This is a genomic window from Paenibacillus sp. RC334 (genome assembly GCF_030034735.1).
GTDB classification, from domain to species: domain Bacteria; phylum Bacillota; class Bacilli; order Paenibacillales; family Paenibacillaceae; genus Paenibacillus; species Paenibacillus terrae_A.
Map to the genome: position 1 here is coordinate 1,439,595 of NZ_CP125370.1, position 57,671 is coordinate 1,497,265.

The window sequence follows — 57,671 nt, forward strand, 5'->3', positions numbered from 1 at the left end:
ACACAAGCACACATTAAGCACCTTATTAGATTGTAGGACAAGGTCCGAAGTAAACCAGCAAAAACCAGATCAGCTACCCGCAGATGAGAGTCAAAGTCTGCAACATGATATGAATGGTAAAACGAAGCCGCTGACCTTCCCCATGAATGAATACGTGGGCAAGGTGCAGAGGGATCCAAGCAGGAAGACGCTAAACGCTGAAATAGCAGATATACGAACAGGCTCTATGGAGTATATCTGTATGCGCAAGCACCAAACTCAGGACTTGCAAAGTGTACTCCGTCATCAGCGTGCATTTCATATGAAGTCGGAAGCTTCATGGGAATTCCGAGAGCAGCACAGCGAATGGAGAGGGCAGTCCCTGCAAGCCCAATTGGGGATTTGGAGTGGGGTGGAGCCATTAGCTGGAACGTTTCATATGCCAGGGGGCGTCACAGAGCTGACCAGCAAAGAATATCTGACACGTGCAAACATGCACCCATCGTACACGATCAACTCCGGTGACGTCATCGTCCATATGACATTGCCTAATGTCACGAATGACGTAAGTCCGACCCAACTGGAAGCGATCGGTAACGGACTGGGAAGAGGTCTTAAAAACGGTAGAGCCGGAAGCTTACGGGATCAGCTTCTTATGAATCCGACCACTGCTTATCGTAGCAGTACGTCATATTAATCCATACTCTGTCGAACCGGAGTAAACATCATTTTTAATGACAGGAGGTATACATTTGACTCAGCAAAGCCCCAATAAATCAGAAGATGTGATCTACAAAAAGCGATTATTTTATGATAACGGAATTCGCTTTGTCGAGGTTAAGGCCAAGTTTATCAGCGAATATAAGCCACCGGCTCCGACTCTGAAATCCCATGTTAATGAAACGTTTTCCTACTCAGTAGGCTTGGTCAATCGTGGAACTTCACATTATACAGCTGCCCTAACACTTTTATTTTACAGTAAAAAGGAATACGCAGACTGGCTATCTTTTATAGGCTCAGAACACAAATATTATGATGAAAAAGGCACGATCTATCTGGGGGTTGTGACAGGTAAACCAGATATTCAAACGGCGGAGATGGAGACTAAATATATCATCCAAGTCCAAATGTCACTTATTCGCAAGCAAGGTGATGAATACCGCTGCAAAAGCCAATTCATGGACCTCAATGGCCATTGGGCATCCAGCTATATCGAGGAAATGGAGCAGCGTGGTATGGTTACCATCCCTGCGGATGAAGGCGAAGTCAGCCCTTATTTCAGACCGGACGAGGGCTGTACCCGGGCAGAGGGAATCACCTTTTTGATGAGGTCCTATAGGTATGTGGACCGGATTCTAAGGGGGTATTGAGATGAAACGTTGGATTGATGTAGATCCACTGGATTGGTTTTATAGAGATATGTTAGATATGGCACGTTTAGGTCTGGATGCCCGCAACGAGCACAGCTTTATCGAGGGGATGCCCTACGACACTTTTGACCAAGAACATGAACGCATTGTCAAGCGCTTTGTAACGTTCGATGGTCAGCAGGAATTTGCCATTCCCGGCTATCAGATGCATATTGAAAATCCAGTTTTTGTTTTCGTCGCTGGAGTTCAGGTACAGCCTGAAAGAGTGGAAAACGAAAAAATAACGATGCCCCATCCTTTATCCGGCGGACTTGAGGTGGTATGTATCGCTTATGGCAGACCCGCTTATCAGGGGGATGGCTGTGTTCAAAAACCTTATATGGATACGGACGAAAGTCTGATTATCCTGCCTTCTGCGATCTTGTCCATGGCGGCTGATTATCAGAGCCAAACGAAATATCAGCCGGAGACGGTCACGGTTCTGGGAACCAAGCTCAAGCGGTTACCTGTGAAAATCCAATCGGAAGAAGATCCAAAGGAAGTGATTAAGAAAGCATTCGGCTTCAGGCAGGATGCATTTGTGATTCATCAAGGAATTGTGTATCTCCCCTTCAACTATAACGGATTTCCCGCGACTGTCGGATATAACTATCGTGAAGCCGGGAGTGTGCAATTTAAACAGGAGACGGTCGTTGTCAGCACTGTACATGCTCGTTATCATGACCGTTTCTTTCCGAATGTTCGTATGAAAAGAGCACAGTTTCTTGTTCTTCTTCAACAGATGCGGGTGGATATCTATAACAGATATACCGACCGTGGATTGGAGAGCAATACGTATCCGCCGAGAACCTTGCAGGACCGAAGCTCTTTCTCAGGCCAATGGTATGAGCAGGATGTTATGGACTTGATAAGTGAGCAGTTTCTAGACGGAAGCTATGTATTTCCACTCTATGAAAACAATATGCTGGAGCCAGAAAAATGTATTACACGTGCGGAAGCTGTCGTATTTTTAAACCGATTCATAGAATGGGCCCTAGAAAAATTCAGATAGGTGATGAAAAATGACTTTTGAATCCATGAATAAGCACGGACAGGCTCGGGGTCATCAGCCACGCGTAATTGTAGAGCTGGACAAAATGTCCTATGTCCGCAGCTTGCGGCCAAACCAAGACGTTGTTCAATATGTAAAAGATACGGTCGTTAAAGACTTTTTGTCCATTGATGGTGTGACCCAGCTATCAAGTGAAAAGGAAGCCACAAAGGTTAGCGAAATAGCCCGTCTCGCCAATTTGCCTATGTCCATGCCTATACTTTCTAGTTCGAAAATGCGTGGGCATGTTACCGATTCGAATCATATACAGGGCATGCTGGTTACCAGCCGTCACCGTTCAGTGAATTCCAAGCGCCCTCTTCACAAGGGAGTGGACCTGGATTGTGACAAGGAGGATACCATTCATGCCGTATGGGATGGAAGAATTACTGCGGCTGGTGCTGTAAAGGGCTACGGTCACGCTGTATATATTCATCACGGCAACGGCTGGACGACCCGGTATGCTCATTTGAAACCCAATGCGATGATGGTCAAGGTTGGAGATCATGTGAAGGCTGGAGATCCGATTGCTATAGGATGGAACTCGGGTCACAAGAGTAGTAGTGGAGGTGGGGATGGAGCACATCTTCATTTTGAGGTTCGCAAGGATGGCGAGGATTTGAACCCCGAAGCTTTCCTGCGCGGGGAAAAATCCATACAATTGCCCATTCGATTGCTGGATGCGGCTGTTCAGAATAAAAGCACAGTCACTCCATCGTTGGCAGCTAGCACTGTCGAATCCTACACGGAATATAGTATGGAAGCGTGGGCTTATTATGTAAATGCTGCAAACTCTGAAGGCATTACAAGAGGAGGAACAGATGTACGGCAGTGGAAGGATTACAAAATTATTGCTGTCGATCCCTCTGTCATTCCGTTGGGAAGTAAGGTTGAGCTGTTGGTAGACGGGAAAAATTGGGGCGAATATGTGGCTGATGATACGGCTGGCTCCACGAAGGGCAAACGTATTGAAATTTTAATGGAAAATGCGGAGCAATGCCTCCAGTTTGGGCGAAAACCTGTCATTGTGAAAATCAAGCAATGGGGGGACGGAAGAACTCGCAGCGCAAACTCAGAAGTCGATCAATCCATTGTATCCTACCAGATCAACCGTACCACGGAGAAGGTGTCGTACAACAAGGATTTTACGGCTCAAAAAACGAGTCTGGACCCTTTGAAATTTGTGGATATCGTGGGTGCCACACAATTTTTCACCAATGAAACGCCTAATCAGGTTCGTAATGTTTTAGGTTTTCAACGAACAGACGGGGCGGGTCAGGTGAAGAAATTCACGTTTGTGCATGACTGGTTCAAGGCCGGTTGTTTAAGCTGGGCCTATGTGTCGGATATGGATATCCAGGACAGAGTAGAGGTGAAGGTGGACGACCATGTAGTTGCGACCATTGAAGGGGTAAATGCCAAAAACGGACTGGCTTATCCTCCCTCTATTCCGGTGCCTGGTGGACACCACAAGATCGAATTTTCAATGTCGAATCCTTCCAAGGCGTCAAGAGGTAATTTCGGGATCACTTTCCTGAAAGCCAGAGAATTTGATGTGGAATCCGTCTCAGCCAAAACAGTCTGGACGTTCGAAGACCCGATGAGCACAATAAATGATTGGACTCCCGATCAGCAGGTAGTGGTGACGGATCTGGGGGATCAGCAGAAGATATCCACAGCACGGGAAGAGGCTGGTATTGAACGGACAGGGAAGATAAACAAATTTCCATTTACGATGCAGTTCCGAATTAAGGCCGATCAGGGAACACAAGGGAAAATAATAATGTCCAATGGCTCCAAAGCATTTGTGGTCAAGGTTACAGATCAGGGGATTTCTACGAATGTCAGCTCCTATAGCCATAACCATATGAGCGAGTACACCGATTATGTAGTAACCTGCCATAACGAAACAGATATGGATGTATATATTAAAAGCATACTTCCGGGTGGTGTCGAACAATGGGAAAATACCCGGGTACGCGGCGTATCCGAGGAAGATACGGCGAACAGACTGCGGTTTTCCGTATCCAGCGGTGGTCTGTATATTGCAGAGGTAAAATATTCCTTTCATGATTACTCTATTGAGCAGTTTGCCACCCATATCGCAGATACGTATAAGGAGAAATGGTATGACGTCGGCGGGTTTCAGTATGAGGATACCGCTTCACTGGAACGGGATGTGATGAACTGGGAGGTTCATTCTCACATGGATATGTCCTCGACGTCAGCCACCGTAACTTTAAATAATGCCAAAGGGATCTACTCCCTATCCCTGGAACGTTACGCTGCATTTCCTGATGGGAGGAAGCAGCCACCTAACGAATTTACCTATTGGGAGGAGGGTGAGCGAAGACATCTGATTAGTGAAGGGACTCCCATCCGTATTTATGCAGGCTACGGTGATGAGCTGGTACGTGTATTTACAGGCATGATCAAGGGTGAAATTGAGGAGGATGCCGAGAGAAGAACGCTTACGTTCCACTGTGTAGACCGTTATGACATGCTGGAGGAATTTATATTTTATAAGGATATGATCTACCCTCCAGAGGAAGCGTATGCTGGGGACGGCGGCGCCTTTGCCTGGATGAAATCCAGTATTGTAAAGGATATTGTGGTCGCAGCCGGGCTTAATTCATGGCGTGTGCACGGGGAAGAATGCCAATATCCCGATTTGGATATAGACGAAACGGTATATGTTGATGTGAAGAAGGGCAAGCACTCCTACATGAGATTTGATTCCAAGTCAGGAGAGCTTCAGACGATTCCCCAAGATCAAGAATGTGTGAAAACAGCCGAAGGCTGGGAAAATCCTTTCGTAGCAACGGTATCCTTCAAGACGGGAACAAGGGCATCAGATGCTATACAATCGCTCATACAGGATTTGCCCTATGATGTCAGATGTGATCGTTACGGAACGTTTACACTGAAACGAATGAATTTTCTGGATACTCCGGATTGGGATCAGATAGCACGTTCCAAGTGGGAATTTACAGATGATCATTTGCTTGAAATGACGTCTTCTACCGACTACTCGCGTGTTCGCAACCATCTGATGATTTCTGGTTCTGAGGGGTTAACGGAGCATTTTCTGGATAAAAGCCTGATTGTCGCCACCAAAGGGAATATGAGAACTACCGGATTACAGCTACCATGGATTGAAGAGCAGGATGGGGCATCCATGCGTGATCTCAAGCAGCAGATAGCGAATAAAGTATTTTTTGATATGAAAAGACAAGCCCGTACCAAAAACATTGTTATTCGCGGTAACCCCCTCATAGAGCTTTTGGATGGGTGTTATGTGTATGACAACCATACCTGTAATGCAGGATATTATCTGATTAAGGGCAACAGGCTGGTCGGTAATGAATGCGGCATGATTAACTATCTGGAGCTAACCTGGTCCGCTCTTCCTGCAACATCCTGATTTTGACGGTATGATCCATAACATAATAAAAGGAAATGGCATTACGCAACCTGCGTTAATTGTCATTTCCTTTTTCTTATATTGAAGGAGAAGGTGAGGTGTGAACTTTGGAGAACCAGAATTTTACGAACTCCAACGAGGTATTCCCGATTATTGATCTGATTCGACGTGAAGTTCGTAAGGAAAGAGTACATGCGGGTCAGACGGACGACTTGTTGGAAAAAAAGGCTCCGGAGGAGCCCAATGTCATGACCATTGACGTGGCCCGTGAAATGCTTCAATATCCTGCATTGGTAACGTCAGTGCTATACACCTATGATAACGGCTTGCTGGAACGGCTAACGCTGTATCGGGACGATCTGTTGCAGGTGACCGGATTTTTCATTGAATTTGAAGCCTCCACAACCCTGAATGCAGAAATGGAAGAAGAGGCTGATATTCCATCGTTAAACGCTATACGTGGAAGCATTATTCGTGAAAATGGTTTGTTCAAAAATCTGACTCTTGATTATGTAAGGGCGGTGTAGTCTTTGTCCAGTGGTGCTAATTTTGCAAGCTATATGGTAGGAGGACGTTTGGACCCGCCTTTTATGCCAACGAAGACCCAACCGTACATTGTGGGCAATCGGATTGAATCCCGAGGAATTGGCAAGGTAGAAAGCACAATGCAAGTCAGCCATGATTGCGAGCTGCTTGCGGTAGCTGTGGGAGCATCCTTTTATGAGTCCAGCGATTATTGGAATCTGTATGTGGGGGATAAGTTGGTATGCCAACGTATTTTCACGAAGGATCTACCTGAAGGGATGTATTTTACAGCCGTTATTCCTTGTCCGACAGGGACTGAATTTCGTTTTGAGTTTTTTAATGAAGGCGGCAGGAACAAGGATATATGGGTGAATTATCAAATGCTCCAATAGAAAGGAGGTGAAACATAATGCCAGAGGATAGTCCTTGGCTGGAAATGCTCGTTAACGAAGATCAGTTGTTGAGTCAAATCGTTACCCTTTGCTCTCAAAACGGATGGGATATTGTGGATGAATTTCATAAGGTCGTGTATTCGAGCCGACTGGGCCAAACCCACGATTCAGCGCTTCTCTCTTCCACTCGTCAACTCCTATGTAGATATTCCCAAGCTTGCGCATAAGGGTGACTACTTTGTGTATTTGGATGGCGAGCTTATGCCTTCTTCCTATTATTCAGCAGAAGAGAAGAAGGATGGCGGACAACGTATTAGCTTCGCGTCAGGGGTTTCAGGAGAGGCGGCTGTTTATTACAGTGATCTGAACGGCTCGGAGGAATTTGAATTTGTCGTAGCCAAGCACTACATTTTGCGAAATGTATCAGGGCATCTTTTTGGCATGGCTATGCTGGGCAGTGTGAAGGAAAAGCTGCACAATACAGGCTCAAAAATCCCGTTTGCTGTTCACAGAAACCATGCCGGTTGGGGAACGCAGCTGGAGCCACAATCTGATGGGATATTCTCTTGGGCTGTTCAGAAGGTCGAACAGGACAATCTGTTTGAGCGTCATACGATGTATTTTTATCAATTGGAAAAGTTCGTGAATACGAGCAGAATGATTGTAGGCTGGGATAAATCCGCTGATTTTAAAAGGCTCGCTTTGGATGTAGAGATTCAATCCTCTATGTGGGGGCTGCACGATGAGACCCAAGCGCTTCAGTTGATGATTACGCATCAATTCCCTCAATTTTACCAATCTCCTTACGTTGCTTCGCGGACGCGGATTCCGCAATTGGATCGCTATGAACAGGTAGCCACCATGAATGTGAAATTCACGAACTGGTGGCAGGACAGCAAGGTCCAGCTTAGAGGCTACGTGGATGCAAAGACTGTCATGCTGGTTTTGCTGGCAGATACAGCACCTGCCTGGGAGCGTAATGCAGTACCTTCGATCCCGATCTATATGGGCGATTTTGATGTCAAGGGCAATACCCATTCGATAATGAACGAGAGTTGCGTTTTTGAACTGAATGGCGGTGAGGAATCTCGCAAAGCAACCTTTTTCTCGGATAGTCCTATGGTTAATACCGGATCGACGATGAAAGTGTGGTTATCGGGAGATGTGGCTGCGGAATCAAACTATATTTCTCTACGTGTTGCAGGTCAGGAGCTTGTAAAGCTACGAACCACGGAAGCCCACACCCCCGCCCATTCCAGAGATCAGGCAGAGTACCTTGGAGAGTTCTCTGTTTACGGGGTTGATGGTAAAAATTCATTTAACTTGGAAGTGTTCTCTTCTTCTGGAGTTGATGGCTTTAGTCCTGTTTCCGCAAGAGTCTGGGTGGAGCTTCAAATCTATACAGAAAACGCGGGTGCTACAGCTGCTCTATTCGCAGGGACTGCATTTGCAAAAGACGGCTTAAGTTTAGAGAGTGCGCTCAGCCAATCGGCCCGGTTTGACTATGATGATGCAGATCCAAAACGTCATCAGGATACGCTTATGCCGATGCTAAAAGGATATCCTGTTCACCCGAGTAACGGTATTGATTCTGTCATGGTCAAGAGAACAAAGTATGGTGCACGTTATCAATCGTACTATTTTGCCTGGACTGTTCCGTCGAACAGGATGCCTCCCTTGCGGGAGGACACGACTGGAGCCAAGCACGTTCGAGCCTGGAACAACAGCGATATGAGCAGTGCCTATCAGTATCAGTTTAATCCATCCCGCTACACGGAGCAGGTACATTCTTCGAGAGCTATATTAATACATCCGGAAGATGGTACGCACGGAACACTACGAAATGTTATTTTACTGTCGCCCCTAACTATAATGAATGGGGATGAGCTGGAGGCTGTTGATGAACACTGCACCGATGGAGAGGGTGCTAAGCATCAGACGTATTCTTATTATTTGACAGAGGGCATATCACCATTGACCAAGCGGGCAGCGACACCTTATCGACCAGCGGGTATCGGTATTCTGAAGGCTGGAAATCTTCGAAGGCCAGAAAAACGGTTACCTATTTCGCCGCCTGCGCTCGTTGTATCCCTGACTCCATCCCATATTTCGGTCCATGCTGGGGAGGGAGTGGAATTGATGTCTTCCTATAACAAGAATTCTCCGGTATTGATCTCCAACTGGTTTGCTTCAGGTGGTGCGAATCCAGAAGGCATTACGGTGAATAACGCCCGCTTTACTTTTCAGAAAGAGGGGAAGTATACCGTAACCTTTACCTTAACGAATGAGCTGGGACAGACAGGAACGGCGACAGCGGACATTACCGTAGTGAAGTAGCAAAGAACACAATCGTAGTTCAAAGAAAGGGGAGAAACAAATGTCATTCATTGATACGACAGCAGCAGCATTTACTCCAAAAGTAACGGAAGCGGACTTACAACCCCGTTTGGGAGAGTTGCTGGCTACGGCAGGCTGGAAAGTCGCAGCCAATTATAAAAGGGTCATTTTCGACGCCAATATTACCCATCCTTCAGATGCAGTGAGGAATTATACAAATTTCCGGATTACGGTTGCCGAACATTTTATATATTCCAATAAGGATAATCAAAGCTTTGGTATCGCCATCGCCGGAACATGGTACCCTCGATTGGTTGATTATGTGAAGCGTCCAGATAAAGATTCCTACAAGCAATTTGGGGAATGGGCAACGAATGAATTCCGCAAATACCGGCTTTCCCATACTTTATATGTGTACATGCTGGAGGATTTAAAAGGATTGAAACCAGACGGTGCAGATGTTGTACTGGCCTGGAATGATAATTCTGAAGCCGGACAGCTTCGAGCAGCGCTAGATATCGAAGTAGAGGAATCTGCCTGGAAAACAACGGTTAGCGGTCCTATGTTTACGGTGACTAAAGCAGAAGGCGCGCGTATGCAGTCTCCGATTATGCAAGCAGGTCTGCGCTACAAGCTGATGGAGTCTTATTACAACAACTCTTTTAATTATCCTGTCCAAAATACAAACTGGTGGAGTGATTCTGAAATTTCCGTAAAGGGGACTCTTTCAGATACTAATTTCTTTTTTACCATTCAGTGTGATAATGTACCGGCTCCAGAAAACAATCTGGTTCCGATCATTCCGCTCTACTTTGGCAAGCTGGACCCAGTCGAGGAAGGCGATAACGTTTATGCTTTATTTGCAGGAACGGTTCCGATCAGGGATACGGTGAATGGAGTCGCTACGTATGATTTTGACGATACCACTACCCGACAACCTCATATTATGCCTTTATTAAAATCATATCCTAACTTTCCGGCTAATGGTCTGGATAATATCATGGTTAATCGCGCCAAGCTGGGTGCGAGATATCAAGCCCATTATCTTTCCTGGAATTCGCCACCCAATCTCATGCCGCCAGCCAGAACTTCTGTTGACGGCAAGAAGGATTACCCGAGAGCCTGGAATAATGCTGAAAATCCTTTGTACAAATACACTTTCAATCCTTCTCGTTACAGTGGGAAGGTGCATACTTCCAAAGTATACGTTATTCACCCCGAGGAGGGTGTGCGCGGTACATTAAAAGATACGATCTCTTTGGCTGCCTTTTCGTTTAATGCCAACAAATTAAGAGTTAAGCGAGCCAACTGTCCAGATGAATTTGATGTATACCGTTACTTCTTGATAGAGGGAATTTCCCCATTGACCAAAAAACCAGGTACTCAATTCAGATCCGCGGGCATTGGCTTGTATGTGAACACCGTAGATGATGAAGGAAATGAAATAAAACCAACTACTCTGTAGTGTAGCTTGGCTAATCTAATATTAGAGGTGATTGATTGTGTCGTGGTTTGATGGAGATGCTACTTTTCAACTGTTTCCGCAGGAATTAGAGAAACAATTCAATGCTCATGGCTGGAACACGTTTATTAAATACCGGGCAGTAACCGGGAACCCTAGAAATACGGCGACCAAATTTGCTGACGTCCGATTGTTCAGGTCCACGGGCAGTGACGGTCAGATACGTAACTTCGGCATGGCTTTTGGTTACGGTGGGACGGTCAAACAGCCCGGGGAGATGGACTTCATCTCACAAAACTCCATGCTTGGAGAAGCACAGCGGGTACAAGGTAGTGACACGCAATTGCAGGTCGTCGTACGTCCTGTAGAGGCGGACTCGGAGATGCTATATAAGAACGGCGTATACGTTCAGAAGACAGAATATACCTTTGAACCTTACAGTGGCGTGTTTAAGCTGAATAAAGCTGCACTAGCAAGCGATCAATTTACCGTATCCTATGCACCTGCTGCTAATGCTCCAAGTCTACCCAAACGTTTATTTTTCTTTACCTTCGATGATGTACGCTCGGAAAAGATCGTAGAAGCTGTAAATAACGGAGTAAGGGTAGGTGACCCTGAATCCCTTCTTCCTGACGGAGATGGAACTCGTCGAGAATTTAAAATACCTGCTGACACGACCATCAAGGCAGGAAGCGTCCGGTTGTATATTAATCAGGTAGAGGTTTCTCCTGCCGATTTTACGGTTGACTACGATACCAATACGATTAAAATCCCAACCACGGTTAAGGCGCCGGACGCCGGTAGTGAGCTTCACGCTTCTTATATCAGAGTGCTGGCGGGTACGGGAACAGACATGATTAATTTCGGGGATGTGACTACCCGGAACTTTGACCCGGATTCCGGAGCAAGCTTAATGGACGCTGTGTACTCCTGCATATACTATATTTATCCTTCGTTGCCTACAGCGTTGTCTTTTACTTCACTGGATAATTATACTCGCGGCTGGCAGCGTGATTCCAGCATCTATTATTGGGGGAACTTCAACAAAGACCGTATTGTTATGTTTCTGCGTCCCGATCCTACCTCGGGTCCTGAAAACACATACTTTGCACCACTTTACATTGGCAAAATGACCACACTTGGCAAATCGCCAAGAAAAAATCACGTTCTGATCTCTGGATGCCGGGAAAAGGACGAAGTGAAATGGAAAAAGGATATGAAGCTGGGTGCCACATACGTAGACTATGGACTGAATACCTCGAATGGTAACAGCTCCGTACAGCTTCAACAGTCTATTGGCGGAACGTATTATCAGCAGCATTATCTCGCCTTCATTACACATGATAAACAGGTGGATGCGGGTGAGTCCCGATTCAATCCTTCGGTATACAGCGGAAAATACCACATTTCTCCTATGTATGTGGTTCATCCAAATGACGGTTTTGTCGGTAAGCTGGATGAGTGCTACGCTGTTCATCCGAAAAATATCTCTCAGCTCGACGAGCTGGAGGTCGTAGAAACGACAGATCATGAAATTCTGGGCACAGGTGATGGGAAAAATAAGGTATTCCATTTATCTCATCAGCCTTCATTAAAAGATGATGGTACACCATTCAATCTGGTGATCAAAGTTAATTGTGTCGAGGCCAAATTCGGCACGGATTACACATTGGATCTGGAAACCAAGCAAATCACGTTCCTGGACGGTAAAGGACCGAAAGCGGATGAAGAGGTTCTGGCCACCTATGAGTATAAACAGATTTACCGTTATACCTTGGCGGATACACCTGTGAGCCCGTTCACGCTGGCTACCATTAGTCCATTCGCTCCGATCGGCTTGGGTATTCTGAAGGAAACGCTTGTTAAGAACAGTTAACCTACAGGGTTAAAGGAGGTCGGCGGTGACATGCTGGACGGTAAAAAATCTTACCTGATCAGTATCACCGCCCTTTTTTCTAAAAAGGGCTATGAACTGGCATTTGGTACAGACATGATCTTGGATACACAGCGGGATACGCGTTACCATCTGTCTGCTCCTGTGAATAGTACGTACCGAACGCTGAGGCAGGATACGTTAAAGAATGCATCCAAAGCTCCATATTCCGCTACAAGTTTATTCGGGAGAGATTGGAGAGAGGCAGCGATTGCTGGTGAATTCGAGGGTCAAACCGTGGAAGCCGTTCACTCGACCATTGTATCTTACCTATCAGATATTCACAGGCATTTTAGAGGAGAACTCAGACAGAAAGTGCAGCAACCATCACGTTCTACAGCGTCAGATGCGCGTTGGAAAATGGGTAGCAAGATCCATTCCATGGAACATGCAGATTCTATACAGCAGGGATATAGGCAGGAGTCCATTCAGGCTGATTTTATTTTTAATGCGGTGCAGGAAGAAGACGCAGTTTCTGAAATAAGGCAGCAGGTAGAGGCTTCAAGTGATGCTTATGAATCCGGGAAGGCTTTCTCTATTTATGAGGGAGTTTTTGATGCAAGCTCTGGATCTGAGCATCGACAGGGTGACGGATCTCCCTCTTCTGAATCTGCAATTCATGGAGAAACGGTGAAGCAGGGAGACAACGTTGAACAACAGACGGTTATTCATCAGATATTTCAGGATCGAGAAGTAGTGGTAGAACAGCAAAACGCGGCTGAAAGCCTTGCGATGGAAACTCTCTTCCAGCCAGCAAGTGAGGCGTTGCGCTATCGAACCGATATTCGGGATGCCCTGATTGAGACATCAGAGTCCAGTGTGAAGGAACAGATTTTGGATTCGGACGAAATCAACGATTTAACAAAAGCCGGGAAGCTTGAACAGGTAGTCGGGACTATTCCCGATGATTTGCGAGAGACAGAGGCTAGAGCCAAGGATGATAATGCTCCCATGGAAGCTCGTATGGCGAAGTCCGACAAAAGCGAGGATGTCATCATAGATTGGCAGGTGTCTGTCAATCAGCGCCAATTTAAGGATTCCACCGACGAACATAGCACTGCTGCATTGATGCGTTCCGGCACTGGTGCTGAACATGAACGAATGGGCGTAACAGAGTTGAGTCATGACAAGCCAATGATGATTCAAGAGTCTGCCACAGGTAATCGTATTTATCCTCAAGTTGCTACGGAGTCTCAAGGCATGCTGGCTAAAGAGATCCGCTCTGTATATGGCGAACAAGCGATGGAATGGGTTGAAGCGGGAATGGAAAGTAGTCTGCCAGAGGGCTTGCAGCAAGTTGACGTACCAGCCACACCAAGCTCGATTGAAAGTGTAATTCATCGAATGCAGGAGACTTTGAACGGCGGTTCACTGGAGGGGGTTCAAGGTCATTCGATGACAGGAAGCATGGAATCATCTGATGGCACGATAGGTGTGCAGACAGAAATGGTTACAAGCGGTTTCACTTCCTCAGGCCGGGACAGTTTGAACGAGCCTGCGAGCGTGGCTAGCTACAATAATGAACAAGTCTATCCTATCAGTCTAAATCAGTATAGAGCAGCTTCTCCATACGACGACTCCAAAGCTCAGCCAGTGGAGCGGAGCAGTACAGCTTATATTCATGCCTCCACAGATGCCGACAATGAACATTTGAGTTCGGGTATCCTTGAGCATCACGCGACGTTAGACGACTCTCAGCGTGGAGAGCGGATATATGTCAGTGAAGAAGGAGAGTTGGACGATCTTGGTTCTGCCCGTTTTAATGGCTTGGAGTTGGATGGGCAGCATGGAGAGTTGCTTGCAGCTCATGTTCTGAGAGAAATGATTGCAGAGTCTCCTGAAATCAGCAAGATGGCTCGAATGCTCCGGATTATGTATGGTGAGCAAGCGATAGAGCTGATTGAAGCAGGCATTGAAAATATTGTGGCAGAGGCTGTGAAGGAAGGGACAACTCAGGCTTCGGTAGATCTAATTACAGATAGCGTCATTCATCAGTTGGAAACATCATTGGGTGATGGTTCGCTGGAAGCTATCCAGATTCGTTCGGATCAAGCCAATATTGAGCATACCGAAGGAACGTTACAAACGAACGCTGAACAAGGAAGCAAGTCTTCTGCTGAAAAGGGACAGCTTACAAATTCCGAATCCGGTAACTCCTTCTCTTCTAAGGAAGGTGCGTATCATGCGATGGAACATGCAGAAAGACGCATGTCTGCCGAAGCTGAATACCAGGCATTGGGCAAGGCACTTATTAGCTCGGATTGTGCGAATGTCATGATACAGGACACGGAAACAGGCAGAACCTTCTCTAGCACTACAGGTGTCACGGATTCCATGGAACAGGGCGTTCTCCAATCGTTTACGGATGGTGAATACAGTCATTTGGAGAGGGCAGCCATGAGCGCTGGAAACTTTGATGCAACGGAGTCAGGGCCACTGGAAAGTGCACAGTATATTGGGGAATTGGATGCGGAGAAAGTGGCGTTGGTTCCAGCAGAGCGAACAAGCATTGAGAGCTTGGAAGCGGAAAAAGTCGTGCTGGTTCCGTCGGATCGGATAAGTATAGAGAGTCTGGGAGCAGAGAAAGTCGCGCTGATTCCGTCGGAACGTGTAAGCATTGTGAGCGTGGAAGCCGATCGGCATGAGGTCAAAGCTGGCGAGCTCTTAGAACAGATGAAGGAAGCTGATGTGACTTCATTGGAGCACGCTTTTGTCTATCCGGATATTCAAGCCGGTGTTATCACTAGCGGCACTTGTGCAGACAGCCAAGAGAATAATCAGGTCTCCGATGCTGTTCTCGTTGACGGAGAGCAAGCAGCCTCTATGGAATCGGTTCGCGAGACGATTACAGATGAGATCGATCAGGCGAACAGCATCATGAGAACGAATGAGGCTGTGATCGAGCAGGTGCATGGACAAGGTAACAATGTTGAAAATGTACGTGAAGCCATATGGGTACACGGGGAAGGCTCCAGTGGTGAGAAGCAGACCTACACCAGTGTCAGAGACGATCTTGAAACAGCCACGCTAGGAGATATCAGCAAAATGGTGGATATTCAGGAGCTGGAACAAGGCCAAGCCAACGAACAAACGTTGGAAGCAGTGGTGCCTGCTCATACCGATGCAGAGCCTATTTTAAAAATAGAAGAAACCGACCTGCATGCTATATCTGAAGGTACTCGTAAGAAGAAGGTCATGTCTACAAATATTGAGGATGAACACCAACAAGCTAGCAGAAAGAAAAAGGTAATAAAAACACAGATTACAGATGCAGAAGAGGGTACACGTTTGAAAAAAACAGCTACTGTTCGTATCGAAGCTCCAGAGTCAGCCAAGCGGCATAAAACCCTGAAGACGGTGATTGGGACTCCATCCGAAGCTACGAATCAATCGGTACCAGGCATGCCTAAACGAAAAATATGGATGATTATGGGCAAGATCGCTTCTTGGAACATTTGGAACTGGAAGAAGACAAGGTAGGTGATAGAAATCTCATGGGGATTTACAAGAAATGGAGTGGATTGATTTTTGATGATGCGTTCCAAAGTGGAGAAATCCATTCCCGCTACCAATTATCTCCGACAACGGCTTGTACCCTGGATACAGGCTTGCAGCAGTTTATCATGTCCCACACAGAACCGGAAACCATGCTTTTGTTTGATGCACCAAAGGATGAGCCTACCCTGCTGTTAGAAGTTACTGCTGACTATGTTCCTATTGCATATGGTGACGAAGGGGGGATTGTCATCTGGCAGGATGGCTACCATCGGCTGGAATTCCTGGAGAGTAAGGATACGACAACCCGGGAGTATAGCCGATGGCGGGCAGAGAAGAAGGGCAATCGATGGATTTTTTATGCTGATCGCGGATTGGGGTGGGAGCTATTTGACTCGGCTGATCTGTCGGCTGAAAAAATAGGTGTCCTCTTAAAAAATCCACAACGTGATGAATATGAAAAACTTGGTTTAGAGAGGCTTGTGTTATGTAAAAGCAACAAAATAACGATGGGAAATTTGCCAGAAGGCTATTCCGTGTTTTTATGCGATCCCGACGGATATGCTATTGCCTCCTCTAAAGTAGAGCCTACGTGGACAGGGGTACATTTGGAGCTTCCGACGATGCCCTTTAGCGGAATGCTGAGGGTTTATGATGAAAATGGAGTTCTTTTATCGAGCCTTGGCGAAATGGATATGTACGGTGGTGATCTGTATCTGTATGGTACCGATCTTCGTGTGCTGTGGAAGGATAAAGAGCTTAGTTTAAGCGGGGAAACCTACCTGGGCACGATGTATGACAATACCATTCAGGTTCAGATGGAGCTATATAATCCCTCGAAAAATAAGAAGTCCGAGCAGATCTCCATGGGTATCCTGAAATATCTGGAGGAATTTGGTTATGAATGGGCGGACTTGAGCCATGATGATGGGTCAGATCATCCGCAAGGGGATTATATGCAGCGACTCCCTATGGGGACTCTCCCCCCCCCGACGGCAAGATGAAATTCTGGATGAAGATAGAGCGCAAAAATGAGCACTTTGGCATCAAGCCGCTTCATTTTATTTTGGATATTACTCATATATAAGGAGGTGTTGGATTTTGGCTGGTACGAAGATGACGTTGCGCAGATATGGAAATGAACTAATCTATTGGAACGAGCAGGAGATTATTGTGGATCAGGCCTACCTGGACAAGCATAAAGACTTGTACATCCGTCTGACACATCCTTATATATTGGGTACAAAGATGCTGGACGTATATCTGAATGGGCAGCATTTGCTGGTTCAGGGTGGATATGAAGAAGTGGACGAAAACACGATTCGTCTCGATTTGGGCACATACCCGCTGGAGCATCCATTGGCAGGGCAGCACATTCCTCTCGTGATTAATGATGAAATATACATCCGCACCTGGAAGGCTGAGTATCGTCAAGGGGGCGGAAGCGGTATTGATGATCTCAGGTTCAAAAGGCTGGAGGAAGAAATTGTATCGGCCCGTAAATATACGGAGCGTGATGTCCTGTTTCATCGTCTGGATGACAGGCTGGATTATATTCAGGAGCGGGCAGAGGTCAAAACGATGGTATTTGTGCTGGAACGGATTCCGCTGGGTCCCTGTAAATATGAAATGAGATTCCCCTTCGAAGGTAAGATCAGAGAAATATATGCTTCTTGCGGAGCGTACGGGACAAGTAAGAGTGAGTTTTCCATTGAAAAATGCTCACAGTTCGACTATGAAACGTTGCCGAACTGGACTAATATTTTCACCCGCAACCTGACCATTCATGCAGGTGAGAAATCCAGTAATACGAGCAACTTACCCTATGTTCTGTCCGATCCTCTGATTCATAAAAATGATCATTTTCGTATTTACACTCATGTGGCAGGCGAAGGCTTAAGAGGCTTGACACTAGAAATTGTCGTTACTATATAAGATGGAAAATAAAGTAAAAATTAATGATTTACAACAAAATATTACTACAGTATCGGATAAGAAGGCATCAAGCAAACTTATATTGCATTCGTAACAAAACATAAAAGAGGATTTTGCAAAATCCCGACAAGGAGAGGTATGTTATGGCAGAAACAAGAGGTATTGCGAGATTTCGTGGTGAGCAATTGAACAACAAACTGTTGCGGAATCAACATTTTGACGAAGCGAACAAGATTGCAGAGAAGTACATTGACCTCCAGTTTCATAATCACCGTGAAATTTTGGAAGACACCAAGATTGATGTATTTGTACAGGTTAATGAAAAAGCGGTTGCTGGCAGCACACAACTGGATGTATCGGGCGATATCGGTACAAGAGCTGTCTCGACCGGAGCCAAGGTGGAGGGTGTCGTACTGACCGAGAAGGTGCAGCTTCGCGCCGCTGGTACAGATAGCCCGATTGGAGACAGCGATTCTGACGTGGTATACGGTCGTCTTGAAGAAAGTAAAGGCAGCTACCTTCTGAAATTTTATAGTGTAGAAGGGGGCAAAGAGCAGCCTTATACATTTGATGCAAAAGCGAACAAGATTGATTATCGTTTCGTGATTCGCACGAATTTGTCTGTCATTCCTTCGGATGCGATCATTCAAGGCGGTAGCGGATTCGTGGAAGGGGCCACCGATGCCAAAGCCTATATGAACCTGATTCAGCTGATGAAGGATGTGTATGGTTCGACCGGTACGCTGGACAATGACGGTAATTCGAATCTGGTAGTTTCTATTCAAGATCAGATTCGCCAGGAGGCACAAGATCGCCAAGATGCGGATCAGGCGATTCGGGATCAGTTGGCGTCTGCTACAGGCGCACAACTGATCGGGGTTGCGACAGATCCGAACTATAGCGGAGTGACTTTACAGTTGGCTCTCAGCCATTTGGCGCAGCGCTTGAAATCTTCTGAGGATTTGATGAATGGAATTAATGACCGGGATGCAGATTCTTCAAATGGTTACTTCAAAGCAGGTGCTTTTGGTAATGCGGAAGGTCGTATTCTTGATTTGGAGAAGGCGGCAGATGCCGCGTTCAAAGCATTAAGTGTGAAAGTGGGCACTATCGAAGCTGCGGATGAAGAAGAGGTATTTGAAGCAGTTGGGGGCGAGACGGAATACACTCTAAAAAAGGGAAAAGCCAAAGACAAAACGGTACATCTGGCCATCAACGGGCAGCTCCAAACACCAGGTATTAACTTTACCTATATCAAGGATGTCAGCGGATTGATTACAGGCTTTAACTTTACGCCGGATACGTTGAAGGTTGTCGAAGATGTACCAGATGTTTTGTTCATTCAGTATAAAAAGGCTGAATAAGCAATAAGCAGGCTTAATCCTATTTTAACTCTATATCCATCAGCTTGAGCTATAGCAGCACCCCTTAGAAGCGTTGAACGAGTGTATGCTCATTCGTAGCAGCTAAGGGGTGTATTTATGTCTACTACCTCTAAAGAATTTTGTATGCTTTATCTCCGCAGAATGTTAGTTTTCGATTCAAGTTACTTATATTGAGTATGCCATGAGGAACGTGGCGAAAGGTTTTATTTTATTTTATCTTTTCTAAAATGAAGGAGGAAAAAACATGCCAGCACCAGCAGTATCATGGCTTAAAACAGACAACGTAACAACATTGTCAAAATGGGAGATCGGGACGATAGACGCAGGATCTTCTTCTCCATCCCTGGGTGTACTTATTTGGAACAACCGGGGAAATGTAAACACTGACTTCTCTACGATGACCAATTGTACCATTACGACCAAGGATAGCTCAGGTGGGGATAGTGGGGAGCTGGTACTGAATACATGGATTCAGGTACGTGTGGATAGTATGGCAGAATCCAGCTTTACTTCTATTGGCGGGACAGCGACGAAGGTCATTCAGGCGGGCGGGAATACGGTCAATTCCAAGGGAACCTTTTCGCCGGGAAACAAGGAAATTCTGGGCGTTATCAACGATGGCTCCGTAGGGAACTCCAAAGGCAATTACACACAAGTGACACTACAAGCAAGCGTTCCAGCTACAGCTACGGCAGGAAACGTTAACTTTTTGACACGTGTGGCCTATCAATACGTCTAACAACTGATATCCAATACAATGGGAGGAAGAATATCTATGTTTGCACAATGTAACGGATATTCTCCTGTGTCACAGGATTTTATTTGGCTGGGTGAGTACACAGACGGTACTCACCTTTCTGAGTATGATTTTGTCACTCAGGCAGAAAACAGCTTTTACGCCATTCAAAGAGATAAATTGATTCGCTTTGGTATGGTTGGGCACGGTCAAACTTTTTTCTTTGAAAGTGACGGTATTTTCAAATTGGCTGGCAGGATGGTGGAGCTGGTATATTCAACGCCGGACAAAGACTATAACCTGACGGGTAACGTGTTTCAATCCTACAGAGACATTATTTCATATAAGGATGCGGAGGCATCTGGATTACCCAATTATAGCCCTGCTGCGGCTGGAGAAAAAGGTGTAATGAGTAGTACGATTACCCAATTTAATTTTGGATATAAGGCGGCACTTCTGTTTGACCATGTTGAATTTCATGTCAAAGCGATCTGTAAGATTCCATTCAACGCACCCGTTCATATGGCATTGAGACTAGTATCCAATACGGAACTGAATGGTAAATTACAGGTCAAGGTAAACGGCTTGGTTACTCAGGAATTCAGTGCTCCATTAAAACCCGATATCGGAGGTGAATTGAATTGGCTGGTTCAGTAATTCGTAATTATACGATTGAAGTGGATAACATCAATAAAAAGTCAGTATTCAGTATATACCCATATCCTGTAGAAGTTCTCACTCCAAATGGTTGGGAAAGTATTAAAGAAGAATTTGAAGAGTTGCAGGAAAAAAAGCTGGATGTCAATGATACATTAACACCTGATGAAGAGCAGATTTATCAGGAATATAAGCAATTGGCTGATTCCTTTTACGAGAATAAAATAGCTTCCACGATTATTTTGGATACCGTCGATCCGACGGGAATTGACATCGTAGGCAGAGATCGGGTGCAGCATGTATTGGATGCGGAAACCCGTGGACAGATTCCGTTTGGCCGTGAATTCGCTTATGTGCATGGAGCCTCCAACCTTAGCGGAACGATTATTTTACCCTATGATGATTATTCGGATGTATACGTAGTCAGTGATGCGGATGAAGACGGTGTTGCCGAGCTGACCTATGTGAAGACGAAGGAAGAGACGGACGGCGTAAGACCCTATTATGAAAAGATAGAGGGTCAGACCTATATTTATGTGGATCACTTCTCTGGTGGTGGTGGAACGCAGGCAGATCCTTATATTGTTTCTACCGAACAGGATTTGGATGATGTACGGAAGAAGCCTGGGGCCTGGTATATGCAGGATAGGGATATTGTCATGGGGAGCTTTCAGACCGGAGAGGGGTTTACACCGATAAGTTCTGGTACTTCTTTATTTACAGGTGTGTATGATGGTAATGGTTACTCTATAAAAAGCTTGTACATGAATCAGGATAGGGATTTTGTTGGTTTATTTGGATATACTCGATCGGCAACAATTCGTAATTTACGGTTAATCAATCCTAACATAACGAATAAAAAGTTATATACAGGTGCTTTAATAGGTTATGCATTCAATACTTCAGTATATAATTGTAATGTTATTTCAGGTGTAGTAGAAGGTCAGAGTGGAATTGTTGGTGGATTAATAGGTTATCTAAGTCAAACCAATCAGAATTACGTAGGCAGCTCAATCCTTAATTATTTATATAATTTTAAGTGTAACGTTCGATCAGCAGGCAATATTGCAGGAGGGTTCATTGGAAATGTAAATTATTACAGCGGCAGTTTCTCAATTGCATATTGTTACTCTACCGGTAAGGTTGAGGATATCACATTAGCTCGGGAAAGAAGCAATATTGGGGGCTTTATAGGCAGTAATAATACTTCTGCAATTACAAATTGTTATTGGGATATAGAAACCTCTGAAGTTCCAACCAGTGCAGCAGGTGTTGGTAAATCTTCGTCGGAATTAAAGGTTGCATCCACATTTGAAAATTGGGATTTTGCAAATTATTGGTACATGAGTCAGGATTACAATGGAGGATATCCAGAACATAGACAGTTCATTCGATACCAAAGTGGGACGGGCACAAAGGAGGATCCTTACATGATTCTGACCGAGTTTGATCTTGCTCAAATGCGCTGGTTCCGCAATGAATCTTATTTCAAATTTGAAGATGATATCAAAATGACACAATTCCAGTCGGGAGCCGGGTTTTACCCTATAGGTTTTAATCTTGTGGGTAAAGAATCGTATTTCAAAGGATATGTTGATGGTGGAGGGCGCTGTGTTGCTAACTTATTCATCTATCGTCCCAATGATTCATTTGTAAGTCTGTTTGGCTATATGATGGGTGGATGGATCAAGAATCTGGATATCATTGATTGTAATATTACAGGCAGCAGTTATACGTCAGCATTAGCAGGCCAGCTTTCCAAAGCTACCATTAGCAATTGCCATGTCGATACATTTTCTTATTGCAAAATTACGAGTAGAGGAAGTTATGGAGCCGGATTGGTAGGACAGGTAACTACGGATGGAATCGTAGAGGACTGTAGTGTAAATGCAACTGTTGCAGGAGCAGGCTACACCGGAATGTTTGCAGGCTATTTAACAGGTAATGGGATTATACGCAGATGCTATGCTTCTGGTAAAGGCGAAAGTTCAGGGGATTACCTAGGAGGATTTTTAGGTTACGGTAATGGTTCTCCCATAGTGGAGGATTGCTGGACAGATGCGGAGTTAAATGGAATAACGGTAGGCGGATTTGGTGGGAATACTGCTACCCTCACGATAAGACGATGTCTTGCGTTAGGCAAAGCATTTGCTTCCGCTTTGAATGGATTTATTTATACAGGTAGTGGAGTCTTTTCAGATAATTACTTTGATAAGGAATTGTATAAGAATGCTTCCGGCACAGGAGGATCAGGCTTGACCACCCGTGAAATGAAGTACAGGGGAACCTACTCCAATACGGCCTGGAATTTTGATGATATATGGATTATGGATCCTAAATATAATGACGGTTATCCTGCATTAAGAAAGCTCCTACCTCTTGATCTACCGTTGCTCGGCTTCCGTAATGAATTTGGTAAATACTATACGGATAATGCAGGAGAGCGGCTGCGTTACCTGGAGTTTGGTACATTAGTCGCAAGCCAAACCTCTTCTCCAAAACCAGTATGGTTGCAGAATAATGCTGATTTCCCGGTAAATCAGCTCAAAGCATGGGTGGACAGCACGACGGTAGCCAAAGGGATGGAAATTGATTTAAGCATGTCGGATACTCCGTTTTTACCTGCTCAGGAATTAGCCTTTAATGGCACCTTGGCCAAGGGCGGCGCGGAAAAGTTCTATGTCCGAATCAAGTCGGATATTGCAGTGAAGACGGGCGGAACGTTTGATCTAAGGGCGAAAGCAAGCCCCATGTAATGATGTTCCAATACAATGGAATAGGGCGTGATGTTGATGTTTAGTAAGAGAGGATTAATCCTTTCCCTTCACGCTTCCCTTGCCGATCAAGGTTTGGAGGTTGGCTCCAACTCAAAACCCACTTCGCAATGGCATGATTTGAGTGGTAAAGGAAATCACGGCATACTGAATGGCTTCCATTTTACGAAAGATGATGGTTGGGGAGGCAGAAACACCCCCGTCGATCCCTATGCCCTGTTTTTTAACGGGACGAGCCATTATGTCCAATGTACAGGCGCGGATACCTCTAAGCCTGTCGCCAGTGTTACCTTTGAAGTGTGGATATATTATATCGGGGGCAACGTTGTTTTGTCTTCCGGGGGACGGTTGAACGATACCCAGGGCATTTTGGTCATGTTTAACCCTGTGGGGGAATTGGAGCTTCAGGTTGCGACCCGTACAAGAAAAGCATATGCCAACTTAGGGGAATTACCCAGAAACAAATGGTATCATATTGTTGGCGCATATGACGAAATTACAGGCAATCTATCTACCTTTCTGAATGGGGCTCCTCAAGGAAATGTGCAAGCTGAAGTCACTGAACATATCAAGCAGCCAGATGGACTTTTTATTGGCAGGCACAGTACAGAGGATAGCCAATGGTTTCGTGGATATATTCCTGTTGTACGGATGTACAATGTTGCGTTAACGATGGATGTAATCGTTGCAAACTATATGGCTGGTTACCTTTTGGGGATAGGTCATTCTGACATGCAGATTTATACGAGAGTACCAGAAAGGCAGAATCTCACAGCATCTTTGCAAGTGGGAATTAGCGGAGGAGTTCAAGGAAAGCAGACCATTATTCCTACCGACATGGCTGACATGTCTTCACATATAACCGTTAAAAAGCCTAGTCATATAGTGAGCAATATGCATATTAATACTCATGTTTCTGTAAAAGCGCACTATGCGACCCGCCCTGCGGATCATGATGATGTACAGAGTACTATTGAAGTTAAAGTAGCGGATAATCTTGCAGCCGTACTGGGTGTTAGTGCGTCAGGGAAAACGGCTGTAAAGGCTCGATATAGTATCCTGCCTGCGGATAATAGTGATGTCCAAGGTAGGTTGGCAGTTAAGGTATCCGATCATCTCACTGCTGTGCTGAGTGTTAGCTCATCAGCTATAGCAGTAGGCACATACGATGTGAAGCGGCTCATGCCAAATGATTTGCTTTCCAGCCTGAATGTTGTGCAACAGGGATTACCTTCCCGTATATCGGTTCAAGCAAGTACTACCTTAGCCGCCAAATACGATATTCATGCTGTTCAGGAGCAAAACCTCAAAGCTGTAATAGAGGTCAAAGAGCCTAATGATATCGTCAGTAGCTTAAAGGTAAACACTCAGGTAAACAGCAACGGAAGATATCAGGTACGGGGAATTGAGCCTGCTAATCTCAGCTCCAGCCTGCAAATTAAGTCTATTCATCAAATATATTCATTATTGTCTGTACGAGCCCATACTCACCTGGGCGTGAAATATGGTATAGAGTCTCTTGGAGCCGAAGACTTAACCTCCTTCCTGACGGTACCAAGTATATCTGAACTACACAGTAGCATTCTGGTAGGTACCCATACCCGATTAATGGGGCATTACCATATTCGTAAAAGTCATGTTATAGATATATATGCTAGTCTGGAAATTAAGAAGACGGAGAATCTATCTTCATTCTTGTCTATTGCATCCTTTACCCAGTCTACCGGCAGATACGGGATAACTTCTCGGAGTTATGATGATCTTCCGTCTGCAATGACGGTTCGGGAAGTTTCGAATATGGCTTCATCCATAGGAGTTGCACCCTATACATGGATGAAAGGCAGATATGATGTTATCGAGCCCCCAACGTACACGACGATTATGTATTCTAATAAAGATGCTTTTGTTCGTGAGTCTCAGCCCAGATTAAACTATGGTGTTGAGGAACAAATGTATGTCGGATATTCTGCCTCGGCTCAGGAAAGATACAGATCTTATGTTGGCTTTGATTTGGATACAGCTTCTATTCCCAAGAAAAATACAACGATTAAATCTGCCGAGCTCAAAGTGTATTTCGATGGTCGCAACGTACCCCTGAAGGGGATACAGCTCATTGAAGCATCCAGGGAATGGACAGAATATGGAGTTACCTGGCAAAACCAACCGTTTCCGTTTGGCTTTAGCAGTCCTAATTCAACCTATGACGGTATAAACATCGTTCAAGATGTAGGTGGAGATTCAGGGTACATTTCTTTTGATGTGACTGATTCCATTCGTGCATGGTATGAAGGAAAAAGGCCGAATTTTGGATATATCTTTAAAGCTCTGGATGAATTTGAAAATGGAAGTATCCGTTTTTTTACCAAGGAGCAAAAATCGTACCGTCCTATATTGGATATTACCTACTATGATACTCGTATCTATAGTTTGGGCAGGAACAGTATAGAAGGTGGCCTTACCTCTCGTGTAAGTAAGGTGTCTCATCTTCCAGCTTCGTTTCGCATCAAACAGTCCCATGGAGCAACGGTTTTGAAGGGAAGCTTGTTTGTCCATAACCAAAGGGAGGTCCTGGCCGATATCACAGTGACGGTACCTAACTTAAACGGTAAGGTGTCCGTACGGCGCAAGGATAATCATTCTTTGAAAGCTCAGCTTGTTATTGCTGTTGCACGTGAGAATTCAATGGACAGCACCCTGTGGGTGAATAGGAAAATAGTACCTTCGAGTATGTATGTCTTTTACAGGGAGAACCTTGCTTCCGAACTGAGCGTTGCCCGCTGGGCAGCTCCGTTTCCCGAACTTCCGGCAACGATTCTTGTCAATCGAAAGGAAACGCTTGGGTCGATCCGTGTAAGAAGGACAGAGCATCAGGATATCTCTTCTAATATGGAACTGAGTATCCCTAATATATTAGGGAGCATAACCGTCTTTCAGGGAGCGGTAAAGAAAAGCTCTATTTCAGTCCGTAGATCTCGTGAAGCGGATCTGATGGTGGAGGGGCATATACTTTATAGGCAAGATATGCCTGCGGATATGAATATCCACAATCCTGATTTTTACGGCAGTCTCCAAATTGTGTTTGGTAACCTGCTCATATCCGATTTGTCTGTAAGAACAAGAGCGCAATCCGGGCTATCTTCAACGGTCACAATACCGCATTATACTTCTTTGAGATCAAGTATAGCGATCTGGCCGAAAAAAGATGTGCCTTCAAGTCTCACTGTACTTTCAGGAAATTTATGGGCCTCCATATCCATTCCGTACCATATAAGAATGGATATGCAGTCACGAATTACAGTGCGAGTTAAGCTCATTTCTGATCTGGAAATTGCAGTAGGAGTAAGATCCGGTAATCTAGGCTCTAACATAAAGGTTCGAGTGGACAGCCATACGGATCAGTCTTCTCATCTGCGAATCAGACGTAGTCATTTGGACTCTATCTCGAGTGAGCTTTACGTAAAAACTTGGGAGAAATCTGAACTTAAAGGCAGGATCAGTACACGGAAAAGCCGTGAATCTGATAGATGGTCTCGAATCTCGGTGCGTCTTTCCGATCAGCAGGATTGGGATACCGAACTATCGGTTCGTGTTATGGAACACCATGATCTGAATGCTGAAGTGGGGATTAGGCGGGACGCAGCGTATGATAAATATGGTCGCGTTACCGTTCGACATTCAGAGCAAACAGAGCTTCCATCAGATTTGGAGATTCGGGAACATAGTCACATCACAGGCTATCTAACAGTGAGAAGGACAGCACAAATAAGCTTACAAAGTGATATGAGTGTGTGGGAGAAATCCATTGTCACTGGCTCAGTGGTGGTCAGACAGTATCGACAAAATGATCTTCATGGTTCCATGGACATTTGGAAAAGATCTATATTAAAAGGCCATATTTCCGTGTGGCAGAAAGCATTACTACCTGGGGCTATACAGGTTCAGGTGTATGATGATATGGCTTCCAGTATAGATGTGGCTACAGAATACGGATACTGCTTTATCATGTAAACTTAACCCCTGCTATTCGTAGCAGGGGTTAAGTTTTACTGATTTTTACTTATATTGAACCTGTCGGGGAAGAAAATAGACAAAAGGCAGGTGATATGGGCTGGATATAAATGTAATAACCGCGGTTATTGGAGTCATCGGTACAGCCATTTCAGGAGTCATCGGCTACGCCAGCGGTCGTAGCAATAATAAGGTCTCGGATCGAGAGCTATTGTCAAAAGATGAGCAGGCTTTCCGGGTCACCCTAATGGATGCATTGTCAAGTCATAAGGAGGAAATCCATCGCTTAAGTGAAGCGGTAGCTGTACTTCAAGCTGAAAATTTAAGTTTGCTCGCAGAAAACAGATCCTTGAATGCGAAGGTAGAGGCATTGGTAGCCAGACTTGAAGGTGGATAGGAAATAGATTTATAGGGGAAGCAAACTGACGTTTGAAATGAAGTACTAATTGGAGGCTATCGAGGAACTTCGACAGTTTTCAAAAGAATGTTGAAATAGGTCTTATGGAACATGTTCGAATTGAGTCAAAAGGCTTGTTTTTAAAGATGTATACACAAAAAAATGGAACAATATAACCAGATGAAAATAACATCAATCAATGCTAGGAATTGACAAGGTTATATATACCTATTAAAATGAGAACATAAGTTCGTGTTTTGAAAAAGTAATAGATAAATTGCAACTCTTCTGATAGATATGACGACTATTAGAGTAGAATCCTAAAAATTATATATTCAATTAGGTAAATGGAACTGATTCAAATGTATTACGTATTAAAAAAAGAGTAGGGTAAGATAAAGAAAAAAGTGGAAACTAATTGTCGAATGTCGGAAAGGAGTTGTGATACAAGTTTTAAGGAGGGAACAGAGTGAACTGGAACCTATTGAATTAAAATAAACTATTAAAATAGGAGAACCGCAATGATAACGACAAATGTTAGCTCATTTAACCCAGATACCTTAAATCATATTTTTAACTTTATACTTCGTGGTGTTAACGAGGAGGATCGAGAAGATGTGAAACAGGATTCAATCGTTCAAATTCTGACAGCGATCCACAAAGGGAATATAAAAAAGGATATATCTACTTTTTCACATACGGTCATTAAACGTTCTGTGGTTGACTATTATCGTAAAAAAAAACGTAAAATTACACAGTTCAGTACAACCGTTAACTTTTGCGATGGCACAGATGAAGAAGGCTCAATGGCCAATTATTACTCGGTTCAAGTGAATGATTACGGGTTTAAATTAGCAGACGTGAAAGTAGACTACTTAAGCAACCGTAATAGATTCACAAAACAGGAGCAACGAATCATAAATTTCATGCTATTTACTGAAGAAGGCATGGATATGAAACCTGCAGAAATCGCCCATTATCTTGATATTCATAAATCCCATGCTTGTCGAGCCGTGAAAAAACTAAGAGAACTCTATAAAACTGAGATTGACAAATAAACACTCTGATATACCACTATCAGAACAAAATCAAATCCAAAAGGAAATAGAAAGGCACTACGCACTGCCCCTTACTATACATTAATTAGTATACATATCTGACTGAGGCATTGCAAGTGAATGATTCTGAAAATTTAATGAAAATTGTTAAAAAGGAAGGTAGTTTACATGTTGAGTCGCTATATAGTTGGTGGAAGATTAGATCCACCTTTCTATCCTACCAAAACAAGGCCCTGCATAGCAAGCCGCAGGGTTGATATAGATGGTTTTAGAGCTTTAGAAGGTAAAAGGAAGGTAACAGACATCTTTAAGATATCTAATGATCTGGAGTTTTTCGCTATTTCAATAAAGGCGGATGTTATTACCCCTGCCGATTATTGGTCCTTAGTGGTTGATGAAAATGTAATTGTTAACCATGTATATTGCAAAGATTATAGTGAAGGTCTCTATTTTCAGGTAGCTCATCCTGTAATGGGCGGGCGGGAATTTCGTTTTGAATTTTACACGGAGAGTGCTGACCGCAAAAGAATAGAAGTATCCTATTATTTTTTGACAGACCCGAAGGTTACCCTTCGTCTAAACGGTATAACGAACCAAAGTTATGATCCTATTTCTCTACCTGACCGGGTTTAAGGAACAGCACCTAGGGAGGGAGGTTATAGAACATGATCGGTTATATGAATAAATGCCCCCATTGTGGGGCGGAATCTTCTTTTGTTCCTGAAGAGATGGAATGCGATCAATCTCTTGTTCTTTGGTGTAAGCACTGTGGGGATTATATCAATCAGACCATAACAATGGAATCCCTGAGGAAGTGGTGGGCGAGATACGATGCAGGCGAAGACACATTTAAGCCGCCTGTGAGTAAAGGGATACTGCTTATGTTTGAAAGGCTGGAACAAACGCTAGCAGATGAACCAGACTGTAACCTGAATCGGGTCGAAATCCATCTCAAGGATTTTACAGACTATCGCTATAAATAAACTCTGGAGGAAATGATATGAATCATATGAACAACAACATGTATCAGCAAGATGGGGAAGATTCTGATTCAGTAGAATTTATACAAATTATTAGCAAAATTCAGAGAGTTGTCAAAGAGAATAAGGAGCTTAAAAGGAAAAATCATCATCTGATTTCCCAAAATAGACAACTTGCGGCCCGTAATCAATTGCTCGAATTGCAAATGAATGAATATACGTCTTTGGTTCAGGAAATGGAGCAGCAGTTCCTTACCCAGCACGAGTATGTGTTGGATTCAATGCAAACTAACCAAACGCGTTCAAAGAATTTTTTATTCTTGGATGATTCCGGTCATACGTATCTCATTAACTATTCAGATAAATAAATTCTAAAAAGGTAGACCGACTACTGGAGTGTGAGCGTGATCAATGTAGAAGGAAATTCATTATGCTGGTATTTCCAGAAAATACGGGGTGAACGGATTGCTCAGTGATACGTATATACAATTAAGAAAACCTGCTGTGAAGGATATGCATAATATAAAGCTGATCTGTGCGTGTAAAGAGGACAAAGACCTTCTTGGGGAATTTCTTCAAGAGAATCGGAAATTTATGTTTTCGATTATTATGCGATATAGGGGAAGTATAGAAGAGCTAAAAATGAAATTCAAGGTTACTGAAGATGACTTATACCAACATGCATGTATAGGATTACTAACGGCACTCAAGGATTTTGATATTCATCGAGGAATTAAATTTACTACGTATGTAGTAAGACCAATTTTATGGGAGGTTAATCAGTTATTATATAGCAACTCTCAAGAGGTAAGACTTAGTCGGGGAGCTATTGATATGATCCGAAGGATGGTAGAGATAGAAGATGCACTAGGCTACAGGCCGAGTGAGCAAAAAATGGCGAAGCTACTTCAAGTTCCTATAGAACGTTACAGAGAAGTTGCCCAATTCAGTGATGCAATGGAACATTTTGATTCAATAGATAACTTCGAAGCTACAGACAACTCACAAAATAACATGGATGAACATGTGATTAATAAGGTTTATGTTCAACAACTGTTATGTAGTTCTCTGTTTACAGAACATGAAAAAACGGTGATGCACTTAATTATGAAAGGAGCTAATAACTCCCAGATATCTGAAATACTCCACGTATACCCCATGACAATCACCAGGACGTTAGCACGCATCAGGAAAAAAATAGATAAACACAAACAGGATACTGAGAATATCCAAATTGAAGCTCAATCAAAATACAGAGAAGAAATTAACTTAATTGTAGAGATGAGTAAAGAACATAAACAAGTCTTGAATGTTACAGACATTACAGATGTACTTAAAATATCCGGCTATGATATTTCAAAGTATTCAAAACGTGTTCTTTACTATATCCGCAAAAAAGCAAAATTAGCTATATAAAGTATAGCAAAGTTAAACGCAAATCACAACTGCTCTCGATCGATATTAGAATCAAGAGGGTAAAAAAAGCCCATGCAGTTTTCAGCATGAGCTTTAAAGCGAAAAAAGATATCAAACCTATCCCAGTACCGTTAGCTCTTTCGGAAAAGAGGTCAGTACTTCTACGCCGTCAGAGGTGACCAGAACGTCATCTTCAATCCGCACACCGCCGAGGCCTGGCACGTAGATGCCGGGTTCTATGGTGAACACGAAGCCCTCATGAAGCAGGTCTTCATTGCCGCCATGCACAGACGGATATTCGTGAACGCTCATGCCAAGGCCGTGTCCAACCCGATGGTTAAAGGCGGGACCATACCCGGCAGCTTCTACAACTGCACGTGCTGCCTGGTCTACCGACGCGCAGGATACACCCGGACGAATGGCGGCAATACCAGCCTCGTTTGAGCGGAGTACCGTCTGATAAATCGTCTCCAGCTCAGCTGACAGCTTGCCAAAAGCAAAAGTACGCGTAATGTCTGAGGCGTAACCGTCTGAATATACGCCCATATCAAACATGAGCAGATCGCCGTGTTCCAGCTTGCGGGTACCAGGAACACCATGAGGCAGCGCTGTTTTGGGTCCAGATAGTACCGTAGTGTCAAAGGACGGGCCATCTGCGCCGATTTTCTTCATCTGGTATTCAATTTCGGCTACCAGCTCGACTTCTGTCACGCCTTCACGCACATGGGTCAGGCCGTGGCGAAGCGCGTCCTCTACCAATTGTGCGGCATGTTTCAGACGCCGTACTTCCTCAGGTGTTTTTCTTACGCGCATATCCTGAAGCACGGGACCGAGATCCACATATTGAGCCGCACCAATGGCAGTATGTAGCTGCTCGTAGCGGAGTACAGAGACGTGTTCCTTTTCCAAGGCGAACACCTTCACCCCGGTATCTGTGCGCTGGCGCAGCAGATCATATGGATTATCCGTATCTGTGTGGGTGGAGATGCGAGTCACGGAAGAAGCAGCGTGGGCCGCCTCTGCATCCAGTGCAGGCACGATCAGTTCAGGCTCCTCGTCCCGAAGCAGTACCAAGCCAAGAAATCGCTCATGCGGCTCACTGGCAAAGCCAGTCAGGTAGTAAATGTGCTTGGGATCGGTAACGAGCAATCCGTCCCATGACTGTGACTTCAATTTATCATACAGCCGGGTTATTTTATCATTCATACAGAATCATCCCTTTCTATTCATGGATTCATTATAACGCTTATTGCATGAGCATTTTACATAAATCCCAAGAGCGATTTTAAATCAGCGCTATAATAGATCGAAACGGTTTAGTTCGTCTATATAGTGTACATTTAAGCGTTGAGAATCGAATTATGAAAAATCCTTGTTTATAAGGAAGATGCTCACCGTCCTCAAGGGCATGGGCAAAGCGCAAGTCCGGCAAGCGGCGGATCATATCCTCTGCTTGCTGTTTGAGTGTATTATCCAACTGATTGATTCGTTCCGGTGTCAGCTTCACAAACGGCCGATCCCCTGTCATATAAGGAATATCATCCTTATGAGCCAATAGAGCGGTATTCGGTAGCAAGTCCAGTAGTGCATGAACATTACCGATATGATCAATGTCCTGATGCGTTAAAATAATTCGCTTCAGGTGGCTGATATCCTCTCCCACATCTGCAATAGCCTTGCGCAATGGTTCCAACTGAATCCCGTGAACTCCGAAGCACACCTCCTATCTCCTATTGTTAAATGGGCCGACCAAGCTTTGAAGCTTTTGTTTTTCTTCAAGCTTTATTATAAAACCCTTTGTATCCGAACCGCAAAAATAACAACTTAATATGGCTGTTCAGGTGCTTGTCTTGTACAATGAAATAAATCAACATAGCAGGAGGCGGGTACAAACGATGAATAGGGACCAATCTTTTTCCATTGAATTTGCGCGCAGGGAGGATCTTCCGGCTATTGTGGGCATTTATAATTCCACCATTGCAGGACGAATGGTAACGGCAGATTTGGAGCCCGTGACAGTGGAGAGCCGTATCCCATGGTTTGAGGCTCATCAAGAAGACCATCGACCTTTGTGGGTTCTGAGACATAAAGAGACGATTGCAGGGTGGGCCAGCCTTCAGTCTTTTTACGGACGTCCAGCTTATAACGGTACGGCGGAAATCAGTATTTATGTCCATGAAGATTCTCGTGGAACTGGAGCAGGAAGTCGTATGGTGCAACACGTACTGAATGCATGCCCTGGGCTTGGAATTACGACGCTGTTGGGGTTTGTATTCGGTCACAACGAGCCGAGTATCGCCTTGCTGCGGAAATTCGGTTTTGAGCAATGGGGTTATTATCCGCGTGTTGCGCTGCTGGACAGCATAGAGCGGGATCTGGCTATTCTGGGTAAACGAGTGGATGTTGAGGATAAATAGACGAACAAACATTGTTTATAAAGTGGAACATGAAAAAAAGCTGCATCCAAAATGTTCTGCGCACTACAATCGTGCGTGGTTTTGGAAGCAGCCTTTTTATGTTGTGAAAAAAAGATGTTGCCTATCCCCTTCGTTTAACGCTGCGGTTTAAAACGGATGTTGCGAAAAATTTGATTGAGCACCTCGGACAGCACCAAACCGACAGCAATGGCACCTGCGATCATCAGCGTACTCATAGCTAGCTCCAGTGCCTGAGGATAATTATGTTGTACAAACTGTCGCATCGCATTGTAGGCCATTCCCCCCGGGACGAGCGGAATCATGCCTGCCACGCTGAAAATAATAACGGGCATTTTGTACAGTCTGGCAAAGCTCTGGCTGATGATTCCGATTAGAACCGTTGCCAACAGGCTGGCGCTCACGGGTCCCATGCTGTCTGTAGTCCAATAATAGACGAGCCAGCCCAACATGCCGACGAAGCCGCATTGTAGCAGTGAATGTCGGGGAGCATGGAAAAGAATGCCGAAAGCAGCGGTAGCAATAAAGCTTGTGAATAATTGTGCAAGCATAAACTTGGATCTCCTCCGAATCACATATACGAAATGATAACCGCAACGCCAGCCCCAATGCCAAAGGACGTCAAGCAAGCATCAGCACCCTTGGATATGCCCGAAACGAGGTGTCCGGCCATCAAATCCCGAATGGCATTAGTAATTAATAAGCCTGGCACCAACGGCATAACGGAGCCAATAATGATTTTGTCCATCATCTGGCCCCAGCCTGTAACTGTCAGTAAGGCCGCCAACAAGCCGATTAAAAAAGAGGCAGAAAACTCTGAGAAAAACTTAACTTTAACGAGTCTGTGAAAATATTGCACAGCCGCGAAGCCAGCCCCGCCACAGAGAACGGCTGCAGGGAAGTCTCGCCAGACCCCGCCAAACATAATCATAAAGCAGCCGCTCGCCAATGCCGCAGCCATCAGCTGCACGCGATTGGAATAGCGGAGCGGACCACGTTCAATCTTGGACAGCTCCATAACTGCTGCGCGGGGTGACAGGTCATCCCGACTTATTTTACGTGAAATCGCGTTAACCTCTACTACCTTGTGCAAGTCGGTGGTCCGCTCCACAATCCGGATCAGCTTGGCAGGCTCCGAGTCGTTAATGGCAAAAAAATCCCGGTCGGTGTCACATAGCTATGGGACTGGGATATGCCGTAGGCTAAGGCAATGCGGGACATCGTATCTTCGACACGATAGGTTTCGGCTCCATTTTGCATCATGAGCTTGCCAGCCAGCAGACAAACCTCGATGATCTCAGGGGTAGGATGGGAATGATTATTCATGCTCGCTCTCTTTCATTCGTACCGGGCCGTTTGGCCGTATTATTTGTATATATTGTAGCACAAATAACCGCCCTTTCAGAGGCGGTTGTGTGGGAAATAAGAAGGAATCCGTCAAGATTCCATCGTATCGGGAATAACTGTATAGTAGGACTCTTCCAAATGTGTTGCAGCCTCAGACAAACCCATGGATCTAAGCTGTCCTGCTACAAAAACACGAAGGGCAGAATGGGTGAACAGATGGCGTGTTTGAGCATCCCGGATAAAGGCCAATCTCGCTTCACGCGAAGCGTTGCGAAACAAATCACGTACTGTTTCACCTTGTTTATCCCAATGAAAGGGCTCTGCGACGCTTAAAAGAGCACTCTTCATAGAGGAACGCTGTTTTGCGGAAGAAGGAAATGCCGGAATGCCCAAGCCGTTCAGTGTAGGGGCAGCTTCGTTTTGCTTGCGCTCGGTTCGCAAACTGTCGATGTAGGCAGCCATATCCTGAATCGGTTGAACACCGAAGCGCTCCCGAAAGGATTCCCGCACAAACGCAGTGCGTTCATCTACGGCCTGAGGCGGCCGATGTCCTGTATGTCCTGTATAATCCTGTCCACTAGCGTAGTAGCGCTTTAATGAACTGTTCTCTGTATAAACAACACTTAAAAAATCCTGCAAGTGGCGGGCAACCACCCATACACCTGTCCAGTCAACAGGGGATATGCACACAATGGGGGCCTGCGAAAGATCCTTTACAAGTCCAAAATCCGTTAAAAAGCCGTAATGTATTCCGTCCACGCCTGCGTGGGCAAAGGGAATCACATCCGGTGGTGTAGCCATATATCGTGGCGCGCGGCCATGCTCCATAATCAATCCCAAATCAAAACTCAGAGAATGCCGGTTCGCTTCAAGCTCCTGTTCAAATTCTATAATTGCCTCAATCAAAGGTGTAGCTGATCCGTAGGCAGGGTTAGAACCGGAAATCATCGTGTATGCCTCCTTATCCAAGTACATCCATAAAGCGTTCGTCCCTAAAAGGTACGTGATTTTACACGAAATGTAAACCTGTATGCTGAATCTTTTCAAAAATGTGACCTTTTACCCGTGTGTTATGGAATAAACCGCTTTCGGGGTAAAACAGGACGAGATACCTATTTAGATAAGTACAGAAGTAAAGGGAGTTTGTGAAAAAGATGTCTTTTCAGTTTATGACCGTCACGGTGAAGTGTGAATGCGGGAATGGATACAAATAATTGCTACAAATTACAGATCAAACTACAGATCAGAGCTATGGATGGCGAAGGAGTAAGGTGCAACGTATCGGGTCAGCGGGTATAATATCAGGACAAGGTGAGGATGGACGTCATCCAATGATTTTTACAGAAAGAAGTGGGTATATGAACTTGCACAAGAAGGCCGTATTTTTTGATGTGGATGATACAATGTACGATCATTTGCACCCTACTCGCGATGCGTTGCGTACAGTATTAGGATTGAGTGAGCGTTTTCCTTATGAAGAGGCCTATAATCGTATTCGCTATTACAGTGATGTGTTATCAGCCAAAGGAGGACTATTGGAGGGGAAAGCGGGGCAGGATGAGCTGGAGGATATGAGGGAAGGCCGTTTTGTTCTGGCTTTACAGGAATTTGGGGTGAATATTACCCGTGAGCAGGCAGTGGATATCCAAAAAGAGTACTTGGATCGCCAGTATCGGATTGAGCCTTTCGAGGGAGCTACATCGTTAATGGACGAGTTGAGCTCGGCTGGATATCTGGTTGGCTTGATTACGAATGGTCTCGAAGATCACCAGATGAGCAAAATCAGGGCCATGGCGCTGGAAAATCATATTGCGGCAGAGCATATTTTTGTATCCGGAACGGTTGGCTATGCCAAGCCTGATCCACGTATCTTCGAAGTAGTGAACGAACGGACAGGGACTCTGGCGGAGCATTGCTGCTATATTGGGGATTCCTGGCGTAATGACGTGGCGGGAGCTGTAGCGGCGAATTGGCGGGTCATCTGGTTCAATCACAGAAAGGTTGCCCCGGAGTCTGAGGTAGTGGGAGTCTATGAAACAGCGGCAAGCTATTCAGAGTTGAAAAAATTACTGCTGTATCCGACATATGTCTAACTTCATTCAAATGGTTTAGAACAGAGAAGGAAGGGATCGCGCATGGTTGAACAATGGAGGCAGGCAGACGAAATCATAAGTCAAGTGACTGTTTACAGTACCGAGGATAATGATCCGGTTACGATTAAAACAGTCTCCCAAGACGTCCGTTGTATTGGCATCGGGACGGATGCGGCCGTATTTACGCTCGATATGTTGCCCGGCTACGCGTTCAAGGTGTACTCAGACATGGCGATCGAGAAGAAGGATGCGGAGGCCGACGTATACGAGCGTTTGCGGGGATCCGATTTTTTTCCACATTATTACGGGAAAGGTGACAAGTATATTGTCATAAGCTATGAATCAGGTATTACGCTTCTGGATTGTCTGCTGCAAGGCATTTCGGTGCCGGAGCAAGTCATTCTGGACGTGGAAGAGGCGAGGGAGTTTGTCCGATCCAAGGGGCTGAATCCCCGTGATATTCATCTCAAAAATGTACTGATGCAAGATGGACGCGCCAAGGTATTGGACGTATCCGAATACGTGAAGGAGGGCGATGACAAGCGCTGGGAGCATCTGGTGTGGGCGTATCATACGTTTTACTCAGGTATCTCGGAGGTTAAAGTTCCGTCATGGATTCTGGATACGATTAAAAAATGGTACTACAAGCTGGACAACTCCAGCTTTAATCTGGAGGAGTTCGCTCAACGCGCCAGCCAACTGTTTTCCAAATGGAAGTCATAATGGAAGGAAGTCTTGATCTTCTTATAAAAAAAGGATTGCACCCGTATTAGGGAGCAATCCTTTTTGGCACGTTACCAGACATGTCTTACGGAATAGGCAGATTCTCTTTTACCTGAAATCCCGAGGTACTCTTCTGGCGGTTCCGCTCTCAATCGCAGCCCGAATGACCTTCTCACGCACCCGCTGAACGGCATTCTCGTTAAATACGCCGGGGATGATATACAGCTTATTTAATTCTTCGGGGCGGATCGTACTCGCAATGGCTTCTGCTGCCGCAAGCTTCATTTCTTCGTTAATTTCACGGGCGCGACAGTCGAGCGCCGCGCGGAATATGCCGGGAAAGCAAAGCACGTTGTTGATCTGGTTAGGGTAGTCTGAACGTCCGGTGGCAATGACACCTGCGATGTCTTCGACATCCTCGGGGGCAATTTCGGGAACCGGGTTAGCCATGGTGAACAGCACTGGAGCCTCGTTCATGCGTTTTACGTCTTCCCGTTGGAGTAGCCCGCCTGCCGATAGACCGATAAACACGTCAGCACCTTTCAGAACCTCGGACAGCGTGCCTGATAACCGTTCGGGGTTAGTATGCTGTGCGTACCAGTTCCACACCGGATGATCGTACGTTTCATCAGCTGTAATGGCTCCGTGGCGATCTACACCAATGATGTTAACGGCACCCGCAGATAGCAAAATTTTAGTGCAGGCTACACCCGCAGCTCCGATACCGCAGACGACGATTTTCACATCAGACAGCGCTTTGCCGACGACCTTGAGTGCATTGATCAGCCCTGCGTACAAGACAACAGCAGTGCCGTGCTGATCATCATGAAAAACAGGAATGTCCAGCTCCTGACGCAGCCGCTGCTCAATTTCAAAGCAGCGAGGTGATGAAATATCCTCCAGATTAATACCGCCGAAAGCTGGAGCGATTTGCTTGATCGCCTTGATGATTTCCTCAGTGTCCTGTGTGTCCAGACAAATCGGGAAAGCATCGACGGACCCGAGCTGCTTGAACAGCATGGCTTTGCCTTCCATGACCGGCATAGCCGCGTAGGGGCCGATATTGCCCAAGCCCAGGACAGCACTTCCGTCCGAGACGACAGCAACGGTGTTACGTTTGATCGTCAAACGGAAGGCTTTGTCCGGCTCCTCATGAATCGCCATGCACACGCGTGCTACATCTGGAGTGTACACCCGGGACAAGTCGTCGCGATTCTGAATCGGAACCTTGGGCTGCATTTCAATTTTACCTCCAAGGTGCAGCAGAAAGGTCCGGTCAGAGATGGACAGTACCTTCACGCCTTGCGCTTTTTTAATCCGGGTAATCATTCGGTCAATTTCGGCCGGGTCGGCAATGGTAACCGTAATATCCCGCACGGTGACCTTTTCAGAGGTGCGAATGACGTCAATCGCAATAACATCCCCGCCATGTTCGTTGACCAGCGTAATCAATTGACCAAATTGGATGTGCTCGGTGGAAATTTCCAGTCGTAAAATGATATTTTTACCGCCAATACCGCCTTGCATACAAATTCCTCCTTTGTGTTCCATAACAAAATTAGTAGGATCAATTGATTGCGCTTACAATCGAAAGCGTGCCTAAGAGGTGAATTTATATTTCAAATTAGTGGATTCTTTCCCTATCATAGTGAACAATCTCCCACTTGTACAGATAAAGCTGAATCAAATCTCTCATTTTGCATCAAAAAAGGACAAAAGCCCGGCTCTGTTTTAGCTCCATAGCTATTGTCCTTTTCTAATGGATAACATATAGTCCATCCTGCTGCTCCCATCCCGCTACGTCATATTTTTGCCATAATAAATTTCATCCATTTCTGTTTTAAGACGGGCGGCTATGTTTTGCTGCTCGTTCCCGCTCAGACTTTTCTTCGTATAGCCGAATAGATAATTGTCCAGATCGAATTGTTTCAGCTTGCATTTAGTGTGGAAAATGTATTCCTGATACACGTTCACGTCTATCATGTCATACTGGTTGCGCACTTCGTCGGGAATATAATTTTGAATGGAGGCGATGTCATGGTCGATGAACAGCTTATGCCCATTCGTATCACGTGTAAAGCCGCGTACCCGATAATCAATCGTCATAATATCTGTGTCGAAGGAATGAATCAAATAATGGAGTGCCTTGAGCGGGGAGATTTCCCCACAGGTAGAGACGTCAATATCGGCTCGGAACGTGCTGATTCCCTCGTCGGGGTGATATTCCGGGTAGGTGTGGACAGTGATATGGCTTTTATCCAACTGTATAACGACAGAATCGGGCAGAGGGCCGGGTGATTCGGCGTAGGATTCTGTAGGCACCTCCACGATAGGACCTTCCGATATAAGCATGGTCACACTGGCTCCTTGAGGAACATAGTCCTGCTGGGCTACGTTGAGCACATGAGCCTCGATGATATCGGACACATTTTTTAAAATGGCAGTCAGCCGATCCGCATTGTATTGTTCGTCAATATATTCGATATAGGCTTCGCGTTCTTCCCTTGTTTTGGTGTAACAAATATCGTACATGTTGAAGCTCAGCGATTTGGTCAGATTGTTAAACCCGTGCAAGGTAATCCGCTGTTCCGGTGTCATGGTCATGGGCTATTTCCCCTTAATAGTTGCAGTATTCATACATAATGTTCCCATCACTTCTTTTCATATACCCATTCATATACTCCATCCTGTAGCTAGGATTAATGTACCCATAACTTGGAATCAACGTCCACGTACGCCATGTTCTGTTCATAGTTCCATCTGTAAACACCTCGATTCGATAATGACGTACCAATTCGGGCATAACTTCAAAAGGGGTGCGATGATGATGGAGATTGATTAAATCCTCGTTAACGTCATCATTAAAGGTACAATGAATCTCCCGAACCGTTTTTTTCGGCAGCCGCAGTCCACCGGATCGCATTGTCCATTCCAGCACCGCACTGGCTTTCACATATCCGTGAAGTTCTGAGCTGGAGCAGACAGCCTGCGCGAGTCCACACGCAAGGCAGTAAGACTGCTGGACGCTGTTACCTGAGCGAGCTTTGTTTTGACATGCACGGAAACATCATGCGTATATACTTTATTTCATGTTTAGCTAATTTTTAGTAACAGGATTTATAATGTGAAAGCAGATGGATAGAACGCTTTGTGGATATTTGGCGCACAGTCAGTAGGACATGGAAAATGAAGGCGGTAAACGCCCATGTTCGGAGTCCACATTCATCAGCATGTATATTGGAAGCAGAAACAATCTTTTCAGTTGGTGCTCGATACGGATGTGCACTGGATTGCCTATGTAATTGAAGAAGGAAAGTTTGCCTATACTATTAAGGAACACTAGGGGAGGCAAATACCAGGTGCATCTCGTTTGGGGTTAAGTCCGGTGCAATTCCCGAGGAGTTTTCAGACGGCGGTGGACTTGACACCCATCCGGTATGTGACCACACTGCGTCTTGAGAAGGCCCAGACTTTATTGCTGGAGACAGAATATACGCTTGATGATATTGCGGGAAAATGCGGATATCTGAACGGATTTTATTTTAGTCGGGTTTTTTCAGCCAGAAAGCACATGTCACCTTCACAATACCGCAAGCTTAACCGAATATGATTATAGACTTGCAAGGAAAGTGACTTTGGGCATTGCGTAAAATGAGAAAAGAAACTTCAGCTAAAAGCAAGCGTATAATAAAATAAACGTAAGAAGCTAAGAATTATGAAGTTAAAATGAATTTGATAGCAAAAAGAATTTCACAATCCCATCCCATGCTACACTGAAAGTAAAATGGCGAAAGGAGTTTCAAGATGCTGGCTTTGTCCGATCCGGCCTGGGCTCTGCTCCAAGGCCCCTATGGTTCCTCTCAATACGTCCCGGAGATGTTGAAGCAGCTCCAAGCCGGATATGACGGCGAAATAGCTGACACCTTGTATTGGGAGGAACTGTATCACCAAAATACGTTATATACTTGTACCTTCGCAGCTGTACCGTACCTCGTCGATATTGCGTTAAGCAGCTCTGATACAAGTATTCGTGCGGATATTTATAATATTTGCGGAATATTCGAAGCCAAAAATGTTAATCCCTTACATACAAAAGTTCCGTTGGAATTTGCAAGGGATCAGGTAGAATTGGATGCAGATCTGGCTGAATATATATATGAACAATACCAGCAAGCTATTGTCCGGCTTACAGGATTGACCGAGGAAATGGTGTTGTATGCTAAGGACCACGAAGGAGATGTTGGCAAGCGTTATGTTTTGGCTGCGGGGGCTGCCTTTCAGGGTTATCGATGTGTAGCTTTTATGCTGCAAAGCTTTGATACTGGTGATGAATATACGCTGGATTGTCCGCATTGCGGAACTCCGCTCTATATTTGGCCTCTTGAACAAAGTGATGTCCTGGTGGTTTACGATAAAGATCCGGTAAACTCAAAAAACCTGGTTCCCCATTCGATCCAACCCGGCTCATTGGACCATAAAGGCTCTAATCTACAATGGCTATATCAATATGCCCAAAAAATTGAAGAGAACAACCTTTTGGCCCATTTACCCTATTTAAACGGTCGGCTGAATTGCCCCATTTGCAATACATCGATCTCCATTTGGGACGAGCTGATGAAAACAGCTAATGGTGTCCGAAAGCATACCGCTTAATGAATAAAAAAGGGAGCTGTATCATACAGCCCCCTAATTTCCACGTATATTTTTTCCGTTCCAATTATTCCTGCTTGTCTTACGTAAGGCTACTCTCGAAACGGATTTAAAAAGGTTTTAGGAATGTCGGATTCAAACCGCAGCAATACTCCAGTGACGGGATGAATAAACGACAGTACTCGCGCATGGAGACCGAGTCGACCGATAGATTTGGCTTTGGAGCCGTATTTTTTATCTCCCACAATCGGATGGCCGATATCCTCCATATGAACGCGAATCTGATTCTTGCGTCCGGTTTCCAAACGTACTTCCAGCAAAGAAAAATGCCGATTGGCCTGAAGCAGCTTGTAATGAGTAATCGCGTGCTGTCCGTCATTCGGATATGGGCTGGAATACATTTTCAGCGTCTTGCTTTCCTTCAGCCATGAGGTGATAGTGCCCGCAGCCTTTTTAACCTGTCCTTCTACGAGAGCGATGTATGTTCGTTCATACACGACTTCCTTCCACGCTTGTTGCATTTCCTGCTGTATGGCTTCGCTTTTCGCAAACATCATGACTCCAGATGTATCACGATCCAGACGATGCAGCACAAAAATACGATTGTATGGATGTTCACGTCGCACATGTGCCGTAAGCTGACGGTATGCCGTTACTTCCTGTTCCTGCGCAGAGGCGACGGACAGCAGCCCGGCATCCTTGTGGATGACAATAATGGCCTCATCCTCATGCAAAATACGCAGCCCGGTCAGCGGCACCACGGGAGTGATCTTTTCCTTGGAGAGCGCCACTGTCTGACCTTGCTCCAGCGGAAAATTGAACACGGTACGGGGAATGCCGTTCACGGACACCTGTCCACGGGCCAGCGCTGATTTAATGGAATTGCGGCCCATGCCAGACACATGTTCTACCAAAAAATTCAACAGCTCGGCAGGCTCCTGCACGATGTATGTTTTAGCAACGTTTTTTTCCGGTTTACCGTACTCTCGGGCAGCAGTTTTATCAAAAACCCCCGTTTTGCCCCGTGCTTCGGGTCTATGTGAGCCGGATTTTCCGGCGGGTTTATGGCTGCGTTTGGAGTTGCCTGTGTTTGGCGTGGATTTTGTATGATTTTTTCGATTGGGTTTACGATTGTTCATGAGTTCTTTCTCCTTCTTGGTACCGTGTCTCATCATAGTAATGGACAAACTTGCGGCACCGTGTTCACTATATCATGAGAAAACAGCGAACGCCATGGTAGAAGGGGGCGATAAGAATTTCATTATACATTATGCTTATGGACTTCCAGCGGTTGAACATTACCCTGAACCCCGGTAAACTAAAGGTAACGAAAGATAAGCCGATATGCGTCGAGGGGCGCCAGAAATATGAGGAGTTTTGAAACTATGAGTGTACAAGCACCAATATTGGAACGGGCGCAGGATTTGCTGCAAAAATTTTATGGCTATCCCGATTTCCGGGAGGGTCAAAAGAAAATTGTCGCCAGTATGCTGGAGGGCAACGATACGTTAGGCATTATGCCGACAGGCGGCGGGAAATCCATATGCTACCAGATTCCTGCGCTCCTGCATGATGGGCTGACGATTGTTGTGTCACCGCTAATCTCGCTGATGAAGGATCAGGTGGATGCGCTGACCACGATGGGAATTGCGGCAGCCTATATCAATAGCACGCTGAGTGGTCGAGAAGTGAACGATCGCATACGTGCCGCACGGAATGGAGATTTGAAGCTGCTATATGTTGCACCGGAGCGGCTGGAGCTGGACTGGTTCCGCGATGAGATGGCGCAGCTACCGATTTCTTGCGTTGCGGTCGACGAGGCGCACTGTGTATCCCAGTGGGGACATGACTTTCGCACCAGCTATTTGGCGGTGGCTCCTTTTGTGGACGGGCTATACGAGCGCCCGATTGTAGCGGCATTCACGGCAACAGCGACACCGCAGGTCATGGACGACATCGTGCGGCTGCTTCGCCTGCGTGAGCCGGAGACATTCGTCACGGGCCTGGGACGGCCGAATTTGGCGTTCAGCGTGCTGCGTGGGGAGGACAAGCGCAGCTTTCTGCTGAATTATGCGCGTGAGCATGACGGCGAATCGGGCATTATTTATGCGGCGACACGCAAGGACGTGGACGATCTGTACCAACGGCTGCGGGATGCGGGAATGGCGGCCGGGCGTTATCATGCCGGGATGACCGATCAGGAACGGGCAGACAGCCAGGAGGGCTTCCTGTACGACGATATTCGTGTCATTGTAGCGACCAACGCCTTCGGCATGGGGATCGACAAATCGAACGTGCGCTACGTCATTCACTACAATATGCCTAAAAATATGGAGGCTTACGTACAAGAGGCGGGACGCGCAGGACGTGATGGCGATCCGAGCCAATGTATTTTGCTGTTCGGACCGCAGGATATTGTGACTCAGAAATTCCTGATCGAGCAAAATCCGCAGGATGAGGACCGCAAGCGCAACGACTACCGCAAGCTCCAGCAGATGGTTGATTATTGCTACACGACTCGCTGCTTGCGTACGGCACAGCTTGAGTATTTTGGTGAGGCAGAGGAGCATGAAGCTTGCGGCACATGCAGCTCATGTACGGATGAACGGGAACTGGTAGACATGACCATTGATGCGCAAAAGATTTTTTCGTGTATTCATCGCATGCGGGAACGTTTTGGTGTTTCGATGGTAGCCTCGGTATTGAAAGGCTCGCGTAACAAAAAAGTGCTACAGTATGGCTTTGACAGCCTGCCAACCTATGGTGTAATGGGCAATCGGACGGAAAAAGAAATTTCTGAAATTATTAACGTCCTTGTATCGGAAGGTTTTCTGCTGCTGTCTGAGGGACAATATCCGGTTGTCCGTTTGCAGCAGCCTGCGGCTGAAGTGCTGAAAGGTCAGCGCGAAGTCATGCAGCGTGTGGTGCGCCATGCCACAGCTTTTGCAGGTGGGACAGGCTCACGTGGACGACAGGGACGCGATGCGTACCCGGCGGCAGTCAACGAAACGGTGTTCGAGCAATTGCGCCTGATTCGCCGCGATTTGGGCCGCGCAGGAGCATGTGCCGTCCTATATCATTTTTAACGATGCTACGCTGCGTGAGATGAGTGTAGCGAACCCGCAATCTGAGGCGGACATGCTGCGGATCAAGGGTGTCGGCGAAGTGAAGTTCCGCAAGTACGGCAAGCTGTTCCTTGATTTTTTTCAAAATCAGGGGAATGCCGGAGGAACGGTGAGTGAAGATGAGATTTATGCGGACGATGTGTACGAGGATTTTGAATAGCCATACTAAAAGATATGAGGCGTCATGCAAACTATAAAAGGTTGTGACCTATGAAAGTCATTTTATCAACGTTAAACGCAAAATATATTCATACCTCGCTGGCGATCCGGTGTCTCAAAGCCTACAGTGAAAAGGACTTTGACATTGAGCTGGCGGAGTATACGATCAAGGACCCTGTGATGAACATCGTATCCGACCTGTTTCAGCGGGGAGCGGATGTCATCGGCTTTTCCTGCTATATCTGGAACATTGAAGAGACGATTAAAGTCATTGATGTGTTGAAAAAGATTATGCCGGAGGTCAAAATCATTCTCGGTGGCCCGGAAGTCTCTTACGATACCGACCATTGGATGAAACGCCTGCCGAATGTGGATTTTATCGTTGTCGGTGAGGGGGAGGAAACCTTTCATCAACTGCTTCAGGAGATTGAGGGTACGCAAAAGTACCATTTTGTATATGGACTGGCCTACCGCAAGGGAGAAGAGGTCATTCAGATGCCGGGCCGTCCAAAGGCGGACTTGAACGAGCTGCCGTCACCGTACCGCTTTGCAGAGGATATACCGGAATTAGGCAAACGGGTTGTTTATTTTGAAACCAGTCGGGGTTGCCCGTTCAGTTGCCAGTTCTGTCTGTCCAGTATTGAGGTAGGGGTGCGTTATTACGATATTGAGCGTACGAAGTCGGATATTCTGTATCTGATCGACAACGGAGCCAACCTGATCAAGTTCGTCGATCGGACCTTTAACATTAAACGCGATTATGCGCTGGAAATGTTCAAGTTTCTCATTGAAAACCATCGCGGATGTGTCTTCCAGTTTGAGATTACGGCAGACATTATGCGTCCCGAGGTGTTGGATTATTTGGCGGAAAACGCGCCGCCGGGCGTATTCCGCTTTGAAATCGGCGTCCAGTCGACGAATGATCCGACCAATGAGCTGGTCAAGCGTCGCCAGAACTTTGCCAAGCTTTCCCGTACCGTTACGAAGGTCAAGCAAAGCGGCAAGATCGACCAGCATCTCGATTTAATCGCCGGTCTGCCTTTGGAGGATTACAACACGTTCCGTAAAACGTTTAATGACGTTTTTGCGCTCGGCCCGGAAGAGCTTCAGCTCGGCTTCCTCAAAATGCTGCGCGGCACTGGACTGCGTATCGACGCAGACAAGTACAACTATACGTACATGGATGTTGCGCCTTATGAAATGCTGAGCAATGACGTCCTTTCCTTTGCCGATATCGTTCGGCTTAAACGTTTGGAAGATGTGCTGGAGAAATACTGGAACTCCCATCGTATGGATCATACGGTGAACTATCTGATCGAGCGCGAATTTGCGTCGGCCTTTGATTTCTTTCAGGAGTTCGGAGACTATTGGGAGGGACAGGGCTGGCAAAAAATCGGTCACCAGCTCGAAGACCTGTTCACGCGTCTCCAGTCCTTTCTTGAATCACGCGGAACGAAGCGAATGGATATGGTGCTTGGGCTGATGAAGCTCGACTATTTCCTGAACCATAAATACAAGCCGCGTAAAATCTGGTGGGAACACGCCTTGGAGAAGGACGATTGGTCCAGCTATATGAAAATGGCTCTCCAGCACCCGGATGCGCTGTTGTCACCTGTGGTTGCAGACTTTGTGGCAGATGCGACGCAAACTGCTGCACCTGCTTCTCATGCTACAGATGGCCATTCTGTTTCGGACAGTTCGCAGCCGCAGCCATACCGCGAGGTGATTCCGTCTTTCGCTTCCTTGAAGCTGGGTGAAAAGGAACTGCAAAAGCACGCTGTGCTGGATGTTCTGCCGTTCCGGCTGGATCATATCCTGAGTGGTGGCAGCCCTTTGACCGCTGAAGGCCGAACGTTGCTACTCGTAGTCTACCAGCAAAACGAACAGCAAAAGCCACTGTACTACACCATGCCAATTGGCAAGGAAATTGCAGCGATTTAAGAGGAAAAAGGTACAAATGACATCTAAACATCAGAAGGCATCGTTCTTGACAACACAAGAGTCGGTGCCTTCTTTTGACGAATGAAAAGAGTGATCAGATTGGGCTATATTATGGACTTAAGAAAAGTGGTAGGTACCAGACCCTTAATCATGGCAGGCGCTTGTGTGCTATTACTTAATAATAACCAATTATTGCTGGGACTTAGAACAGATAATGGATTATGGGGATTGCCAGGCGGGTCATTGGAACCGGGAGAATCTATGGAAGAGGTCGCGGTAAGAGAATTAGCCGAGGAAACAGGACTGAAGGCGGGTAGCCTTACCTTATTGGATGTGTTTTCCGGGCCGCAATTATATTACAAATATCCACATGGGGACGAAGTATACAATGTCGTTACAGCCTATATTTGTACCGAATACACCGGAGAGCTAAAGGAAGATCCAAATGAAGTCAAGGAATTAAGATTTTTTGATCTCGACCAACTTCCTGATGAAATTAGTCCTCCGGATATCCCGGTTATTCAACGCTTTTTACAAGCATATTGAAATTATTATGAGATGATCCTATAAGATTTTAACCCGGACCTGGATAGAAGCGAAGCTATCTGAGGCCGGGTTTTGTTTTTTTACATCTATGTGATCTTTTGCTTGATGACGCTTTACAATTCAAATATATGATTATTTCATCATATATTTATATTAAATCTACTGGAGTGTGACCTTGTGAAGAAGCGTTCAATGAAAAAGAGTATTCTTGCTTTAGGCGCTATTACGGTTTTGGGTGCACCATTGTTATCATCTGACATCCCTACCACTTTTGCAGCCTCATCTAATACAAAGTCCACTACAGCACAAGTATCCAAAGCACAGAAGTCTACCTCAGTAAAAGTCGATGCTCCTAAAAATGTCATTCTCTTTATCGGCGATGGCATGGGAGAAGCAAGCCGCAATGCGGTTCGTCTTGCAACAGTCGGGAAGTCGGGATTGCTTGAAATGGATAACATGCCTGTAACGGGGCTGGTTAGCACAAGCTCAGGGGACAACCTGGTTACAGATTCCGCCGCCGCCGCAACTGCCATTGCAACAGGTGTAAAAACATATAACGGTGCTATCGGGATGGATCTGAATAAAAAGCCCGTCACAACGATCATGGAGCTGGCGAAAAAGGCAGGTATGTCCACAGGTGTCGTAACGACAAGTCAGGTGACGGACGCAACGGGGGCAGCCTTTGGTGCGCATGTCGAAAAGCGCTCTGCGCAAAGCGAAATTGCTAAGCAGTATCTGGAAAATAGCGAGCTGGATGTTATTCTGGGTGGTGGTGAGGATTTTTGGTATCCTGCGGGTACAGCAGGTAAACATCCAGATGCGCTGGCAGAAGATCCTGAGGAAGCTAGTAAGGGAACTCAAGGAAATTTAGTGGAACAGGCCAAGAAATTGGGCTATAGCTATGTGACAGATCAGGCGGAAATGAAAGCAGCCAAAGGCTCTAAACTGCTCGGCTTGTTCGCCAATGAAGAGATGTTCCAAGCTCATAATAAGCTGGGGAACTCTTATAACCCAACCGTTTCTTTGCCTGATATGACGACGAAAGCGATTGATGTTCTTTCCAAAAACCAAAAAGGCTTTTTCCTGATGATAGAGGAAGAAGGAACGGATGAGATGGCGCATGACAATGAAGGCGCATTAACGATCAAGGCTGGGCAGCAGCTCGACAAGGCCGTTAAAGTAGCCAAAGATTATGCCAAAGCGCATCCAGATACATTGGTTCTGGTTACAGCTGACCACGAAACGGGTGGTTTGGCCATTGAAGGCAAGGATGCGAAAGACGAAGCCGACGACGGCACCACGAATGAAGATGGTCCATTCACCATACAAGGCACGAACGAAACGTTTTATATCGATTGGACGACAAAAGGGCATACCGCAGTAGATGTGGCACTGACTGCGATGGGACCCGGCGCCTCCCAATTTAGCGGAAATTACCCGAATACTGCAATTCATGACAAGCTGGTTAAGCTGCTTAAATTGAAAAAATAACTTGGGATGAAATGCTGTCATCTGATATTTGAATAGAGAATATTAGGTGGGAAATCCTACCGTTGGGTGCCTGAATAAAGGATTTTCCATATTGGCAATATGGTTTTTCCTGTGATAAACTATAGCCAAAAGGTATATACTAAAAAAGAGTAAGGATGCTACCAACATCCTCACTCTTTGACAACAGCCGCTTATAAGGGCGGTGGCTGTTCAAAAAGTTTTAGTCATCGAAATATGACCGCATTCCTTTTCCAGAGGGCGGTCTATTTCTTTTTGTTGAAGGAAATAATCAAGATCACCAACGTTGCAAATTGAATCATCAACATCAGCGTATCTTTAACCTCCACAGGCATCACCTCCTTTGCAGGAGACTAGCCGACCGCCCATCTAAGCCATTCTGTTGTTAGTTCATAGTATATCATATGGATAGTCTTGCTAAAAAGGACAAAAATGAAAACGTCTGTTTCTAGGTGTTTGTTTTCTATTTGAGATAAATAGGTTTAGATTATAATTATTAGTTGGTATAAGATACGCGTAATTCATCTAAAAATTGTATGGCGTCTTTAAATCCTTGTAAATATATTTGGTTCTCTAAAATAGATTGAAGAGAGATTTGAGCATCTTCATATAAGAATAGTGTGTGTTCGAGATGTTCAGGAACGGATTCACGAATTTGCTGGAAGTATTGGTTACATTCCATAGAAAATTGATTGTATTCTGGTGTGTTTTTTGGAAAGCATGCTATACAATTTTTCTAATCGGTTTCTGATGATGGGTTCAATTAATATCTCTAAAGAATTAGACATGACTTGCAAACCTTCGGGATGAAAAATATTTTTAACACGCTATTAAAAAATATCATGTAAATATTGTATCATTACAGAGTGATCTGGTATACCGAAAGGTGACATCATAGTGACATCAAATCAATAGGAAAATATCGAACATTTTGTGAACATTCTTAGACAGACTTAAAAAAGGAAAATTATTCCATATAAACAGATTTTTTGTCAGACAAGCTACCATTGAAAAGCTGGATAAAATCGCAGAATTGTTTGATTAATACCGAATATTTTATAAACTGAATCGGATATCGAGGGAGCGCGAGCGTTTTGTCGCAATGGAATCTGTCATCTTTATCATAAAGGATGCAGAAGAAGATAAATTGATTGGATTCACACAATTATATCCTTCGTTTTCTTCTATCTCGATGGAAAGATCATGGATATTGAATGATTTATTTGTAAATGAAGATTAGGGGTAGTACCAGCGTAGCTGACACCACCCGCAAGCATTTGGATAAAAATGTTAAATTTGAGGAATCCCAAGTTAAATCATGAATCACGAACCGTGATTGTTTGATCCAAGGGAGGGGCCGAAATATTCGTTTGAAACGCAACAGCAAGAAAACGGCACGCATGAGTAAGTCAATAGCAACCGAAAGCCATACGCCAGCGATTCCCATCCCTAGATAAATGCATATCACGTAAACCCCTACAACGCGTATTAACTACTGCAGCAGTATCCCCCAAAGGATAAAGTCGTTTTATCTGAAGTAGGCGAAATTACCGATGAGTCTGAATTTCTGGGGAACATTTAAGAAGTGTCTCAACTCGGGACGGCCGACGTGGAATTGGCCAGCGGTGATAAAATTGCTGATGCTACGTTCCTTTTCCCTGGCTACTCCGGATCCCTATACGAAGATCGAGGAGCATAAGGGCTACTCTATTTTGCAGTATGGAATGGAGGATGGCTATAGGGTAGACTTTGGTACGAAACGCTCTATTGAGCTTCCCACGGTAGATGCAGCCAAGCAGCTGATCGATAATACTAATTAAACCAATAGAAGGTACTCCAATGCTGATAGATTAATGTAAGCAAGGAATGGATAATAAACGAAACGTTTTGATACTGGTAAGAGGCCCTCTTCGAATTGAAGAGGGCCTTTTCTTTTTGAAAAGACAACGAAACGATTGCCGGACTTATCCCTCCCAGAAAAAATTTAGACCCTGTAGCAACTATTGTCCCTGGTGGGGCAATGGTTAACCCGGGAAGGTGCACGTACCTGCCTTGGACGAATCGAGAGGCAGCTAAATAATCCAACCGGTTCGCTCGATAGGCATAAAATGACTCGATCAAGCCTCCAAGCCTGCGAGCTCCCCGCGTAACACGTTGGCCAGTTCTGCCTAATTTTTTGCGGTACTCATATTTTTTGAGATTTTTGGAGTAAACTTTGAACTTTTCACTTTATTTAGATAACGGGAAAAACAGGCTCCTGAATGGTTAGACACAGTAGCGATGGAATCCTGGAATATACAGAATCGGAGGTGCTTATAAGGAAGGATACGATATGATTCATCAAAAAATTTAAAATTCTCGCATCTCTGTTAGGAGTCTTTAAAGATTTTGACAAAAGAATATTGTAACAAAATCATAATGAGGAGGAATACAAATGCAACAACAATGGATGGAGATGGTGAATCACGTAGTCGAATGGGGAAAGGGGATTCCTTGGTCCAAGGGTTTCCAGGGTGCGAAAGAAACGGTTGAATTCGCCTGCAGCTGCCTCTGTGTCCACCCGATTTAAACATGCAATCAAGAAGAAGTTTAAAGCGAAACACAAAGTATCGCAGACGCAACCGAAAATTACGCAAGTAAAGATTCAATTCAGCTATAATAATATGGCGCTTCGTCCTAGCAAAATAAAATCCCGCCAGTACTGGCGGGATTTTATTTATGCATCGATCTGAAGGAGGCATGCCCCCAACTGCAGGACATTATTCAGGTTTAAATTTGCTTTTCATTTCGACAATGAAAGACTCTAAGGCCTCCAGGGAGGGTGCTATTTTCCGGTAGCATAGATGGCGCTCGTGATAACATTGAAGAGATGATCGGTCCGTGGCGCGAATGAAGGTTGGCCGACAAGCCAGCCGAGCGCCGATATCAGGGCGAACAAGTCGTCCCCATTCATATCGGCGCGCGCCGTTCCCTCGGTCTGAGCTCGGAGCAATAGTCGCTCGCCCGCTGAGTGCACCGCTGCGCATGTAGCGTAAAGCGCGGAGTCCGGGTCCGCGTGGGCGCTCGCCATCAAGGCGACAACGCCGCTATAGCTTTGGACGAAAGCCACCTGTTCGCGAACCCAGGACACGAGCGCTTCGTCAGGTGGATTCGACGTTTCGAGTTCGCCTGCCTTCTGCGTCAGTGCCTCCAGATTCGTACGCAGCAACGCTTCGAACAAGGCTTCCCGCGTCGGGAAATGACGAAGCAATGTGGCCAACCCGACGTCGGCCCGGCGGGCGATATCTCGCATGGACGCATCGACACCATGCTCGGCGACGACGTCACGCGCGACTGCAAGTAGATGACTGTAATTTTTTCTGGCGTCGGCTCGCATCATGTTTTCACCCCACTCAAATAGCGAAAGCTTACTGTCACGATCAGGCGTTGATTTTCCCTGCGTTCCCGGTACGCGACTTTTCTCGGCATACGCCTAGTTATAACTTGATCTGTAAAAACCACAAAAAGATTTGTTTTTGGGACATTCCATCGAAAGCTAATATGTCTTTCAGTATCAAAGAGAATGGATCTTAACTGTTCTTCTAATCGGTATTGATCAGTGATCTCTCATTTCTTCCCAGCCAAGCGAAATTGAAACGTTAGTATTGCTTACGTAACATTATCCCTTAAGAATACCGAAGGCTAGCATGTGGTAAACCAGAAGCCAGGCTTTTATTATGAATCGAGGGCAGGCCGAATCCCTAAGGAGCCAGCCATGATCCAATATCAACTCCAATGTGCTGCATTATCATTATATCAAATTCAATCTTCCTCGTCAGTATCTCCATCATTTCTTCCTTGGTCGTCATAGCCTTTCAACTTTTGTCCAATTACATCATTTCGCACTTGTTCACGGATGGTGTTCCAGTCGGATGCAGGTAAATTTGTTTTAAAAACCCCGAAAGATGCACCAACAGTATTGGGAGTAGATGCGTTGGTAATAGGTGGTCTAGGTATGTTGCGGTTTTTCGTCGATTCTACGATCTACTTGAATTTTTTGATTTCATACCATCGAGCCAGCTGCAAGCGCGACGGGTGCAGGCCACGACCGAAGCTTCATCGTCTCGGCGTTCAAACCGTCCAGGCGTGAGCTGCGCAGCGCCTTAGCCCGACCCTCACGCCCGATCAGGTGCGCAAGCAGGAGTGCCATGGCCCGTCAGCTCCCCGAGTAGGACGTCAGACAGACCCACAAGCGCGCACACGCCAGATGATCGGCAAGCGTCTGTCTACCGGCGTCGCCCTCGCTTCAATCAAACTGTGGCTGCCCTTTGTCCACGAGGCAGGATTGCATCGGAATTTGCGATCACGATTCATCAGTCGAGCTTGACCAAATCCTTAAAGATCAGTTGACCCCAGCTATTTCCTCGCGCCTGCACAAGCAGTCCGCCTTCCGAAAGCCCGCCAAGTTTGATCGGCGCGAAACCGAGATTTTCCGCAAGCGCACCAATCTCCGCTGCTGCGCCGTCATCGTCGCTCGCCAGGAACACGACTCTCCTGCCACCATGAACGGCCGGATCTTGGTCAAGGACGGCAGCCACCAAATGGTTGAAGCCCTTGACCAATCGTCCACCAGTGAAGGCCTGCGCGACGAACTTGGAAGAAGGCTGTCCTCCCAGTTCCTCAGGGGGCACACCGTAGGCATTGGTCACATCGACGATGGTCTTCCCCTGCCAGGTGGGGAGCGCCTTCGCGACATCCGGGTGCGACTCGAAACGGACAGCCAAAAAGATGATGTCCGCCTTGACGGCGTCCGCCAATTTTTTGGGAATGATCTCTGGTCCGATCGCGGCCGCAGCGGATGCAAAGCTTTCCGGGTCGCGAGTGGTTGCAACGGATACTTCGATGCCGCTTCGGGCAAACGCCTTAGCAAGAGCCTGGCCGATCTTGCCGAAGCCAATAATTGCGTAGCTCATATATTCTTCTCCTTTGGTTTACCACGCCCTACGGGCTCCGAATATCGAATGGAGTGACCGGCCGGGCGTAGCGTGTCAGATTTGCGCTAGACCGCCGTCGACGGCGACCTCGCTGGCGGTCATGAAGCTGCTGTCCGATGATGCGAGAAAGGCGGCCACCGCCCCAATCTCCGCCGGATCAGCCATGCGCTGGAGCGGAGTCATCGAAGCGAAGACTTTTTGGCCCTCCTCGCCTAGCGATTCCTTCGCGAGCTCGGTTGCCGTCGCTCCGGGCGACAGCACGTTTACCCGGATGCCGGTGCCCTTCAGGTCCTCCGCCCAGGTCCGCGCGAGGTTGCGCACTGCCGCCTTACTCGCGCTGTAGGCGCTCATTGCCGGGGCGCCCGTGGTGCCAGCGCTCGATCCCGTTAGGATGATCGAACCGCCCTGGCCCATCAGCGGTAGCGCCTTCTGGACCGTGAAGATCGAACCCTTCACATTGGTGTCGAAGATTTCGTCAATGTGCTCAGCGGTGATCTCGCCGAGCGGAAGCTGGCTTCCCGCCCCGGCATTGGCGAAGACGATGTCGAGAGTTCCGCGCTCGGACTTCACCGCCGCGTAGAGTCGGTCGAGGTCGGCCAGATCGGAGACCGAGCCCTTCACCGCGCGGGCATTGGGCCCAAGGTCGGCCACAGCGGCGTCGAGCGCTTCCTGCCTGCGGCCGAAGATGAAGACGAAGGCGCCCTCCTCGATGAATCGCTTTGCTGCGGCGCGACCGATGCCGGTAGCGCCCCCCGTGATGACTGCAACCTTACCTTCAAGCTTTCCCATGAATTTTCACCCTTTCGTTGTGTTGGACAGCATCTCTGGCCCATTTGCACAGATTGCTGTATCTTATGGATTTCACTGATCCAGTCACCGATTACTGTATTCGGATCAGTGATCCGATTATAATGGATCACTGATCCGTTTGTCAAGGCAACCATGCGAGCTGACGCCAGGAAAAATTGCAGTCATCTACTTGGGGTAGTACCAGCGTAGATGACACCACCCGGTTAGTGGTGTCATTTATCGTTAGATCATTTGCCAAAGCAACCACTTCCTATCGAATGTAATTATCGCTTTATTTAGATCGGACAGTACCTTTTCTTGATTTCCGTGGTGTACAGCGTCCACAACGCAACTCTCCAAGTGATCCTTGAGGAGAAGTTTGGCCGGAATTTTATTATTATGATTTGACTTTATAGCTGTAATTACGTTATAAAATCGGTTATAATGAGGTAAGAATAAGTAAGGAGCCGTGCGCTAACACGGCTTCAGCATACAACAACTGCATAAAGAGCAGTCGGCCGCGTAAGATAAGGTCGGAAATAGACCGTTTTCCTTAGTCAGGGCGGTCTATTTCTTTTTCATGTAGGTAAGTAAAGCCAGAATGCCGAACATGAGCAACCTTTACTCCTCAGTTGTTCTCTTCCCCCAAACATATTTCATTATAAAAAATAGTATGGCCAGTACCATGAGAAGCAATGCGATCTGTAAGCCATAACGATGTATGAGTTCTCCTGCTGTTTGTACATGATCGCCGAAGAAATGTCCGAGTAAAAAGAAGATTAGCGTCCAGATCAAGCCTGTTGAGTAAGAGAACAGAGCATAACGCTTGAAGCTCATTTTATTGATTCCGACAATATAAGGGATGATGTGACGGACAATCGGCAGGAAATAACTAATGCAAATGGTGAAATTGCCATACTTATGTACCAAATTTTCCGAAAATGTAATGTACTTGTCCATTTTCTTTTTTCGTCGTAAACGATCCAGAACGGTTGTGCCCAAGAATCTTCCCAATACGTAGCCTAAGGACAAGCCCGATATAACCCCTAGATATACGATGAAAAAGGCGAGTAACGGTTGAAGTATTCCCATGCTGGTTACAGCCCCGCCAGTCATCACAATCACTTCGTCTGGAATGGGTAGCCCAACGATCCCGAGCCATAGGGAAAAAAATAATGCCGCATAGCCATACTGTTCGATGATGGAAATTAAATGTTCAACGTCCATAATCACTCCCCCTAATCATGCTTTCTTCCGGCATACATAGACGAACGCAGGTGGAATGTTCATAGGCACAAACTTGATTTCCTCAATATCAAACCATTCCTCTAATTGCTGTTTCATTTGCTTGGAATATTGAAAGGCGACAAACATTCCCTGATCCTTGAGCGATAGGTGAATCTGTTCTACAATTTGATCTCGCATCGCTTGGGGGAAATTAAAAAATGGCAGCCCGCTTATAATGCAGTCAAGCTGTTCAATTTCGGCATTTTGCATAGCACGTTGAAGCTCAAGGGAGTCGGAGTAACAAAGATAATTTGGAAATCTCTTTTTTAAATCTCGTCGCATTGTCTGATCCTTCTCAAAAAGCAGTACCTTGGTTTGTTCCCTTGCAGCAGATGGAATGTATTGAGTGATTGCCCCGGTACCAGCACCAAGCTCGGCAACACTATGAATTTCACTCCATGGAATGGATTCGATCATTTTTTTAGCTAGAAATCTGGAGCTTGGTGTTACACTACCCACATAGGCTGGCGAATGCAAAAATTTAAATAAAAACAGAAATCTCTCTTGAACCAAATGACTAATACGGATCATGAACCGTTCCCCTACTTTCGATTTTCTGAATACGTTCGTTTATTCTCTGCTAAGAGTAACAAATTATACCTTTGCTTGCTCCTGTCTGGAGTAGGGTTCATATCCCCGTCCTGAGACGGGGATTTTCCTTGACTATAGTCTAGGAAGCAGTGGGGAAATTATTCAGTTATCATTCAGCGTATCTTCAGGTTGCATTCAGTTTCGCTACCG

General features: G+C 45.7%; 48 protein-coding genes and 3 pseudogenes (1 of these 51 only partly in view). 35 read left to right on the top strand and 16 right to left on the bottom strand.

Translation table 11 applies throughout. The features are described from left to right. The 23 genes from QMK20_RS06830 to QMK20_RS06940 all read left to right on the top strand — a co-directional run. A protein-coding gene (locus tag QMK20_RS06830) for a hypothetical protein (RefSeq protein WP_283655128.1) crosses the window boundary here: on the top strand, window positions 1-676 show its 3' portion. The gene continues 116 nt to the left of window position 1, outside the view; 676 of the gene's 792 nt are visible here — the last part of the coding sequence; its start codon lies beyond the left edge, outside the window; the stop codon is at window positions 674-676. Window positions 677-731: 55 nt separating this feature from the next. Then, entirely contained in the window at window positions 732-1,349 is a 618-nt protein-coding gene (locus QMK20_RS06835; RefSeq protein WP_283655129.1) for an S-layer homology domain-containing protein, read from the top strand. A 1-nt stretch (window position 1,350) separates the two neighbouring features. Next, a complete protein-coding gene (locus tag QMK20_RS06840) occupies window positions 1,351-2,400 on the top strand; it encodes a hypothetical protein (RefSeq protein WP_283655130.1) in 1,050 nt (349 codons plus the stop codon). Between the two features lie 10 nt (window positions 2,401-2,410). After that, on the top strand, window positions 2,411-5,863 hold the full coding sequence (locus QMK20_RS06845) for a peptidoglycan DD-metalloendopeptidase family protein (RefSeq protein ID WP_283655131.1): 3,453 nt from the start codon (window positions 2,411-2,413) through the stop codon (window positions 5,861-5,863). A gap of 107 nt (window positions 5,864-5,970) precedes the next feature. Further along, a complete protein-coding gene (locus QMK20_RS06850; protein WP_044644656.1) occupies window positions 5,971-6,390 on the top strand; it encodes a hypothetical protein in 420 nt (139 codons plus the stop codon). Between the two features lie 3 nt (window positions 6,391-6,393). Next, the gene (locus tag QMK20_RS06855) at window positions 6,394-6,780 is read left to right on the top strand and encodes a DUF8551 domain-containing protein (protein WP_025682897.1); all 387 of its coding nucleotides are present in this window, start codon (window positions 6,394-6,396) and stop codon (window positions 6,778-6,780) included. A 117-nt stretch (window positions 6,781-6,897) separates the two neighbouring features. Then, the gene (locus tag QMK20_RS06860; RefSeq protein ID WP_283655132.1) at window positions 6,898-9,117 is read left to right on the top strand and encodes a hypothetical protein; all 2,220 of its coding nucleotides are present in this window, start codon (window positions 6,898-6,900) and stop codon (window positions 9,115-9,117) included. 40 nt (window positions 9,118-9,157) lie between these two features. Beyond that, window positions 9,158-10,582: a hypothetical protein gene (locus tag QMK20_RS06865; protein WP_283655133.1), complete on the top strand. Its 1,425-nt coding sequence runs from the start codon at window positions 9,158-9,160 to the stop codon at window positions 10,580-10,582. 37 nt (window positions 10,583-10,619) lie between these two features. Continuing rightward, complete coding sequence (locus tag QMK20_RS06870; RefSeq protein ID WP_283655134.1) at window positions 10,620-12,455, top strand: hypothetical protein; 1,836 nt, start codon at window positions 10,620-10,622, stop codon at window positions 12,453-12,455. 30 nt (window positions 12,456-12,485) lie between these two features. Beyond that, window positions 12,486-15,992, top strand: a complete 3,507-nt coding sequence (locus QMK20_RS06875) for a hypothetical protein (RefSeq protein ID WP_283655135.1) — start codon at window positions 12,486-12,488, stop codon at window positions 15,990-15,992. Beyond that, window positions 15,959-17,011: a cell adhesion protein gene (locus QMK20_RS06880; protein WP_283655136.1), complete on the top strand. Its 1,053-nt coding sequence runs from the start codon at window positions 15,959-15,961 to the stop codon at window positions 17,009-17,011. Before QMK20_RS06875 ends, QMK20_RS06880 begins: the two co-directional genes overlap by 34 nt. 97 nt (window positions 17,012-17,108) lie before the next feature. Further along, the gene (locus QMK20_RS06885) at window positions 17,109-17,942 is read left to right on the top strand and encodes a hypothetical protein (protein ID WP_283655137.1); all 834 of its coding nucleotides are present in this window, start codon (window positions 17,109-17,111) and stop codon (window positions 17,940-17,942) included. A 143-nt stretch (window positions 17,943-18,085) separates the two neighbouring features. Continuing rightward, entirely contained in the window at window positions 18,086-19,306 is a 1,221-nt protein-coding gene (locus tag QMK20_RS06890; RefSeq protein ID WP_283655138.1) for a hypothetical protein, read from the top strand. A gap of 265 nt (window positions 19,307-19,571) precedes the next feature. After that, window positions 19,572-20,066 (top strand): hypothetical protein, encoded by a 495-nt coding sequence (locus QMK20_RS06895; RefSeq protein ID WP_025682889.1) that lies wholly within the window; start codon window positions 19,572-19,574, stop codon window positions 20,064-20,066. Between the two features lie 36 nt (window positions 20,067-20,102). Beyond that, the gene (locus QMK20_RS06900; RefSeq protein WP_283655139.1) at window positions 20,103-20,720 is read left to right on the top strand and encodes a hypothetical protein; all 618 of its coding nucleotides are present in this window, start codon (window positions 20,103-20,105) and stop codon (window positions 20,718-20,720) included. Continuing rightward, entirely contained in the window at window positions 20,705-23,476 is a 2,772-nt protein-coding gene (locus tag QMK20_RS06905; RefSeq protein WP_283655140.1) for a filamentous hemagglutinin, read from the top strand. The genes QMK20_RS06900 and QMK20_RS06905 overlap by 16 nt, the downstream gene beginning before the upstream one ends. 36 nt (window positions 23,477-23,512) lie before the next feature. Next, complete coding sequence (locus tag QMK20_RS06910; protein ID WP_283655141.1) at window positions 23,513-27,502, top strand: DNRLRE domain-containing protein; 3,990 nt, start codon at window positions 23,513-23,515, stop codon at window positions 27,500-27,502. A gap of 211 nt (window positions 27,503-27,713) precedes the next feature. Continuing rightward, a complete protein-coding gene (locus tag QMK20_RS06915) occupies window positions 27,714-27,899 on the top strand; it encodes a hypothetical protein (protein WP_283655142.1) in 186 nt (61 codons plus the stop codon). Window positions 27,900-28,420: 521 nt separating this feature from the next. Then, a complete protein-coding gene (locus tag QMK20_RS06920) occupies window positions 28,421-28,957 on the top strand; it encodes a sigma-70 family RNA polymerase sigma factor (RefSeq protein WP_283655143.1) in 537 nt (178 codons plus the stop codon). 168 nt (window positions 28,958-29,125) lie between these two features. Next, window positions 29,126-29,590, top strand: a complete 465-nt coding sequence (locus QMK20_RS06925) for a DUF8551 domain-containing protein (protein ID WP_283655144.1) — start codon at window positions 29,126-29,128, stop codon at window positions 29,588-29,590. 32 nt (window positions 29,591-29,622) lie between these two features. Beyond that, window positions 29,623-29,940 carry a hypothetical protein gene (locus QMK20_RS06930; RefSeq protein WP_044644645.1) on the top strand — a complete coding sequence of 106 codons (318 nt, stop codon included), beginning with the start codon at window positions 29,623-29,625 and terminating at the stop codon, window positions 29,938-29,940. 17 nt (window positions 29,941-29,957) lie between these two features. Further along, a complete protein-coding gene (locus QMK20_RS06935; protein ID WP_283655145.1) occupies window positions 29,958-30,305 on the top strand; it encodes a hypothetical protein in 348 nt (115 codons plus the stop codon). A gap of 88 nt (window positions 30,306-30,393) precedes the next feature. After that, complete coding sequence (locus QMK20_RS06940; protein WP_283655146.1) at window positions 30,394-31,353, top strand: sigma-70 family RNA polymerase sigma factor; 960 nt, start codon at window positions 30,394-30,396, stop codon at window positions 31,351-31,353. A 117-nt stretch (window positions 31,354-31,470) separates the two neighbouring features. Here the strand turns inward: QMK20_RS06940 and QMK20_RS06945 are convergent, their stop codons facing one another. Further along, on the bottom strand, window positions 31,471-32,559 hold the full coding sequence (locus tag QMK20_RS06945) for a M24 family metallopeptidase (RefSeq protein WP_283655147.1): 1,089 nt from the start codon (window positions 32,557-32,559) through the stop codon (window positions 31,471-31,473). Window positions 32,560-32,638: 79 nt separating this feature from the next. Next, window positions 32,639-33,073, bottom strand: a complete 435-nt coding sequence (locus tag QMK20_RS06950) for an MBL fold metallo-hydrolase (RefSeq protein WP_481857713.1) — start codon at window positions 33,071-33,073, stop codon at window positions 32,639-32,641. Between the two features lie 175 nt (window positions 33,074-33,248). Between QMK20_RS06950 and QMK20_RS06955 the strand changes: the two genes are divergently transcribed. Then, window positions 33,249-33,770, top strand: a complete 522-nt coding sequence (locus tag QMK20_RS06955; RefSeq protein WP_283655148.1) for a GNAT family N-acetyltransferase — start codon at window positions 33,249-33,251, stop codon at window positions 33,768-33,770. A 134-nt stretch (window positions 33,771-33,904) separates the two neighbouring features. On the opposite strand, the gene QMK20_RS06960 is transcribed toward QMK20_RS06955, so the two are convergent. From QMK20_RS06960 to QMK20_RS06970, 3 genes and pseudogenes are all read right to left on the bottom strand, one after another. Then, on the bottom strand, window positions 33,905-34,339 hold the full coding sequence (locus QMK20_RS06960; RefSeq protein WP_283655149.1) for a threonine/serine exporter family protein: 435 nt from the start codon (window positions 34,337-34,339) through the stop codon (window positions 33,905-33,907). Between the two features lie 20 nt (window positions 34,340-34,359). Next, window positions 34,360-35,114, bottom strand: a pseudogene (locus QMK20_RS06965) (threonine/serine exporter family protein). 111 nt (window positions 35,115-35,225) lie between these two features. Continuing rightward, complete coding sequence (locus tag QMK20_RS06970) at window positions 35,226-36,083, bottom strand: hypothetical protein (protein ID WP_014280484.1); 858 nt, start codon at window positions 36,081-36,083, stop codon at window positions 35,226-35,228. A 410-nt stretch (window positions 36,084-36,493) separates the two neighbouring features. On the opposite strand from QMK20_RS06970, the gene QMK20_RS06975 reads away from it, so the two are divergent. Both QMK20_RS06975 and QMK20_RS06980 read left to right on the top strand, forming a co-directional pair. Continuing rightward, entirely contained in the window at window positions 36,494-37,228 is a 735-nt protein-coding gene (locus QMK20_RS06975) for an HAD family hydrolase (protein ID WP_283655150.1), read from the top strand. Window positions 37,229-37,270: 42 nt separating this feature from the next. After that, window positions 37,271-37,951 (top strand): protein kinase family protein, encoded by a 681-nt coding sequence (locus tag QMK20_RS06980; protein ID WP_283655151.1) that lies wholly within the window; start codon window positions 37,271-37,273, stop codon window positions 37,949-37,951. A 108-nt stretch (window positions 37,952-38,059) separates the two neighbouring features. Here QMK20_RS06980 and QMK20_RS06985 read toward each other — a convergent pair whose 3' ends face one another. From QMK20_RS06985 to QMK20_RS06995, 3 genes are all read right to left on the bottom strand, one after another. After that, on the bottom strand, window positions 38,060-39,478 hold the full coding sequence (locus tag QMK20_RS06985) for an NAD-dependent malic enzyme (RefSeq protein ID WP_283655152.1): 1,419 nt from the start codon (window positions 39,476-39,478) through the stop codon (window positions 38,060-38,062). Window positions 39,479-39,748: 270 nt separating this feature from the next. Beyond that, window positions 39,749-40,555, bottom strand: coding sequence for an adenosylmethionine decarboxylase (gene speD, locus QMK20_RS06990; protein WP_283655153.1), 807 nt, complete (start codon window positions 40,553-40,555; stop codon window positions 39,749-39,751). A gap of 13 nt (window positions 40,556-40,568) precedes the next feature. Further along, window positions 40,569-40,889 (bottom strand): hypothetical protein, encoded by a 321-nt coding sequence (locus tag QMK20_RS06995; protein ID WP_283656363.1) that lies wholly within the window; start codon window positions 40,887-40,889, stop codon window positions 40,569-40,571. A gap of 267 nt (window positions 40,890-41,156) precedes the next feature. Here QMK20_RS06995 and QMK20_RS07000 point away from each other — a divergent pair, with 267 nt between their 5' ends. The 3 genes from QMK20_RS07000 (at window position 41,157) to QMK20_RS07010 (ending at window position 42,604) form a co-directional block, all read left to right on the top strand. Further along, window positions 41,157-41,294, top strand: a complete 138-nt coding sequence (locus QMK20_RS07000; protein WP_283655154.1) for a hypothetical protein — start codon at window positions 41,157-41,159, stop codon at window positions 41,292-41,294. A gap of 27 nt (window positions 41,295-41,321) precedes the next feature. Beyond that, window positions 41,322-41,561 carry a helix-turn-helix domain-containing protein gene (locus QMK20_RS07005; protein ID WP_283655155.1) on the top strand — a complete coding sequence of 80 codons (240 nt, stop codon included), beginning with the start codon at window positions 41,322-41,324 and terminating at the stop codon, window positions 41,559-41,561. A 194-nt stretch (window positions 41,562-41,755) separates the two neighbouring features. Next, window positions 41,756-42,604: a hypothetical protein gene (locus QMK20_RS07010; protein WP_283655156.1), complete on the top strand. Its 849-nt coding sequence runs from the start codon at window positions 41,756-41,758 to the stop codon at window positions 42,602-42,604. An 89-nt stretch (window positions 42,605-42,693) separates the two neighbouring features. On the opposite strand, the gene QMK20_RS07015 is transcribed toward QMK20_RS07010, so the two are convergent. After that, the gene (locus tag QMK20_RS07015) at window positions 42,694-43,740 is read right to left on the bottom strand and encodes an RluA family pseudouridine synthase (RefSeq protein WP_283655157.1); all 1,047 of its coding nucleotides are present in this window, start codon (window positions 43,738-43,740) and stop codon (window positions 42,694-42,696) included. Window positions 43,741-43,986: 246 nt separating this feature from the next. Here QMK20_RS07015 and recQ point away from each other — a divergent pair. The 4 genes and pseudogenes from recQ to QMK20_RS07035 all read left to right on the top strand — a co-directional run bounded on the left by recQ (window position 43,987) and on the right by QMK20_RS07035 (window position 49,863). After that, window positions 43,987-45,886: pseudogene (gene recQ, locus QMK20_RS07020) on the top strand (DNA helicase RecQ). Window positions 45,887-45,936: 50 nt separating this feature from the next. Next, window positions 45,937-47,826, top strand: a complete 1,890-nt coding sequence (locus QMK20_RS07025) for a B12-binding domain-containing radical SAM protein (protein WP_283655158.1) — start codon at window positions 45,937-45,939, stop codon at window positions 47,824-47,826. 99 nt (window positions 47,827-47,925) lie between these two features. Then, the gene (locus QMK20_RS07030; protein ID WP_283655159.1) at window positions 47,926-48,372 is read left to right on the top strand and encodes an NUDIX hydrolase; all 447 of its coding nucleotides are present in this window, start codon (window positions 47,926-47,928) and stop codon (window positions 48,370-48,372) included. A gap of 177 nt (window positions 48,373-48,549) precedes the next feature. Further along, entirely contained in the window at window positions 48,550-49,863 is a 1,314-nt protein-coding gene (locus QMK20_RS07035; RefSeq protein WP_283655160.1) for an alkaline phosphatase, read from the top strand. A 263-nt stretch (window positions 49,864-50,126) separates the two neighbouring features. Here the strand turns inward: QMK20_RS07035 and QMK20_RS27575 are convergent, their stop codons facing one another. Both QMK20_RS27575 and QMK20_RS07040 read right to left on the bottom strand, forming a co-directional pair. Next, complete coding sequence (locus QMK20_RS27575; RefSeq protein WP_007429455.1) at window positions 50,127-50,216, bottom strand: putative holin-like toxin; 90 nt, start codon at window positions 50,214-50,216, stop codon at window positions 50,127-50,129. Between the two features lie 161 nt (window positions 50,217-50,377). After that, window positions 50,378-50,669, bottom strand: a pseudogene (locus QMK20_RS07040) (hypothetical protein). A 765-nt stretch (window positions 50,670-51,434) separates the two neighbouring features. Here QMK20_RS07040 and QMK20_RS07045 point away from each other — a divergent pair. Together QMK20_RS07045 and QMK20_RS07050 are read left to right on the top strand one after the other, a co-directional pair. After that, window positions 51,435-51,701 (top strand): hypothetical protein, encoded by a 267-nt coding sequence (locus tag QMK20_RS07045; protein ID WP_283655161.1) that lies wholly within the window; start codon window positions 51,435-51,437, stop codon window positions 51,699-51,701. A gap of 614 nt (window positions 51,702-52,315) precedes the next feature. Continuing rightward, on the top strand, window positions 52,316-52,450 hold the full coding sequence (locus QMK20_RS07050) for a hypothetical protein (RefSeq protein WP_014277671.1): 135 nt from the start codon (window positions 52,316-52,318) through the stop codon (window positions 52,448-52,450). A 255-nt stretch (window positions 52,451-52,705) separates the two neighbouring features. On the opposite strand, the gene QMK20_RS07055 is transcribed toward QMK20_RS07050, so the two are convergent. The 5 genes from QMK20_RS07055 to QMK20_RS07075 form a co-directional block, all read right to left on the bottom strand. Beyond that, complete coding sequence (locus tag QMK20_RS07055) at window positions 52,706-53,260, bottom strand: TetR/AcrR family transcriptional regulator (protein WP_283655162.1); 555 nt, start codon at window positions 53,258-53,260, stop codon at window positions 52,706-52,708. A 973-nt stretch (window positions 53,261-54,233) separates the two neighbouring features. Next, window positions 54,234-54,833: an NADPH-dependent F420 reductase gene (locus QMK20_RS07060; protein WP_137063209.1), complete on the bottom strand. Its 600-nt coding sequence runs from the start codon at window positions 54,831-54,833 to the stop codon at window positions 54,234-54,236. Between the two features lie 75 nt (window positions 54,834-54,908). Further along, complete coding sequence (locus QMK20_RS07065) at window positions 54,909-55,643, bottom strand: SDR family NAD(P)-dependent oxidoreductase (RefSeq protein ID WP_283655163.1); 735 nt, start codon at window positions 55,641-55,643, stop codon at window positions 54,909-54,911. A gap of 621 nt (window positions 55,644-56,264) precedes the next feature. After that, complete coding sequence (locus tag QMK20_RS07070) at window positions 56,265-56,870, bottom strand: DedA family protein (RefSeq protein WP_283655164.1); 606 nt, start codon at window positions 56,868-56,870, stop codon at window positions 56,265-56,267. 15 nt (window positions 56,871-56,885) lie between these two features. Continuing rightward, on the bottom strand, window positions 56,886-57,461 hold the full coding sequence (locus QMK20_RS07075) for a class I SAM-dependent methyltransferase (RefSeq protein WP_283655165.1): 576 nt from the start codon (window positions 57,459-57,461) through the stop codon (window positions 56,886-56,888). Between the last annotated feature and the right edge of the window lie 210 nt (window positions 57,462-57,671).

What these genes read in the sequence shown, in the direction of transcription:
- QMK20_RS07075 (WP_283655165.1), bottom strand. Translation starts at nt 57,461, where the DNA reads ATGATCCGTATTAGTCATTTGGTTCAAGAGAGATTTCTGTTTTTATTT.
- QMK20_RS07000 (WP_283655154.1), top strand. Translation starts at nt 41,157, where the DNA reads ATGTTCGGAGTCCACATTCATCAGCATGTATATTGGAAGCAGAAACAA.
- QMK20_RS06860 (WP_283655132.1), top strand. Translation starts at nt 6,898, where the DNA reads ATGAATTTCATAAGGTCGTGTATTCGAGCCGACTGGGCCAAACCCACG.
- QMK20_RS06985 (WP_283655152.1), bottom strand. Translation starts at nt 39,478, where the DNA reads ATGCAAGGCGGTATTGGCGGTAAAAATATCATTTTACGACTGGAAATT.
- QMK20_RS06900 (WP_283655139.1), top strand. Translation starts at nt 20,103, where the DNA reads ATGTTTGCACAATGTAACGGATATTCTCCTGTGTCACAGGATTTTATT.
- QMK20_RS06960 (WP_283655149.1), bottom strand. Translation starts at nt 34,339, where the DNA reads ATGCTTGCACAATTATTCACAAGCTTTATTGCTACCGCTGCTTTCGGC.
- QMK20_RS06945 (WP_283655147.1), bottom strand. Translation starts at nt 32,559, where the DNA reads ATGAATGATAAAATAACCCGGCTGTATGATAAATTGAAGTCACAGTCA.
- QMK20_RS07050 (WP_014277671.1), top strand. Translation starts at nt 52,316, where the DNA reads ATGCAACAACAATGGATGGAGATGGTGAATCACGTAGTCGAATGGGGA.
- QMK20_RS07025 (WP_283655158.1), top strand. Translation starts at nt 45,937, where the DNA reads ATGAAAGTCATTTTATCAACGTTAAACGCAAAATATATTCATACCTCG.
- QMK20_RS06975 (WP_283655150.1), top strand. Translation starts at nt 36,494, where the DNA reads ATGAACTTGCACAAGAAGGCCGTATTTTTTGATGTGGATGATACAATG.
- QMK20_RS06865 (WP_283655133.1), top strand. Translation starts at nt 9,158, where the DNA reads ATGTCATTCATTGATACGACAGCAGCAGCATTTACTCCAAAAGTAACG.
- QMK20_RS07055 (WP_283655162.1), bottom strand. Translation starts at nt 53,260, where the DNA reads ATGATGCGAGCCGACGCCAGAAAAAATTACAGTCATCTACTTGCAGTC.
- QMK20_RS06875 (WP_283655135.1), top strand. Translation starts at nt 12,486, where the DNA reads ATGCTGGACGGTAAAAAATCTTACCTGATCAGTATCACCGCCCTTTTT.
- QMK20_RS06930 (WP_044644645.1), top strand. Translation starts at nt 29,623, where the DNA reads ATGATCGGTTATATGAATAAATGCCCCCATTGTGGGGCGGAATCTTCT.
- QMK20_RS07065 (WP_283655163.1), bottom strand. Translation starts at nt 55,643, where the DNA reads ATGGGAAAGCTTGAAGGTAAGGTTGCAGTCATCACGGGGGGCGCTACC.
- QMK20_RS07060 (WP_137063209.1), bottom strand. Translation starts at nt 54,833, where the DNA reads ATGAGCTACGCAATTATTGGCTTCGGCAAGATCGGCCAGGCTCTTGCT.
- QMK20_RS06920 (WP_283655143.1), top strand. Translation starts at nt 28,421, where the DNA reads ATGATAACGACAAATGTTAGCTCATTTAACCCAGATACCTTAAATCAT.
- QMK20_RS06970 (WP_014280484.1), bottom strand. Translation starts at nt 36,083, where the DNA reads ATGATTTCCGGTTCTAACCCTGCCTACGGATCAGCTACACCTTTGATT.
- QMK20_RS06935 (WP_283655145.1), top strand. Translation starts at nt 29,958, where the DNA reads ATGAATCATATGAACAACAACATGTATCAGCAAGATGGGGAAGATTCT.
- QMK20_RS06840 (WP_283655130.1), top strand. Translation starts at nt 1,351, where the DNA reads ATGAAACGTTGGATTGATGTAGATCCACTGGATTGGTTTTATAGAGAT.
- QMK20_RS06845 (WP_283655131.1), top strand. Translation starts at nt 2,411, where the DNA reads ATGACTTTTGAATCCATGAATAAGCACGGACAGGCTCGGGGTCATCAG.
- QMK20_RS06910 (WP_283655141.1), top strand. Translation starts at nt 23,513, where the DNA reads ATGTTTAGTAAGAGAGGATTAATCCTTTCCCTTCACGCTTCCCTTGCC.
- QMK20_RS27575 (WP_007429455.1), bottom strand. Translation starts at nt 50,216, where the DNA reads ATGCCTGTGGAGGTTAAAGATACGCTGATGTTGATGATTCAATTTGCA.
- speD (WP_283655153.1), bottom strand. Translation starts at nt 40,555, where the DNA reads ATGACCATGACACCGGAACAGCGGATTACCTTGCACGGGTTTAACAAT.
- QMK20_RS06980 (WP_283655151.1), top strand. Translation starts at nt 37,271, where the DNA reads ATGGTTGAACAATGGAGGCAGGCAGACGAAATCATAAGTCAAGTGACT.
- QMK20_RS07010 (WP_283655156.1), top strand. Translation starts at nt 41,756, where the DNA reads ATGCTGGCTTTGTCCGATCCGGCCTGGGCTCTGCTCCAAGGCCCCTAT.
- QMK20_RS07070 (WP_283655164.1), bottom strand. Translation starts at nt 56,870, where the DNA reads ATGGACGTTGAACATTTAATTTCCATCATCGAACAGTATGGCTATGCG.
- QMK20_RS07015 (WP_283655157.1), bottom strand. Translation starts at nt 43,740, where the DNA reads ATGAACAATCGTAAACCCAATCGAAAAAATCATACAAAATCCACGCCA.
- QMK20_RS06890 (WP_283655138.1), top strand. Translation starts at nt 18,086, where the DNA reads ATGGCAGAAACAAGAGGTATTGCGAGATTTCGTGGTGAGCAATTGAAC.
- QMK20_RS07045 (WP_283655161.1), top strand. Translation starts at nt 51,435, where the DNA reads ATGAGTCTGAATTTCTGGGGAACATTTAAGAAGTGTCTCAACTCGGGA.
- QMK20_RS06955 (WP_283655148.1), top strand. Translation starts at nt 33,249, where the DNA reads ATGAATAGGGACCAATCTTTTTCCATTGAATTTGCGCGCAGGGAGGAT.
- QMK20_RS06895 (WP_025682889.1), top strand. Translation starts at nt 19,572, where the DNA reads ATGCCAGCACCAGCAGTATCATGGCTTAAAACAGACAACGTAACAACA.
- QMK20_RS06925 (WP_283655144.1), top strand. Translation starts at nt 29,126, where the DNA reads ATGTTGAGTCGCTATATAGTTGGTGGAAGATTAGATCCACCTTTCTAT.